Source organism: Pantoea anthophila (genome assembly GCF_006494375.1).
GTDB lineage: Bacteria > Pseudomonadota > Gammaproteobacteria > Enterobacterales > Enterobacteriaceae > Pantoea > Pantoea anthophila.
This window is the reverse complement of record NZ_VHIZ01000052.1, coordinates 229807-286176: the sequence shown is the minus strand read 5'-3', so window position 1 is coordinate 286176 and position 56370 is coordinate 229807. Positions and strand designations below refer to the sequence as shown.

55 protein-coding genes and 1 other RNA gene (2 of these 56 cut by a window edge) are annotated in these 56370 nt (G+C 57.2%); 22 read left to right on the top strand and 34 right to left on the bottom strand.

The window, feature by feature from the left end:
• The 7 genes from gcvP to FJW00_RS16620 all read right to left on the bottom strand — a co-directional run.
• Positions 1 to 1314, bottom strand: partial view of an aminomethyl-transferring glycine dehydrogenase gene (gcvP, locus tag FJW00_RS16650; RefSeq protein ID WP_140924986.1) — the 5' end (the start) only. 1560 nt of this gene lie to the left of the window's left edge; the window shows 1314 of its 2874 coding nt (coding positions 1–1314); the start codon lies at positions 1312 to 1314; the stop codon falls past the left edge of the window.
• A gap of 79 nt (positions 1315 to 1393) precedes the next feature.
• The gene (gene gcvH / locus FJW00_RS16645; RefSeq protein WP_009087090.1) at positions 1394 to 1780 is read right to left on the bottom strand and encodes a glycine cleavage system protein GcvH; all 387 of its coding nucleotides are present in this window, start codon (positions 1778 to 1780) and stop codon (positions 1394 to 1396) included.
• 23 nt (positions 1781 to 1803) lie between these two features.
• Positions 1804 to 2901: a glycine cleavage system aminomethyltransferase GcvT gene (gene gcvT / locus FJW00_RS16640; RefSeq protein WP_140924984.1), complete on the bottom strand. Its 1098-nt coding sequence runs from the start codon at positions 2899 to 2901 to the stop codon at positions 1804 to 1806.
• A gap of 432 nt (positions 2902 to 3333) precedes the next feature.
• Positions 3334 to 4536, bottom strand: a complete 1203-nt coding sequence (ubiI, locus tag FJW00_RS16635; protein WP_058958034.1) for an FAD-dependent 2-octaprenylphenol hydroxylase — start codon at positions 4534 to 4536, stop codon at positions 3334 to 3336.
• Positions 4537 to 4549: 13 nt separating this feature from the next.
• On the bottom strand, positions 4550 to 5728 hold the full coding sequence (gene ubiH / locus FJW00_RS16630; RefSeq protein WP_140924982.1) for a 2-octaprenyl-6-methoxyphenyl hydroxylase: 1179 nt from the start codon (positions 5726 to 5728) through the stop codon (positions 4550 to 4552).
• A complete protein-coding gene (gene pepP / locus FJW00_RS16625; RefSeq protein WP_084690459.1) occupies positions 5725 to 7047 on the bottom strand; it encodes a Xaa-Pro aminopeptidase in 1323 nt (440 codons plus the stop codon). Before pepP ends, ubiH begins: the two co-directional genes overlap by 4 nt.
• Before the next feature lie 54 nt (positions 7048 to 7101).
• Positions 7102 to 7680: a YecA/YgfB family protein gene (locus FJW00_RS16620; RefSeq protein ID WP_009087101.1), complete on the bottom strand. Its 579-nt coding sequence runs from the start codon at positions 7678 to 7680 to the stop codon at positions 7102 to 7104.
• Between the two features lie 170 nt (positions 7681 to 7850).
• Here FJW00_RS16620 and zapA point away from each other — a divergent pair, with 170 nt between their 5' ends.
• From zapA to FJW00_RS16605, 3 genes are all read left to right on the top strand, one after another.
• Positions 7851 to 8180, top strand: coding sequence for a cell division protein ZapA (gene zapA, locus FJW00_RS16615; protein ID WP_009087102.1), 330 nt, complete (start codon positions 7851 to 7853; stop codon positions 8178 to 8180).
• A 39-nt stretch (positions 8181 to 8219) separates the two neighbouring features.
• Positions 8220 to 8403: non-coding RNA, 6S RNA (ssrS, locus tag FJW00_RS16610), on the top strand.
• Between the two features lie 77 nt (positions 8404 to 8480).
• Positions 8481 to 9089, top strand: coding sequence for a 5-formyltetrahydrofolate cyclo-ligase (locus tag FJW00_RS16605; protein WP_140924980.1), 609 nt, complete (start codon positions 8481 to 8483; stop codon positions 9087 to 9089).
• Between the two features lie 110 nt (positions 9090 to 9199).
• Here the strand turns inward: FJW00_RS16605 and serA are convergent, their stop codons facing one another.
• Positions 9200 to 10438, bottom strand: a complete 1239-nt coding sequence (gene serA, locus FJW00_RS16600; protein WP_009087106.1) for a phosphoglycerate dehydrogenase — start codon at positions 10436 to 10438, stop codon at positions 9200 to 9202.
• 279 nt (positions 10439 to 10717) lie between these two features.
• Positions 10718 to 11377 (bottom strand): ribose-5-phosphate isomerase RpiA, encoded by a 660-nt coding sequence (gene rpiA, locus FJW00_RS16595; protein ID WP_046102502.1) that lies wholly within the window; start codon positions 11375 to 11377, stop codon positions 10718 to 10720.
• Positions 11378 to 11559: 182 nt separating this feature from the next.
• On the opposite strand from rpiA, the gene FJW00_RS16590 reads away from it, so the two are divergent.
• Positions 11560 to 12465: a LysR family transcriptional regulator ArgP gene (locus FJW00_RS16590; protein ID WP_009087111.1), complete on the top strand. Its 906-nt coding sequence runs from the start codon at positions 11560 to 11562 to the stop codon at positions 12463 to 12465.
• Positions 12466 to 12730: 265 nt separating this feature from the next.
• Here FJW00_RS16590 and FJW00_RS16585 read toward each other — a convergent pair whose 3' ends face one another.
• The 7 genes from FJW00_RS16585 to tkt all read right to left on the bottom strand — a co-directional run bounded on the left by FJW00_RS16585 (position 12731) and on the right by tkt (position 21164).
• Positions 12731 to 13453, bottom strand: coding sequence for an oxidative stress defense protein (locus FJW00_RS16585; RefSeq protein ID WP_009087113.1), 723 nt, complete (start codon positions 13451 to 13453; stop codon positions 12731 to 12733).
• Between the two features lie 144 nt (positions 13454 to 13597).
• Complete coding sequence (gene argO, locus FJW00_RS16580; protein ID WP_058958469.1) at positions 13598 to 14221, bottom strand: arginine exporter ArgO; 624 nt, start codon at positions 14219 to 14221, stop codon at positions 13598 to 13600.
• Positions 14222 to 14345: 124 nt separating this feature from the next.
• Positions 14346 to 15242 carry a small-conductance mechanosensitive channel MscS gene (gene mscS, locus FJW00_RS16575; protein ID WP_046102504.1) on the bottom strand — a complete coding sequence of 299 codons (897 nt, stop codon included), beginning with the start codon at positions 15240 to 15242 and terminating at the stop codon, positions 14346 to 14348.
• Positions 15243 to 15433: 191 nt separating this feature from the next.
• Positions 15434 to 16513 carry a class II fructose-bisphosphate aldolase gene (gene fbaA, locus FJW00_RS16570; protein ID WP_009087119.1) on the bottom strand — a complete coding sequence of 360 codons (1080 nt, stop codon included), beginning with the start codon at positions 16511 to 16513 and terminating at the stop codon, positions 15434 to 15436.
• Positions 16514 to 16618: 105 nt separating this feature from the next.
• Positions 16619 to 17782, bottom strand: a complete 1164-nt coding sequence (gene pgk, locus FJW00_RS16565) for a phosphoglycerate kinase (RefSeq protein WP_009087121.1) — start codon at positions 17780 to 17782, stop codon at positions 16619 to 16621.
• A 51-nt stretch (positions 17783 to 17833) separates the two neighbouring features.
• Complete coding sequence (gene epd / locus FJW00_RS16560; RefSeq protein WP_009087123.1) at positions 17834 to 18853, bottom strand: erythrose-4-phosphate dehydrogenase; 1020 nt, start codon at positions 18851 to 18853, stop codon at positions 17834 to 17836.
• 316 nt (positions 18854 to 19169) lie between these two features.
• Complete coding sequence (tkt, locus tag FJW00_RS16555) at positions 19170 to 21164, bottom strand: transketolase (RefSeq protein WP_009087124.1); 1995 nt, start codon at positions 21162 to 21164, stop codon at positions 19170 to 19172.
• Between the two features lie 271 nt (positions 21165 to 21435).
• Here tkt and loiP point away from each other — a divergent pair, with 271 nt between their 5' ends.
• Positions 21436 to 22191, top strand: a complete 756-nt coding sequence (gene loiP, locus FJW00_RS16550) for a metalloprotease LoiP (protein WP_046102507.1) — start codon at positions 21436 to 21438, stop codon at positions 22189 to 22191.
• A 62-nt stretch (positions 22192 to 22253) separates the two neighbouring features.
• Here the strand turns inward: loiP and FJW00_RS16545 are convergent, their stop codons facing one another.
• The 3 genes from FJW00_RS16545 to speA form a co-directional block, all read right to left on the bottom strand.
• The gene (locus FJW00_RS16545; RefSeq protein ID WP_009087128.1) at positions 22254 to 22664 is read right to left on the bottom strand and encodes a YidB family protein; all 411 of its coding nucleotides are present in this window, start codon (positions 22662 to 22664) and stop codon (positions 22254 to 22256) included.
• A gap of 192 nt (positions 22665 to 22856) precedes the next feature.
• Positions 22857 to 23777 (bottom strand): agmatinase, encoded by a 921-nt coding sequence (gene speB, locus FJW00_RS16540; protein WP_009087129.1) that lies wholly within the window; start codon positions 23775 to 23777, stop codon positions 22857 to 22859.
• Positions 23778 to 23945: 168 nt separating this feature from the next.
• Positions 23946 to 25922 carry a biosynthetic arginine decarboxylase gene (gene speA / locus FJW00_RS16535; protein ID WP_009087130.1) on the bottom strand — a complete coding sequence of 659 codons (1977 nt, stop codon included), beginning with the start codon at positions 25920 to 25922 and terminating at the stop codon, positions 23946 to 23948.
• A gap of 843 nt (positions 25923 to 26765) precedes the next feature.
• Between speA and metK the strand changes: the two genes are divergently transcribed.
• Positions 26766 to 27917 (top strand): methionine adenosyltransferase, encoded by a 1152-nt coding sequence (gene metK, locus FJW00_RS16530; protein ID WP_009087131.1) that lies wholly within the window; start codon positions 26766 to 26768, stop codon positions 27915 to 27917.
• 520 nt (positions 27918 to 28437) lie between these two features.
• Positions 28438 to 29835, top strand: coding sequence for a sugar porter family MFS transporter (locus FJW00_RS16525; protein ID WP_009087132.1), 1398 nt, complete (start codon positions 28438 to 28440; stop codon positions 29833 to 29835).
• A gap of 69 nt (positions 29836 to 29904) precedes the next feature.
• Here FJW00_RS16525 and FJW00_RS16520 read toward each other — a convergent pair whose 3' ends face one another.
• Both FJW00_RS16520 and FJW00_RS16515 read right to left on the bottom strand, forming a co-directional pair.
• Positions 29905 to 31173, bottom strand: a complete 1269-nt coding sequence (locus FJW00_RS16520; RefSeq protein ID WP_181405390.1) for an O-antigen ligase family protein — start codon at positions 31171 to 31173, stop codon at positions 29905 to 29907.
• On the bottom strand, positions 31163 to 32269 hold the full coding sequence (locus FJW00_RS16515) for a glycosyltransferase (protein ID WP_181405389.1): 1107 nt from the start codon (positions 32267 to 32269) through the stop codon (positions 31163 to 31165). Before FJW00_RS16515 ends, FJW00_RS16520 begins: the two co-directional genes overlap by 11 nt.
• Before the next feature lie 249 nt (positions 32270 to 32518).
• Between FJW00_RS16515 and FJW00_RS16510 the strand changes: the two genes are divergently transcribed.
• From FJW00_RS16510 to ruvX, 6 genes are all read left to right on the top strand, one after another.
• Positions 32519 to 33031 carry a SprT family zinc-dependent metalloprotease gene (locus FJW00_RS16510; RefSeq protein ID WP_009087135.1) on the top strand — a complete coding sequence of 171 codons (513 nt, stop codon included), beginning with the start codon at positions 32519 to 32521 and terminating at the stop codon, positions 33029 to 33031.
• 75 nt (positions 33032 to 33106) lie between these two features.
• On the top strand, positions 33107 to 33811 hold the full coding sequence (gene endA, locus FJW00_RS16505; RefSeq protein WP_009087136.1) for a deoxyribonuclease I: 705 nt from the start codon (positions 33107 to 33109) through the stop codon (positions 33809 to 33811).
• A gap of 69 nt (positions 33812 to 33880) precedes the next feature.
• Complete coding sequence (gene rsmE, locus FJW00_RS16500; protein WP_009087137.1) at positions 33881 to 34612, top strand: 16S rRNA (uracil(1498)-N(3))-methyltransferase; 732 nt, start codon at positions 33881 to 33883, stop codon at positions 34610 to 34612.
• Positions 34613 to 34715: 103 nt separating this feature from the next.
• Positions 34716 to 35660 (top strand): glutathione synthase, encoded by a 945-nt coding sequence (gene gshB, locus FJW00_RS16495; protein ID WP_046102511.1) that lies wholly within the window; start codon positions 34716 to 34718, stop codon positions 35658 to 35660.
• 87 nt (positions 35661 to 35747) lie between these two features.
• Positions 35748 to 36311 (top strand): YqgE/AlgH family protein, encoded by a 564-nt coding sequence (locus FJW00_RS16490; protein WP_009087140.1) that lies wholly within the window; start codon positions 35748 to 35750, stop codon positions 36309 to 36311.
• Positions 36311 to 36730 (top strand): Holliday junction resolvase RuvX, encoded by a 420-nt coding sequence (gene ruvX, locus FJW00_RS16485; protein WP_009087141.1) that lies wholly within the window; start codon positions 36311 to 36313, stop codon positions 36728 to 36730. Before FJW00_RS16490 ends, ruvX begins: the two co-directional genes overlap by 1 nt.
• Here the strand turns inward: ruvX and FJW00_RS16480 are convergent.
• Positions 36724 to 37728 (bottom strand): type IV pilus twitching motility protein PilT, encoded by a 1005-nt coding sequence (locus FJW00_RS16480; protein WP_140924976.1) that lies wholly within the window; start codon positions 37726 to 37728, stop codon positions 36724 to 36726. The two genes, ruvX and FJW00_RS16480, sit on opposite strands and share 7 nt — an antisense overlap.
• Positions 37729 to 37742: 14 nt before the next feature.
• On the opposite strand from FJW00_RS16480, the gene FJW00_RS16475 reads away from it, so the two are divergent.
• The 4 genes from FJW00_RS16475 to hemW are packed head-to-tail and all read left to right on the top strand — an operon-like array spanning position 37743 to position 40764.
• A complete protein-coding gene (locus FJW00_RS16475; protein WP_140924974.1) occupies positions 37743 to 38450 on the top strand; it encodes a YggS family pyridoxal phosphate-dependent enzyme in 708 nt (235 codons plus the stop codon).
• Positions 38451 to 38462: 12 nt separating this feature from the next.
• Complete coding sequence (locus FJW00_RS16470; protein WP_009087146.1) at positions 38463 to 39017, top strand: YggT family protein; 555 nt, start codon at positions 38463 to 38465, stop codon at positions 39015 to 39017.
• A gap of 21 nt (positions 39018 to 39038) precedes the next feature.
• Entirely contained in the window at positions 39039 to 39632 is a 594-nt protein-coding gene (locus FJW00_RS16465) for an XTP/dITP diphosphatase (protein WP_009087148.1), read from the top strand.
• Positions 39625 to 40764, top strand: a complete 1140-nt coding sequence (gene hemW, locus FJW00_RS16460) for a radical SAM family heme chaperone HemW (protein WP_140924972.1) — start codon at positions 39625 to 39627, stop codon at positions 40762 to 40764. Before FJW00_RS16465 ends, hemW begins: the two co-directional genes overlap by 8 nt.
• A 36-nt stretch (positions 40765 to 40800) precedes the next feature.
• On the opposite strand, the gene FJW00_RS16455 is transcribed toward hemW, so the two are convergent.
• From FJW00_RS16455 to trmB, 3 genes are all read right to left on the bottom strand, one after another.
• Positions 40801 to 41517 (bottom strand): YggN family protein, encoded by a 717-nt coding sequence (locus FJW00_RS16455; RefSeq protein WP_009087151.1) that lies wholly within the window; start codon positions 41515 to 41517, stop codon positions 40801 to 40803.
• A gap of 138 nt (positions 41518 to 41655) precedes the next feature.
• Entirely contained in the window at positions 41656 to 41982 is a 327-nt protein-coding gene (locus tag FJW00_RS16450; RefSeq protein ID WP_009087152.1) for a YggL family protein, read from the bottom strand.
• Positions 41982 to 42701: a tRNA (guanosine(46)-N7)-methyltransferase TrmB gene (trmB, locus tag FJW00_RS16445; RefSeq protein WP_046102515.1), complete on the bottom strand. Its 720-nt coding sequence runs from the start codon at positions 42699 to 42701 to the stop codon at positions 41982 to 41984. The genes FJW00_RS16450 and trmB overlap by 1 nt, the downstream gene beginning before the upstream one ends.
• Before the next feature lie 154 nt (positions 42702 to 42855).
• Here trmB and mutY point away from each other — a divergent pair, with 154 nt between their 5' ends.
• From mutY to mltC, 3 genes are read left to right on the top strand one after another with little or no spacing between them, the layout of a single operon-like run.
• Entirely contained in the window at positions 42856 to 43944 is a 1089-nt protein-coding gene (gene mutY, locus FJW00_RS16440) for an A/G-specific adenine glycosylase (protein WP_058958117.1), read from the top strand.
• Positions 43941 to 44213 carry an oxidative damage protection protein gene (locus FJW00_RS16435; RefSeq protein ID WP_009087157.1) on the top strand — a complete coding sequence of 91 codons (273 nt, stop codon included), beginning with the start codon at positions 43941 to 43943 and terminating at the stop codon, positions 44211 to 44213. Before mutY ends, FJW00_RS16435 begins: the two co-directional genes overlap by 4 nt.
• A 53-nt stretch (positions 44214 to 44266) precedes the next feature.
• Entirely contained in the window at positions 44267 to 45346 is a 1080-nt protein-coding gene (mltC, locus tag FJW00_RS16430; protein ID WP_009087159.1) for a membrane-bound lytic murein transglycosylase MltC, read from the top strand.
• Between the two features lie 837 nt (positions 45347 to 46183).
• Here mltC and FJW00_RS16425 read toward each other — a convergent pair.
• The gene (locus FJW00_RS16425) at positions 46184 to 48337 is read right to left on the bottom strand and encodes an ornithine decarboxylase (protein ID WP_046102516.1); all 2154 of its coding nucleotides are present in this window, start codon (positions 48335 to 48337) and stop codon (positions 46184 to 46186) included.
• 562 nt (positions 48338 to 48899) lie between these two features.
• Here FJW00_RS16425 and acuI point away from each other — a divergent pair.
• Positions 48900 to 49883 carry an acrylyl-CoA reductase (NADPH) gene (acuI, locus tag FJW00_RS16420; protein ID WP_111208358.1) on the top strand — a complete coding sequence of 328 codons (984 nt, stop codon included), beginning with the start codon at positions 48900 to 48902 and terminating at the stop codon, positions 49881 to 49883.
• A gap of 27 nt (positions 49884 to 49910) precedes the next feature.
• Here the strand turns inward: acuI and FJW00_RS16415 are convergent, their stop codons facing one another.
• Entirely contained in the window at positions 49911 to 50408 is a 498-nt protein-coding gene (locus tag FJW00_RS16415; protein ID WP_140029518.1) for a CinA family protein, read from the bottom strand.
• A gap of 522 nt (positions 50409 to 50930) precedes the next feature.
• Here FJW00_RS16415 and FJW00_RS16410 point away from each other — a divergent pair.
• Positions 50931 to 51227: an Rdx family protein gene (locus tag FJW00_RS16410; protein ID WP_009087166.1), complete on the top strand. Its 297-nt coding sequence runs from the start codon at positions 50931 to 50933 to the stop codon at positions 51225 to 51227.
• 10 nt (positions 51228 to 51237) lie between these two features.
• Here FJW00_RS16410 and FJW00_RS16405 read toward each other — a convergent pair whose 3' ends face one another.
• The 7 genes from FJW00_RS16405 to FJW00_RS16375 form a co-directional block, all read right to left on the bottom strand.
• Positions 51238 to 51777, bottom strand: a complete 540-nt coding sequence (locus FJW00_RS16405) for a PadR family transcriptional regulator (RefSeq protein ID WP_140924969.1) — start codon at positions 51775 to 51777, stop codon at positions 51238 to 51240.
• Positions 51778 to 51846: 69 nt separating this feature from the next.
• A complete protein-coding gene (locus tag FJW00_RS16400) occupies positions 51847 to 52629 on the bottom strand; it encodes a siderophore-interacting protein (protein WP_140924967.1) in 783 nt (260 codons plus the stop codon).
• Positions 52630 to 53023: 394 nt separating this feature from the next.
• Positions 53024 to 53218, bottom strand: a complete 195-nt coding sequence (locus FJW00_RS16395; RefSeq protein ID WP_033736052.1) for a hypothetical protein — start codon at positions 53216 to 53218, stop codon at positions 53024 to 53026.
• 217 nt (positions 53219 to 53435) lie between these two features.
• A complete protein-coding gene (locus FJW00_RS16390) occupies positions 53436 to 54305 on the bottom strand; it encodes a helix-turn-helix domain-containing protein (protein WP_140924965.1) in 870 nt (289 codons plus the stop codon).
• Positions 54306 to 54541: 236 nt separating this feature from the next.
• Complete coding sequence (locus FJW00_RS16385; protein WP_369974600.1) at positions 54542 to 54706, bottom strand: DUF2474 domain-containing protein; 165 nt, start codon at positions 54704 to 54706, stop codon at positions 54542 to 54544.
• A 19-nt stretch (positions 54707 to 54725) separates the two neighbouring features.
• The gene (gene cydB, locus FJW00_RS16380; protein WP_046102528.1) at positions 54726 to 55730 is read right to left on the bottom strand and encodes a cytochrome d ubiquinol oxidase subunit II; all 1005 of its coding nucleotides are present in this window, start codon (positions 55728 to 55730) and stop codon (positions 54726 to 54728) included.
• Position 55731: 1 nt separating this feature from the next.
• Positions 55732 to 56370: the final stretch of a cytochrome ubiquinol oxidase subunit I gene (locus FJW00_RS16375; RefSeq protein WP_111208145.1), read on the bottom strand. It continues 774 nt past the right edge of the window; 639 of the gene's 1413 nt are visible here — the last part of the coding sequence; the start codon falls outside the window, past its right edge — the gene reads right to left on this strand; the stop codon is at positions 55732 to 55734.

Genomic DNA, 56370 nt, shown 5'->3' with positions numbered 1-56370 from the left:
AGCGAACAGCGTCAGAATATCTTCGCGGCAGGTGGTTTCATCCAGCGTGATGCCGACCGCGTTGTGAATATCGCTGCGCAGGTTAACGCCAAAGCTCAGGGCGCGGTTCAGCACGGCGGCTTTATCCGCCACCTCAACCGTCAGCGTGTCGAACCAGTGCTGATGGCGCAGCGTCAGGCCACCCTGCTGCAGGCCGGCTGCCAGAATCGTGGTGAAGCGGTGAATGCGTGAGGCGATACGTTTAAGGCCGGCCGGGCCGTGGAACACCGCGTAGAGACCGGCAATGTTGGCCAGCAGCACCTGTGAAGTACAGATGTTGGAGTTGGCCTTTTCGCGGCGGATATGCTGCTCGCGGGTCTGCATCGCCATGCGCAGCGCCGTGTTGCCTGCAGCATCGCGCGAGACACCAATGATGCGGCCCGGCATAGAGCGTTTATGCTCGTCACGGCTGGCGAAGAACGCCGCGTGAGGCCCGCCGTAACCCATAGGCACGCCGAAGCGCTGAGCCGAACCAAACACGATGTCCGCGCCCTGCTTACCTGGCGCTTCCAGCAGGACTAACGACATAAAGTCGGCGGCCACGCTGACGACCACTTTGCGCGCTTTGAGTGCGGCAATCAGTGCGCGGTAGTCGTGCGCTTCACCGGTGGTGCCCACCTGTTGCAGCAGCACGCCAAACAGATCGTCATGCTCAGGCGCTTTCTCTGCACGATCGATAATCAGTTCAAAGCCGAACGTTTCTGCACGGGTTCGCACCACATCCAGCGTCTGCGGATGAATATCATCGGCAATGAAAAATTTATTCGCGTTTTTGAGCTTGCTGACGCGTTTTGCCATCGCCATCGCTTCGGCGGCGGCGGTCGCTTCATCCAGCAGTGAGGCGGAGGCGATATCCATGCCGGTGAGATCCAGCGTCAGCTGCTGGAAGTTCAGCAGTGCTTCCAGACGGCCCTGCGACACCTCAGGCTGATAAGGGGTGTAAGCGGTGTACCAGCCGGGATTCTCCAGCATGTTACGCAGGATCACCGGCGGGGTGATCACCGCACTGTATCCCATGCCGATCCAGGATTTGTAACGCAGATTCTGGCTGGCGATGGCTTTCAGTTCCGCCAGCGCCTGCTGTTCAGTGGCGGCTTCGCCTACCGCAGGCGGGCCTGGCAGTTGAATGTCGGCAGGCACAATGGTGCCGATTAACGCGTCCAGCGAACGGGCACCAATCGCGTCAAGCATCTGCGCCTGCTGCTCAGGTGAAGGACCGATATGGCGCTCAATAAAGGCACCGTTGTGTTCAAGCTGGCTGAGAGTCTGAGTCATTAGCAGTAAATCCTGAATCGGGCTGGGGAACCGGGGATCAAACAGAAGTCAGCGGCCTCTGCAGGAGGCCGCCTGACGATTACTCGTCGATGGAGGCTTTATAGGCATCCGCATCCAGCAGCGAGTCAAGTTCGGACGCGTCGCTGGCTTTCATTTTGAATAACCAGCCGCCTGCATAAGGCTCGCTGTTAACCTGCTCCGGTGAGTCGGTCAGCGCGTCGTTGACCGCCACAATTTCACCGCTGAGGGGCGCATAAATATCTGAAGCCGCTTTAACGGATTCCGCTACCGCACACTCTTCACCGGCTGCGAACGTCGCGCCCACTTCCGGCAAATCGACAAACACCATGTCGCCCAGTAGCTCCTGCGCATGTTCGGTAATGCCCACGGTGTAGCTGCCATCCTCTTCTTTGCGCACCCATTCGTGGCTGTCGCGGTATTTCAACGTATTCGGCACATTGCTCATTGGCCATTTCTCCTGAATAAAATTTACTGAGCGACCGGCTTACCGGCGCGGACAAAAATGGGACGGGTGACCTGTACCGGCATCTGGCGGTTACGGATCTCGACGATGGCGGCGCTGCCGACGGAAGCGGGGACGCGCGCCAGGGCGATGCTGCAACCCAGGGTCGGTGAGAAAGAACCGCTGGTAATGATCCCTTCCTGCTGCTGGCCCTGCTCATCCGTGAAACGCACCGGCTGCCCGTGACGCAGCACCCCTTTTTCCGTCATGATCAGTCCCACCAGCTTTTCCGTTCCGCGTTCACGCTGTAGCTCCAGGGCTTCCCGGCCGATGAAATCGCGGTCTGCTGGCTCCCAGCAGACGGTCCAGCCCATATTGGCGGCCAGCGGTGAGACACCTTCATCCATCTCCTGACCATAGAGGTTCATCCCCGCTTCCAGACGCAGGGTGTCGCGCGCGCCCAGTCCGGCCGGTTTCACCCCTGCAGCCAGCAGGCGCTGCCAGAACCCCGCCGCCTCGCCTGCGGGCAGCGCAATCTCATATCCCGCTTCACCGGTGTAACCCGTTGTAGCGATAAACAGATCGCCCGCCTGTACGCCGAAAAAGGGCTTCATGCCTGCGACGGCCTGACGCTGCTCTTCGCTGAACAGCGTCTGCGCTTTCTGCTGTGCCTGTGGACCCTGCACGGCAATCAGCGCCAGATCATCGCGTTCGGTCAGCGTAATGCCGTAGTTCTGCGCGTGCTGCGCTATCCAGGCGAGATCTTTCTCACGGGTCGCGGAGTTCACGACCAGCCGGAAGAACGTCTCGCTCATAAAGTAAACAATTAAATCGTCAATGACGCCACCCGAGGCATTGAGCATCCCGGTGTAGAGCGCCTTGCCGGGCTGGGTCAGTTTTGCCACATCGTTCGCCAGCAGGTAGCGCAGAAACTCGCGGGTACGGGGACCGGTCAGATCGACAATGGTCATGTGGGAGACATCAAACATGCCGGCGTCACTGCGCACGACATGATGTTCATCCATCTGGGAGCCGTAGTGCAAAGGCATCATCCAGCCATGAAAGTCCACCATGCGGGCACCGCAGGCCTGATGCTGTTCAAACAGAGGTGTTTGCTGAGTCATAACCATCCTGTGCAGAAGCGAATGAGTACAAAAGCGCGCCGTCATACTGTGCCGACGCAAACGTTCTCCTGAGGCTGACGTTACCACCGAATCTGGCGATTAACCATAAGCAAATCGGGGTCGAAAGCAGAGGCACAGACTAACCAGGAATTGGAGGCAACAGGATAATAAACTGCATTTTTGTGATTAATCGCGCAATAAATGCAGGCTATTTAAATATACGCAGCAAATTTATGCGGCACGACGTCCGGGTTGTTAAAAAGATCCCGCCTTCAGCGCGCTTCCGGATAAAAAAAAGTAATGCGAAATCTCACGCAAAATTAGAATAAATCAAACGAGGAACCCTGCTGGTGCAGCGTTGCCTTTTTGTGGTGCAGAGGGGTTTGAGAGATAAAAAAAGCCAGCAGAAGCTGGCTTAGCAGAGCGGCAGATTCAGCGAAGCCAGGCGGGCAAATCGGTCAGGCCCATCGCCTGTTTCAGCATCATCGGTTTGACGCCCGGTAAACGGTCCGCCAGCTTCAGACCGACATCACGCAGCAGTTTTTTCGCCGGGTTGTTGCCCGCAAACATTTCGCGGAAGCCCTGCATGCCCGCCAGCATCATGGCGGCGCTGTGTTTACGGCTGCGCTCATAGCGGCGCAGATAGAGGTGCTGACCGATATCTTTGCCCTGCTGATGGAGACGCCGGATCTCACCGATCAGCTCTGCGGCGTCCATGAAGCCCAGGTTAACCCCCTGTCCTGCCAGCGGATGGATGGTGTGAGCCGCATCCCCGACCAGCGCCAGACGGTGCGCCGCGAAGTTGCGGGCGTAGCGCGCCACCAGCGGAAACGTTTTGCGCTCGCTTTCCAGCTGGCAGAGGCCGAGGCGCATATCAAACGCCACGGAGAGCTGCTGGTTGAACAGCGCGTCCGGCATGGTTTCCAGGCGGCTGGCTTCCTGAGGCGACAGCGACCAGACGATAGAGCTGAGGTGTGGGTCCTGCATCGGCAGGAACGCCAGTATGCCGTCGCCGTGGAACACCTGACGCGCCACCGCGTCATGAGGTTGTTCGGTGCGAACGTTAGCCACCAACGCGTGGTGGTCGTAATCCCAGAAGGTCAGTGGAATATCCGCTTTGTTGCGCAGCCAGGAGTTTGCGCCATCAGCAGCAATCATTAAGCGCGCGCTTAGCATGCTGCCATCCTGCAGCGTGATAAAGGCTTCGTTGTCACCAAATGCCACCTGCTGCAACTGCGAAGGCGCCATCAGCGTGACGTCACTGCAGGTGCTGGCGCGTTGCCAGAGCGCGCTCTGGATCACCGGATTTTCGATGATGTGGCCAAGATGCGACAGGCCCTGCTGCTCATCATCAAACGCGATGGCTCCAAAACTGTCCTTCTCCCACACTTCCATACCGTGATAGGGGCTGGCGCGCAGGGAAAGGATTGTCGACCAGACATCCAGCTTCTGCAGCAGACGCTCACTGGCGGCATTAATTGCCGAAACACGGACGGAGGGTGACGCGCTCAGCGCCAGGGGCGGCTCCGGCGATTTTTCCAGTACGGCGATGCGCAGTCCACTGCCCTGCAAGCCGCAGGCGACAGCCAGCCCCACCATTCCGCCACCGGCAATCACCACATCAAAAGTTTGCATCTGAGCCTCTTTATTAACGCTTAACCCAGCCAAGCGTGCGCTCAGCCAGTTGATTTCGTAGCCACGGCAGATGGTCCATCGCCAGCAGGCCCAGGTTACGTCCTGCCACCAGCGGGGCGTAACGATTGGCAAAGACGCGAACCAGCCCGTCTGTGATGCCAATGGTGGCGGCACGGTCGGACTGCCGGCGTTGCTGATAGTGATTCAGAACCGCATAGCTGCCGGGGTCCTGCTGTTGCCGATGGGCAGCGGCCAGCGTTTCCGCCAGCGACATCACGCCACGCAGGCCCAGGTTAAAGCCCTGCCCGGCAATCGGATGCAGCGTCTGTGCCGCATTGCCTACCACCGCCACGCGATGCGTTACCGTCTGCACCGCCTGGTGCAGCGCCAGCGGGTAGCATTCGCGCTGACCGGTGTGGGTGAATTTCCCCAGCCGCCAGCCAAAGGCGCGCTGCAACTCGCTGAGGAATTCAGCATCACTCCACTGTACTATTTTTTCGCGCTGTGACGCCGGATGGCACCAGACCAGCGACAGACGGTTCCCGGACATCGGCAACAGCGCCAGCGGGCCATGCTCGGTGAAACGTTCAAACGCCCGGCCCTGATGAGGCAGCGCGGTGGAAACGTTGGCGATAACCGCCAGCTGCTGATACGCCTCAGTCTGCCACTGGATGCCACAGGATGCCGCCAGTGCAGAGCGTGTACCATCTGCCGCCACCAGCACTTTTCCGCTGAGTTGCTCGCCGTTGTCCAGCGTCACCTCAACCTGCTCTTCGCTGCGGGTTGCCTGGGTCACGCGAGCCGGACAGCGCAACGTCACGCCCGGCGCTTTTTTCAGTTCAGCAAACAGTCGCTGACCGACGTCAAACAGTTCGACAACCTGCCCCAGCGCCGGAATCTCATAGTCAGCCGCCGCCATCGAGACAAAGCCTGCGTGGCCGCGGTCGGAGACATGGATATCAGTAATCGGCGTGGCACAGCTGGCGATGCGCTGCCAGAGGTTAATCGCCGCCAGCTGCTGGCAGGTACCGGCTGAGAGCGCAATCGCCCGGCCATCAAAGCCGGGGTGCGCCCGGCTGGCAGGCTCGCTGCGCTCGATTAGCGTCACCGGCAGTTTGCCCTGAGTGAGATGGGAGATCGCCAGCGCCAGCGTCGCCCCGGTCATGCCGCCACCGGCAATCAGAATCGTCATGCCTGTTTAGCCGCCGCCATCAGCGCCTCAATCTCATCGGCCTCTTTCACGACGCTGTCGGTGAGATTTTCAATGCCCTCTTCGGTGATCACAATGTCATCTTCGATACGGATACCGATGCCGCGATACGCCACAGGAACATCCGCATCCGGCGCGATGTAGAGGCCCGGTTCAACCGTTAACACCATGCCCGGTTCCAGTATCCGGTCGCGGCTCGGCGTGCCGTAGTGGCCAACATCGTGAACATCCAGCCCCAGCCAGTGGCCCAGACCATGCATGTAGAACTGACGATGCGCCTCTTCGGCAATCAGCGTATCGACGTCACCGTCGAGAATGCCCAGCTCAACCAGACCGGTGATCATAATGCGTACGACTTCATCGTTGACTTCGCGAATGCTGATGCCAGGCCGGAACATCTCCAGCGCCCGGTTCAGTGAAGCCAGAACGATGTCATAAATCGCGCGCTGCGCCGGGCTGAATTTGCCGTTAACCGGGAAGGTGCGGGTGATATCCCCGGCATAGCCGTGGAACTCGCAGCCGGCATCGATCAGCACCAGATCGCCGTCACGCATTTCACTTTCATTTTCGGTGTAGTGCAGAATGCAGCCGTTTTCTCCGGCACCGACAATGGTGTTGTAGGCCGGGAAGCGCGCGCCATGACGGGCAAATTCGTGATGAATCTCTCCCTCCAGCTGATACTCAAACATGCCTGGCTGGCAGGCCAGCATGGCACGGGTATGGGCCAGGGCACTGATCTTCCCGGCGCGGCGCATCAGCTCGATTTCATCCGCATCCTTGAACAGGCGCATCTCATGCACCCAGGGACGCCAGTCGGTCAGGGTGGCAGGCGCGCTGAGGTTCTGGCGGAACCCACGACGCAGTTTTTCCAGAGCGCTGAACACCAGGGCATCGGCATGGCTGTAGTCACCCTGTGCGTGGTAGATCACATCCAGGCCGTTGAGCAGCAGGTGCAGCTGTTCGCCAATGTCGTCCCAGGGCAAGGCGCGATCCACGCCCAGTTTCGCGGGAGCCGCCTCCTGACCCAGCCGACGGCCAGACCAGATCTCTGCCGTGAGGTCACGCACGCGGTTAAACAGCACGCTGTGGTTGTGATTCTCATCGCTTTTGATCAGGACCAGCAGCGCCTGTGGCTCGTTAAAACCGGTGAAATAGCTGAAATCGCTGCTCTGACGAAACGGATACTCGGTGTCATTACTGCGCGTCACTTCAGGCGCAGCAAAAATTAACGCGGCGCTGCCTGGCGCCATCTTCGCTAACAGCGCCTGACGGCGCTGCAGGAATCGTTCCAGTGAAATCATCTCTGCACTCCCTGTAAACTGACCGGTTAAACTCGTTGACCTGAAATGCCTGACTTAATGCAGCGTCGGCTTTTGCACTTCTGGCGCAGTGGGCTGTGGGCGGGTAAAGGTGTCATGACACAGCAGGGCTGCCACGCGCACATACTCAATCACCTCTTCCAGCGACTGCTCCAGCTCCTCCTGGTCTTCATCCTCTTCATAACCGAGCTGAGCGATGGTGCGCAGGTCATCAATGGCTTCGCCGGTTTCCCCGGTGACCTTATCCAGTTTAGGCTGTGTTACGCCCAGGCCGAGCAGAAAATGGTTCACCCAGCCCGCCAGCGCATCGGCACGGTCAAAGACGGTGATGTCATCATCAGCGGGCAGCAGCAGCTGAAACAGAAAGCCTTCATCTTCCAGCGTGGTCGCCGTGTGCGCGTGCAGTTCTGTCAGTGGCACTGCGAGAGAGTGAGAAAACGCCATGCCTTCGTTAGCCAGATCGTGGACCAGCGTCTTCCAGCTGGTGTCCTGGTTACCGCCGCAGAGGATCCCACTCAGCAGGCCGTGCATTTCTGCGGGCGTCATTCCAACACCCTGCTGTGAGAGCACCGCCGCAAGCGCGTTGTAATCGGGGGTTGCGTTCTGTAAGGACATAAGTTTTCATCGTCGTTGGCAGAATAAGTTCGTGTTATGCTACCACTAGCTGCCTCAAGGTTTCCAGAAAAGGGGTTGTATCTTATTTCGTGGGTCTATATAGTTGCCCGCCTCCCAAGCCATTGACTGCTAAGGGAGTTGCGAGCGAAGTAATCAGTCAGGAAGGTGGCATGTCTGCACAACCGGTAGATTTACAAATTTTTGGTCGTTCGTTAAGAGTGAATTGTCCGCCAGAGCAGCAAGATGCGCTCAATAGTGCGGCTGACGATCTCAATCAGCGGTTGCAAGATTTAAAAGTTCGCACTAGAGTCACAAATACAGAGCAACTGGTGTTCATCGCCGCGTTAAACGTCTGCCATGAACTGGCGCAAGAGAAAGTGAAAACGCGCGATTATGCTGCTAATATGGAACAGCGTATCCGTATGCTGCAGCAGACGATTGAGCAGGCGTTAGTTGAGCAGGGTCGCATAACCGACCGCCAGGATGCGAAGTTCGAATAAAACTTCATGGTTGCTGTGCTACAGTAACGGTGAGGTAAATTTTCTCTGAGATGTTTGCAAGTGGGCCAGTCCCCTGAGCCGATATTTCGAAAAAACAGAATGTGACGCTCTGTTACCTGTGTGCATGCTCGGTCCGTCCGAGAAGCCTGATGGTTACGACGGCATGTTCACCTTGAACCAAGGGTTCAAGGGTTACAGCCTACGGCGGCATCTCGGAGATCTCCCTTTCAGCACTCCTGCTTTTTTCCCCCGACCGACATGTTATAGTCGCTGAACAGCGACTTATCCGGCGGGGAAATCATGTCTGAACCTTCCATCTCTGCACCTTCCATGTTACAGCGTCAGGAAATTCGCCAGCAGGTGCGTCATCTGCGCCGGGCGCTGACGGACGAGCAGCAGGCCCAGGCGGCCGAACAGCTTGCGGAGCTGGCCCTGAACTACGCCCCGCTCACTGCCGCACAAAATATTGCCCTGTTTCTGTCGGTGGATGGAGAGCTCAACACCCGTCCGCTGATTGCCCGGTTGTGGCATCTGAAAAAAACGGTCTGTCTGCCGGTTTTGCACCCCTTCTCTCCCGGTAATTTACTGTTTCTGCGCTATTCGCCCGACACCCCCTTGCAGACCAATAAACTGCGTATTCCCGAACCGCCGCTGGATATCCGGCAGTTGATCACCCTGGATCAGCTGGATCTGATGATGGTGCCGCTGGTGGCGTTTGACCACGCCGGTCAGCGTCTGGGGATGGGCGGAGGCTTCTACGATCGCACGCTGCAGAACTGGCGGCAGCACGGCTTTTTGCCCGTGGGTCTGGCCCACGATTGTCAGCAGGTTGACAGCCTGCCGGTGGCAGAATGGGATGTGCCTTTGCCGGCCGTAATGACGCCGTCAAAGCTGTGGCAGTGGGAGTAGAGGAAGTAGTGTTACGGAATTTTCAGATGACTCAATCCCCTGTCCGGGCGCATCTGGCTGCAATGAAACCTGAAGAGACGCGACTCAGCGCCTCTCCAGGCGGGTAGCGCTTAGTAAAGTAAACGCGCGCGGATAGTGCCCGGAATAGCCTTCATCAGCTGCAGAGCTTTCTCCGCCACTTCCGGCTCAGCATCGATATCGATGACCACATAGCCCATAAATGGCGACGTCTGCAGATACTGAGCGGCGATGTTAATGCCCTGCTCGGCGAAAATCTGGTTGATCGCCGTCAGCACGCCCGGACGGTTCTCGTGGATGTGCAGCAGACGGCTGGCGCTGATGCCGTGGATCGGCAGTGAGACTTCCGGGAAGTTGACCGCCGACAGGGTGGAACCGTTGTCGGAGTATTTCGCCAGCTTGCCCGCAACTTCAATACCGATGTTCTCCTGCGCTTCTTCTGTCGATCCGCCAATGTGCGGCGTCAGGATCACGTTGTCGAACTCACTCAGCGGAGAGATAAAGGGATCGCTGTTGGTGGCTGGCTCGACCGGGAAGACGTCGATGGCCGCGCCTCCCACATGCTTGCTGGCCAGTGCCTCGCACAGCGCCGGGATATCCACAACCGTGCCACGAGAGGCGTTAATCAGCAGCGCGCCAGGCTTCATCTGCGCCAGCTGCTCCGCCCCGATCATATCCTGTGTCGACACGGTTTCCGGTACGTGCAGGCTCACAACGTCGCTCATGTTGAGCAGTTCCGCCAGATGGCGAACCTGAGTGGCATTACCCAGCGGCAGCTTGTTTTCAATGTCATAGAAGAAAACGTGCATGCCCAGGCTCTCTGCCAGCACGCCCAGCTGCATCCCGATATGGCCGTAACCGATGATGCCGAGTTTTTTCCCACGCGCTTCGAATGAGCCTTTGGCATTCTTGTTCCAGATACCACGGTGCGCTTTGGCATTCGCTTCCGGGATGCCACGCAGCATCAGCAGCATTTCACCAATCACCAGTTCAGCGACCGAGCGGGTATTGGAGAATGGCGCATTGAAGACCGGAATCCCGCGGCTGGCGGCGGCCTGCAGGTCAACCTGGTTGGTTCCGATACAGAAACAGCCGACAGCGACCAGCTTTTCAGCTGCCGCAAAAATCTCTTCAGTGAGCTGGGAGCGGGAACGGATACCAATGAAGTGCGCATCACGGATGGAGGCTTTTAATGCGTCAGCGTCCAGCGCGCCCTTGTGAAATTCGATGTTGGTGTAGCCTGCAGCCCGCAGGTTGTCCAGCGCGCTCTGATGCACACCCTCCACCAGCAGGAACTTAATCTTATCTTTATCCAGTGATACCTTTGCCATTTCCCGATCCTATTCAGCATTCAATGAGGAGTACCATAAGCCAGCCTTCTGTCAAAATATCAAAAAAATCGCGTCGGGCAATACAAACGATTGCCCGGGAGCCAGCACGGCAACGGCTGGCAGCACCACAATGCCAGACAAAATCACGGGGTCAGGGTTGAAGAGAGAATGAAACCGTTGCGGATAACGGTTATGTGACATAAGTCACCAAATTTCACCCGGGCGAGAAAAGATGATTTGCAGGCAGAAATAAGCGGCGCCGTATCGACGCCGGACAGATCATTTTTTGATGGTTTTCACGCCATCCGGACCGCCTATCAGCGCAATATCGGCGCCGCGTGCGGCAAACAGGCCCACGGTGACCACGCCAGGCAAAGCGTTGATGCTCTTTTCCAGCGCAATCGGATCGAGAATAGTCAGATTATGCACGTCGAGAATGATGTTGCCGTTATCGGTGATGACATTCTGGCGATACTCCGGCAGGCCGCCCATTTTAACCAGCTCACGCGCAACGTAACTGCGCGCCATCGGGATCACCTCGATCGGCAGCGGGAAGCGGCCCAGCACATCGACCTCTTTAGAGGCGTCGGCGATACAGATAAAGGTCTGCGCCACCGCGGCTACGATCTTTTCACGCGTCAGCGCCGCGCCACCGCCTTTGATCATCTGCATCTGCGGGTTGATCTCATCCGCACCATCGACGTAAACCGACAGCAGATCGATCTCGTTCAGGTCAAACACCGGAATGCCCAGGCTTTTCAGTTTCAGGGTCGAGGCATCCGAGCTGGAGACGGCACCTTCGATCTGATGCCTGACTGTGGCAAGCGCATCGATAAAGTGGGCAGCGGTGGATCCGGTGCCTACGCCAACAACCGTCCCCGGCTGCACGTACTCAAGTGCAGCCCAGCCAACGGCTTTTTTCAGTTCATCCTGGGTCATGGTATGTTTAAAACCTGTGCGACAACGAAGTGCGCGTAGTATAAAACAAGGCTGGCTGAAAATGCTCGGCTGACCGACGCGGATTTAACGCTTTGGAAGCCAGCCCACAAAAAACAGGTGAGCCATCACAGGCGGCACTTTTGTGGCATAGTGACGTCCACCCTGAAGGAGAGAGAAGAATAATGAAACGCCCGGATTATCGAACGCTTCAGGCGCTGGATTCAGTGATCCGCGAACGCGGATTTGAGCGAGCCGCACAGAAACTCTGCATCACCCAGTCGGCGGTGTCTCAGCGTATTAAGCAGCTGGAGAACCTGTTTGGTCAGCCGCTGCTGGTGCGCACCGTGCCGCCGCGTCCGACCGAACAGGGCCAGAAACTGCTCGCATTACTGCATCAGGTCGAGCTGCTGGAAGAGGAGTGGCTGGGTGATGAGAACAGTGGAACCACGCCGCTGCTGCTGTCGCTGGCGGTCAACGCCGACAGTCTGGCGACATGGCTGCTGCCCGCCCTGAAAGATGTGCTGGCCGACTCGCCCGTGCGCCTGAATCTGCAGGTGGAAGATGAAACCCGCACCCAGGAGCGTCTGCGTCGCGGTGAGGTGGTGGGCGCGGTCAGTATTCAGCCGCAGCCGCTGCCCAGCTGTCTGGTGGACCAGCTCGGCGCGCTCGACTATCTGTTTGTGGCGTCGCGCGACTTTGCCGATCGCTTCTTCCCCAACGGGGTGACCCGCTCTGCCCTGCTGAAGGCGCCTGCGGTCGCGTTCGACCACCTTGATGATATGCATCAGGCCTTCCTGCAGCAGAATTTCGACCTCTCACCCGGGAGCGTGCCCTGCCACATCGTCAACTCATCGGAAGCCTTTGTGCAGATGGCACGACAGGGGTCGACCTGCTGTATGATTCCGCATCTGCAGATTGAGCGCGAGCTGGCAAGCGGGGAGTTAATCGATTTGACGCCTGGCCTGTATCAGCGCCGGATGCTCTACTGGCATCGTTTTGCGCCGGAGAGCCGTCTGATGCGTCGGGTCACCGATGCGCTGATAGCGCATGGACATCGGGTGCTGCGTCAGGACGACGTTGCCGCCTGAAAACAAAAACGGGGCGAAAGCCCCGTTTTTGTTGCTGACATATCGGGATAAAGAAGACTCTTACAACAACAGAAAAGTTAAACGCGCAGGGAGCAGGGTCAGAAGAGGAAAGCGTCCCGCGCCAGGGATGGTGCGGGCCGAGCGGCCAGGGATTGGCCTTAGCGACTTTCCGATCTGACCCTGTTTCCTGTGCAGGCACCGTCTCACAGCGAACCGGGCCAGGTTTTGTCAACAATTTCAAACGGGACATCAGCCCCGTTTTGCATTATGGCGCGTTAGGCTTGAGTTCAAACACCACATCGACCTGATCGTCAAAGTTAATGCTCTGCTGATCGTAGGTTTCCTGGGCTGAGGTATCGGCTGCTGCCGCCGCTTTATACATGCGGTTCATCGGCATCGGCTGATAGTTAGCGACCTGATAGCGGATGCTGTAGATCGGCCCCAGCTTCGCGTTAAAGCCTTCAGCCAGCTGTGAGGCCTGCTGAGTGGCATTTTTAATCGCCGCTTTACGTGCCTGCTCTTTGTAGCTCTCCGGGTTTGCCACGCCTAACTCGACGCTGCGCACCTCGTTCAGGCCCGATTTCAGTGCGCCATCCAGCAGATCGTTCAGCTTGTCCAGCTGACGCAGAGTGACCTGAACCTGACGCACCGCGCGATAGCCTTTCAGGACAGATTTGCCCTCTTTGGTGTAATCGTACTCTGGCTGGGTACTCAGGTTAGCCGCATCAATATCTTTCTTCTCAATGCCGTTTTTCTGCAGAAAATCGAAATATTGTGCAACCCGGCTGTCCGCCTGCTTTTTCGCATCGGCGGCATCTTTGGATGAGACATTCACCACGATAGAGAGCGTAGCGATATCGGGACGGGCATCGACTGTTGCCTTGCCTGAGGTCACCACGTGCGGCCCATTTGGTAACTCATCAGCGTGTACGCCAGGCAGTGCTCCGGCGCTCATGATTGCGGCCAGAGCCAATGCTTTCAGTTTCATGAAAGTCCTCCTTGAAAAGGTCACTATGACGGCTTCTAACCGGCGAAGCCCAGCAGCGCATCGGTATGCGCCATGCTTTGAGTGGTCATTATGGCAAAAGTTCGCCAGCGGTGCGGCAATAACCGCAGGCTGTTCGCGTTCTGTTCAGAAAGCGGCGATACCCTGGCGCGCCAGTTGCAGGGCAATAAACCACATCACTGCGCCGACCAGCAGGTTAATGATGCGCTGTGCCGTCGCAGTGCGCAGACGCGGTGAGAGCCACGCGGCCAGCAGGGCCAGGCCGAAAAACCACAGGACAGAGGCGCTGATGGTTCCCAGCGCGAACCACTGACGCGCCGCGGTGGTCGGCAACTGACCGCCAAGGCTGCCCAGCACCACAAAGGTATCAAGATAGACGTGCGGGTTGAGCCAGGTCACCGCCAGCAGCGTCGCCACGATGCGTCCCCTGCTCTGCCTGCGCGACGTCCCCTCTGCCAGATCGACATCGCCGCGAAAGGCGTGACGCAGCGCGCCCCAGCCGTACCAGAGCAGAAATGCCACGCCCGCCCAGGTGATTGCCCCCAGCAGCAGCGGAGAGTGACTCAGGAGTGCACTTCCGCCGAAAATACCGCCGCAAATCAGCAGAATATCGCTCAGCGAGCAGAGCGCCGCTGTCATCAGGTGGTACTGCCGCTTTACCCCCTGATTCATGACAAAGGCGTTCTGCGGACCCAGCGGCAGAATCAGTGCGGCACCCAGGGCAAGCCCCTGAAAGTAGAGAGATATCACAGAATTATGTCCTCACATCGTCAGATGTGAAGCAGTATAAGAGGGGGCGATGATTAGCGGAAATTGAAAGAATTAATCTGCGATTAGCAAAATGAATGGGCGACCGGGGTCGCCCATAAAACGATTACTCCGGCTGGGCCTGTGGCGCGATTGTCTCTGGCGCGGCGGTCTCCGGCTTTTTAACACGGTGCAGATGCACATCCATCTGTGGATAAGGAATGCCAATCCCTTTTCCATCCAGCGCACGCTTAAAGTTCTTCAGCAGATCCCAGTAAACATCCTGCAGGTCTCCGCTGTTGCTCCAGCAGCGCACCACAAAGTTCATTGAGGAGGCCGCCAGCTCATTCAGACCCACCTGCACGCCTTTCTCCTGCAGAACACGGCTATCAGCATCAACCACTTCGCGCAGCAGCGTCAGCACCTGATCAACATCCGCATCGTAAGAGACGCCAATGATAAATTCATTGCGGCGTATCGGCTCGCGCGAGAAGTTAACGATATTACCGGTGATGATTTTACCGTTAGGCACCACCACCAGCTTGCCGTCAGCCGATTTGAGGGTCGTGGAGAAGATCTGTACGTTCATGACCGTCCCCATGATGCCGCCCAGATCGACAAACTCACCGGCCCGGAAGTGGCGGAAAATCACCAGCAGCACACCCGCCGCGAGGTTTGACAGGGAATCTTTTAATGCCAGGCCTACAGCCAGACCGGCTGCACCCAGAATAGCAATGACCGAGGTGGTCTGGACGCCGATACGCCCCAGTGCGGCGATAAGCGTGAACGCGATAATGCCATAGCGTACCAGCGCAGACAGGAAGTCAGCGACCGTGGTATCAATGTGACGCGCGCGCAGCAGACGATTGACCGCATTGGCGATGATGCGCGCAATCATCAGCCCTACCACGATAATCGCAATCGCGGCGACGATGTTTACCGCATAGCTAATCAGGAGTTCCTGATTTCGTATAATCCAGTTTCCCGCGTTGTTGATTTCATCGATCATGCCCGTATCCTGCATGTAACCATCCTGTAATTAAATCCCAAAGGGAATGAGACCACATTGTCAGAACCGCTCTGACAATCCCTGACAAAAGGGTAAACAATAAATGCCGGTGTGCCAAACCTGCATGACCTCTGACATAAATCTGCTGAAAAAAAGGCAAAAAAAAGGCCCTTTCGGGCCTTTTTTATACGGTAACCACCAGGGTGTTACAGTACGTCGACAGCGTTAAGCTCTTTGAAAGCCTGCTCCAGACGGACCACCATAGACGCCTGGGCAGAACGCAGCCAGACGCGTGGGTCGTAATATTTTTTGTTTGGCTTGTCGTCGCCTTCCGGGTTACCCAACTGCGACTGCAGATAGCCTTCGTTCTTTTTGTAGTACTGCAGAATGCCGTCCCAGGTTGCCCACTGGGTATCGGTATCGATGTTCATCTTGATCACGCCGTAGCTGATAGACTCTTCGATCTCTGCTGCTGAAGAACCTGAACCGCCGTGGAAAACGAAGTCCAGCGCGTTGTGCGGCAGGCCATGTTTTTCACACACAAACTTCTGCGAATCACGCAGAATGGTCGGGGTCAGTTTCACGTTGCCTGGCTTGTACACGCCGTGAACGTTACCGAATGACGCCGCAATGGTGAAGCGCGGGCTGATCGCATGCAGTTTTTCGTACGCGTAGTTCACATCTTCTGGCTGGGTGTAGAGTGCAGATGCGTCCATGTGGCTGTTATCAACGCCATCTTCTTCACCGCCGGTGCAGCCCAGTTCAATCTCCAGGGTCATGTCGAGTTTCGCCATGCGCGCCAGGTATTTGCTGCTGATTTCGATGTTCTCTTCCAGAGACTCTTCTGACAGGTCAATCATGTGAGAAGAGAACAGCGGTTTACCGTTTTTCTGGTAGTACTCTTCACCTGCGTCCAGCAGACCGTCGATCCACGGCAGCAGTTTCTTGGCACAGTGGTCAGTGTGCAGAATTACCGGCACGCCATACTGCTCAGCCATCAGGTGAACATGGTGTGCACCCGAGATTGCACCGAAAATAGCGGCGCCCTGTGGTTTGTCAGTCTTGAAACCTTTACCCGCGATGAAAGCCGCACCACCGTTAGAGAACTGAATGATGATTGGTGCTTTAACTTTCGCAGCAGCTTCCAGTGCGGCATTGATAGAGTCGGTGCCGACGCAGTTCACGGCTGGCAGTGCGAATTTGTTCTCTTTCGCGACTTTGAAGATCTTCTGTACGTCATCACCAGTGACAACGCCGGGTTTTACGAAATCAAAAATTTTAGACATGATTGTGTCCTGTTTCGTGACCGTTGTTCCCCTTAAGGAACGTCGATTTAAACGCCCAGACGGGCAAGACTTCAGGCGATGCCGCAGGGCATCACCCCCAAAGGTTTACTGCTTCGCACGCTCTTCCAGCATGGCGACGGCAGGCAGTTTCTTGCCTTCCACGAACTCAAGGAACGCGCCGCCACCGGTAGAGATGTAGGAAATTTTGTCTTCGATACCGAACAGGTCGATCGCCGCTAAGGTGTCGCCGCCGCCAGCCACAGAGAACGCCTCACTGTCTGCAATAGCGTTCGCCACGATTTCGGTGCCTTTACGGAAGTTAGGGAACTCGAATACGCCCACCGGGCCGTTCCACAGGATGGTTTTCGCATCCTTCAGGATGGCAGCCATCGCCTGTGCGGTTTCGTCACCGAAGTCCATAATCTCTTCGTTATCCGCCACTTCCGAAACCTTTTTCACGGTCGCTGGTGCAGTTTCGGAGAATTCCGTGCCGACACGTGAGTCAGTCGGAACCGGAATACCGTGCTGATCGCGCAGGCCTTTCGCTGCTTCAACGAAGTCTGGCTCATACAGGGATTTACCGACTTTATTGTCGATAGCCACGAAGGTGTTGGCGATGCCGCCGCCGACAATCACGGTGTCCGCGATTTTGACCAGCGACTGCAGCACATCAAATTTGGTTGAAACTTTAGAACCGCCTACGACAGCGACCAGCGGACGCTCAGGGTTGGTCATCACCTTGCCCAGCGCTTCCAGTTCAGCGGAGAGCAGCGGACCGGCACAGGCAACAGGCGCAAATTTGCCGACGCCGTGAGTAGAGGCCTGCGCGCGGTGTGCAGTACCAAACGCATCCATCACGAAGACGTCGCACAGGGCAGCATATTTTTTAGACAGCGCTTCGTCGTCTTTCTTCTCGCCTTTGTTAAAGCGAACGTTTTCCAGCACCACCAGTTCGCCAGCGCCCACTTCCACGCCGTCGAGGTAATCTTTTGCCAGGGTCACATTGGTGCCGCTCAGCTTCTCTTTCAGGTAGTTCACGACCGGCAGCAGCGAGAACTCTTCGTTGTATTCACCTTCGGTCGGACGACCCAGGTGAGAGGTAACCATTACTTTCGCGCCCTGTTTCAACGCCGCTTCAATGGTGGGCAGAGAAGCACGGATACGTGCATCAGACGTCACTTTACCTTCTTTAACCGGTACGTTGAGATCGGCACGGATCAGCACGCGTTTGCCAGCCAGATCCAGATCGGTCATCTTAATTACAGACATGGTGAACCCTCTCGTTGATTCTCATAAGTTTTGCCAGACGCAAACCGCGTCTTACCTGAAACCGCTTGCGGCCATGGCTAACGTCGTGTCGAGCATTCGGTTAGCAAAGCCCCATTCGTTGTCACACCAGACCAGGGTCTTGATAAGGTGTTGACCGCTGACCCGCGTTTGCGTTCCGTCCACAATGGCGCTGTGCGGATCATGGTTAAAATCTACAGAGACTAACGGTAATTCCGTATAGTCAACTATACCACGAAATGCCCCCTCTGCCGCGCTTTGCAACAGGGTGTTAACCTCGCACGCCTTCACTGCCTGACGAACAGAAACGCTGAGATCAATAGCCGTCACGTTGATCGTCGGGACGCGAACCGCTATCGCCTCAAAGCGATCGTTGAATTTCGGAAAAATGCGGGTGATGCCCGCCGCCAGCCGGGTGTCGACCGGAATGATCGACTGGCTGGCTGCTCGGGTGCGGCGCAGATCGCTGTGATAAGCGTCGATCACCTGCTGATCGTGCATCGCCGAGTGAATCGTGGTGACGGTGCCGGATTCGATGCCAAACGCATCATCCAGCAGTTTAATTACCGGAATAATGCAGTTGGTGGTACAGGAGGCATTGGAGACGATGCGGTCGCTGGCGCTCAGATCCTGCTGATTAACGCCATACACCACGGTCGCGTCGAGATCGTTTCCGCCGGGATGAGAGAACAGCACTTTTTTGGCACCCGCCTGAAGATGCGCTTCGCCATCCGCGCGCGAACCGTAAACGCCGGTGCAGTCCAGTACCACATCAACATCGAGTTCACGCCACGGCAGATCGGCAATCTCTGCACGGTGCAGAATGCGCAGGGTATCGCCCCCCACCCACATCACATCGCGCTCCTGCCGCACATCAAAAGCAAAACGGCCATGGCTGGTGTCATATTTCAGCAGGTGCGCCATCCCGGTGGCTTCCGCCAGCTCGTTGATCGCCACCACCGTAATCTCCGCCCGCCGGCCCGTTTCATATAACGCGCGCAGAACGTTGCGTCCAATCCGGCCAAAACCATTTATTGCTACCCGTACCGTCATTTCTCTCCTGCCACGTCAGACTGAAAAAAACGTGCCGTTAGCCTGAGCGTTTCACTGCATTTTGTACAGGAGATTCTTACCCGGCATTGTCCGAAACCAGGGCAAGTTGCCTGGCGACTGAAACGGTTCAGCTACAATAATGGAAGGAAGGAATAACGGGAATGACTGTGATCAATCTGACTGCTTATATTTAGATCTGCGTCACAAATTGAGGCGAAAACAAGTTATTACTGCAGGAATAAAAGAGCGAGAGGGACGAAAAAGTCGTCCCTCTGCGTTTAGCGCCAGGCGGATTCAGGCCCGCCTGACCGGTTTTTTACGCCAGCAGCGCTTTGGCTTTCGCCACAACGTTGTCGACAGTAAAGCCAAACAGTTCAAACAGCTGATCCGCAGGCGCTGATTCGCCGAAGCTGGTCATGCCGACGATAGCCCCATTCAGACCGGTGTATTTGAACCAGTAATCTGCGATGCCCGCTTCGATAGCCACGCGCGCGCTGACCGCTTTTGGCAGAACGGCTTCGCGATACGCATCGCTCTGCTTGTCGAAGGCATCCGTTGAAGGCATAGAGACGACACGCACCTTACGACCTTCGCTGGTGAGTTTGTCCCACGCACCGACAGCCAGTTCAACTTCTGAACCGGTGGCGATCAGGATCAGCTCAGGCGTGCCGTCGCAATCTTTCAGCACATAGCCGCCGCGCGCCACGTTAGCCAGCTGCTCAGCGTCACGCGCTTGCTGCGCGAGGTTCTGACGGGAGAAGATCAGTGCCGTCGGGCCATCCTGACGTTCAATCGCGTATTTCCACGCCACGGCAGATTCAACCTGGTCACACGGACGCCACAGGCTCATGTTTGGCGTGGTGCGCAGGCTGGCCATCTGTTCAACCGGCTGGTGCGTCGGGCCATCTTCGCCCAGACCGATGGAGTCGTGGGTGTAGACCATGATCTGACGGATCTTCATCAGTGCCGCCATACGCGCAGCGTTACGCGCATACTCAACGAACATCAGGAAGGTGGCCGTGTAAGGCAGGAAGCCGCCGTGCAGCGCCAGGCCATTAGCGATAGCGGTCATACCGAATTCACGCACGCCGTAATGGATGTAGTTACCTGCCGCATCTTCATTGATCGGCTTAGAGCCCGACCAGACAGTCAGGTTGCTCGGCGCCAGGTCAGCTGAACCGCCCAGGTATTCCGGCAGAATTTTACCGAAAGCTTCAATCGCATTCTGTGAGGCTTTACGGCTGGCGATCTTCGCCGGGTTCGCCTGCAGCTGCTCAACAAATTTCTGAGACTCTTCCTGCCAGTTAGCAGGCAGCTCATTGCTGATGCGACGCTTAAACTCAGCGGCCAGTTCCGGGTGAGCCTGCGCGTAAGCCGCGAATTTCTCATCCCAGGCGGACTCTTTCGCCTGACCCGCTTCTTTCGCGTCCCACTCAGCGTAGATCTCTGACGGGATAACGAACGGTGCGTGGTTCCAGCCCAGCTGTTTACGGGTCAGCGCCACTTCGTCATCACCCAGCGGTGCGCCGTGTGAATCATGGGTGCCCGCTTTGTTCGGCGAACCGAAGCCGATGACGGTTTTGCACATCAGCAGTGATGGCTTGTCGCTGACGCTTTTCGCTTCGTCGATCGCTTTAGCAATCGCATCCGCATCGTGGCCATCAACGCCACGCACAACGTGCCAGCCGTAAGCTTCAAAGCGCTTAGCGGTGTCATCGGTGAACCAGCCATCAATGTGACCGTCGATAGAGATACCGTTGTCATCATAGAAGGCCACCAGTTTGCCCAGCTTCAGCGTACCCGCCAGTGAGCAGACTTCGTGCGAGATGCCTTCCATCATGCAGCCATCACCCATGAAGACATAGGTATTGTGGTCTACGATGTCATGACCCGGACGGTTGAACTGCGCGGCCAGGGTGCGCTCAGCGATAGCAAAACCGACCGCATTAGCGATGCCCTGCCCCAGCGGACCGGTGGTGGTTTCAACGCCGGCGGTGTAGCCATATTCCGGGTGACCTGGAGTTTTTGAGTGCAGCTGGCGGAAGTTTTCCAGTTCGCTCATCGGCAGATCGTAGCCGGTGAGGTGCAGCAGGCTATAGATCAGCATGGAGCCGTGACCATTGGAAAGCACGAAACGGTCGCGGTCAGCCCACTGCGGGTTGGTCGGGTTGTGGTTCAGGTAACCGCGCCAGAGTACTTCAGCGATGTCCGCCATACCCATTGGGGCACCCGGATGTCCCGATTTCGCTTTCTGTACTGCATCCATACTTAACGCACGAATGGCGTTGGCAAGCTCTTTACGAGAGGGCATTTTCTACTCCAGGTCGGATTAATGCTTCGCGCCTTAACTTATTGTTATTAATGAGTTACCGGGCAAAACAAGGAAAAAGTTGCCCATCAATGTACATGAAAATCGGGGCAAAAGTACATGCTGTAAAACGCTAAATGTCACCGCTTCGTATGGCTTTTCCGGCCAACTCTGCTAGCAAAGTGCAGACTGGCAGGCTATAACCAAAACGTTTATTCACCTGGCACGGTTTCAGGTGTTTGTTTTTCTTACCTTGTTATGAATGGGATAGAGCATGAAAATCCAGAAAACGGTATTAGCGCTTGGACTGGCGACGCTGCTGAGCGGCTGTCAGGGGCTGGACAATAACGCGCTGATGCAGTCAGGCGCTCAGGCCTATCAGGCTTACACGCTGAGCGACGATCAGGTTAAGCAGCTGAGCGATAAGTCCTGTGAGCAGATGGACAAAGAGAATCAGATCGCGCCGGCTGACAGCGAATATCAGCAGCGTCTGAACAAGATTGCCGCCGCGCTGGGCGACAACATCAATGGCGTCCCGGCTAACTACAAGGTTTACCAGACGAAAGATGTCAACGCCTGGGCGATGGCAAACGGCTGTATCCGTGTCTACAGCGGACTGATGGATATGATGACCGACAATGAAGTCGAAGGGGTACTGGGCCATGAGATGGGTCACGTTGCGCTGGGCCACACCCGTAAAGCGATGCAGCTGGCGTATGCCACCACTGCGGCCCGCACGGCTGCCGCGTCGGTTGGCGGAGTGATCGGTTCGCTGTCGCAGTCGCAGCTGGGCGAGCTGGGTGAGAAACTGGTCAACGCGCAGTTCTCCCAGTCGCAGGAGTCACAGGCGGATGACTACTCCTATGACCTGATGAAGAAGCGCAACATTAACCCCATGGGGCTGGTCACCAGCTTTGAGAAACTGGCGAAGCTGGAACAGGGCCGTCAGAGTTCAATGTTTGACTCCCACCCGGCTTCAGAAGCGCGCGCTCAGCATATCCGCGATCGCATTGCTGCCGACGCGAAATAAGAGACAATCAGGCGCATCATCCTTCAGGGCGATGCGCCTGATACCTTTCGGCTCTGGCTGATTCAGCGCTTGAATATCTGATCCACCATTGAGCCTAAATCGAGTTTATTCTCATGCAGTGACGCCTCATCCATGCGCCCCTGCGGTGACATCCTGTCGATCAGCTGCGGCAGAATCACCGCCAGCGTGCCTGCTGCGCCCTTAACGTCGGTTCCCAGCTTATCCGCCAGTGACTGCAGTTCCGCCTGACCAAACGCCGAGTGGATATCGCTGTGCGCGACCGGCTGATTGCTGCCGGTGCCAATCCACGAGCTAAAGACTTCACCCAGCCCGCCCTGCTGAAATTTTTGCAGCAGCACTTCAATGCCGCCCTGCTCCTGTACCCAGTGCCACACCGCCTGCAGCTGGCCGGGCAGATGCCCGTCACTCTGACTGCCCTGCAGTGAGCCCGCCAGTTCATCAAGAAAGCCCATGATTGCCTCCACGTCAAAAATTGATGTCACTAAGTTTAGTTGCTGATGTGCAGTTGCGCCTGAACCGCATGGCCGAAGCCAGCAGCCGGTCAGACAGGGTATTCGTGGGGAAAACGCAGAGGGGGAATGGCGGGAGACGGCAGCAAAGCCTGCCGGATTATCCCGGCAGACTTATCAGAGGGGTGCGGCAAATCAGCCCTTGTTGGCCGCCTGAACATGCAGCATATCCAGCGCCAGCGTCGCCGCGGCCAGCGCGGTTAAATCCGCATGGTCATAGCCCGGTGCCACTTCCACCAGATCCATACCCACGATGTTCATGCCCTGCAGGCCACGGATCAGTTTGGTCGCTTTGTCGGTGGTCAGGCCGCCAATGACCGGCGTGCCGGTGCCAGGTGCATGAGCCGGGTCCAGACAGTCGATGTCGAAGGTGAGATAGACCGGCAGATCGCCGACGGTGCGTTTTACTTCAGCGAGGATATCGTCAACGCTGCGGTCATTGACCTGCGCCGCATCCAGCACGTTGAAGCCCAGGCTCCGGTCAAATTCAGTTCGGATACCGATCTGCACCGAGTGCTGAGGATCGATCAGCCCCTCTTTCGGCGCGGTAAAGAACATGGTGCCGTGGTCAAAGGTCGGGCCGTTGGAGTAGGTGTCGGTGTGGGCATCAAAGTGCACCAGCGCCATCTTGCCGAAATGTTTCGCATGCGCGCGCAGCAGCGGCAGCGTCACGTAGTGGTCGCCGCCAAAGGTCATCATGCGCTTGCCACTGGCCAGCAGTTTTTCGGCGTGCGCCTGTAATTTATCGGAGAGATCCTGTGAGTCACCGAAGGCGTAAACCAGATCGCCGCAGTCGACAACGTTCAGACGCTGACGCAGATCGAAATCCCACGGCCAGCGGCAGCCTTCCCAAGCCAGGTTGGTGGAGATCTGGCGGATGGCGCCCGGCCCCAGGCGGCTGCCCGGACGACCAGAGGTGGCAGCATCAAACGGTACACCGGTAATCACCCACTCTGCGTCGCTGTCATAAGGCTGGAAGTTCAGCGGAAAGCGCATGAAGCCGAAGGCGTTAGAGACCAGGGAGTTGTCGTACTGATTGCCAAGCGTGTTATACATAATTGCTCTCTCTATGCGTAAGTCGGGCCAGGCCCGCAAGCCGTTAAGGTTGAGATAAAAAAAATCCCCTCCGCGTCGTTAGGCCCGACGAGGAAGGGATTGAGTGAGTCAGATTATCGGCATAGTCAGCGGCAACTGCAATATACGATTGCGGGCTGAACGATGCGATTACTCATCTTCTAAATAGGTGTATCCGTAGAGGCCGCTCTCAAACTCTTCCAGGAACTGGGCACGAAGCTCTTCGTCGAGATCGGACGCCTGCACCTGATTGCGGAACAGCGACATCAGCTGGTTAGGATCAAGCTGCACATAACGCAGCATGTCTGCCACGGTGTCACCCTCATCCGACAGCTGCACTTCCACTTCGCCATTTTCGCGTGCGTAGACATCCACCGCCTCGGTGTCACCGAACAGGTTGTGCATGTTGCCCAGAATTTCCTGATAAGCCCCGACCATGAAGAAGCCCAGCATCGGCGGGTTATCCAGGTCATATTCCGGCATCGGCATGGTGGTGGCGATACCGTCGCCATCCACATAGTGATCGATGGTACCGTCAGAGTCACAGGTGATGTCGAGCAGCACAGCGCGGCGTTCCGGCTTCTTATTCAGCCCTTCCAGCGGCAGAACCGGGAAGAGCTGATCGATACCCCATGCATCCGGCATCGACTGGAACAGCGAGAAGTTAACGTAGATCTTATCCGCCATTCGCTCCTGCAGTTCGTCGATGATCGGACGATGCGCACGGTTGCTCGGATCGAGATGCTGCTGAATATAGTGACAGATGCTCAGATAGAGCTGCTCAGCCCATGAACGCTGCTTAAGATCGTAAGTGCCGGAGGAGTAGCCGGTGTGGATATCGAACAGGTCCATCTGACTGTCGTGCAGCCACTCACGCAGCGAACGGCGGGTATCCGGCTCGTGCATCTCCTGCCAGGTTTCCCACATGCTGAGAATCGGGCGCGGCGCATCGGCATCCGGCGTTTCAGGTTCGCTGAACTCGTTGCGCTCCACGCCGATGATGTTAGAAACCAGCACCGTATGGTGTGCGGTCACGGCACGACCGGACTCGGTGATCACCGTCGGGTGCTCCAGGCCGTGCTCATCACAGGCGGCCCCGATGCCCCAGATCACGTTGTTAGCGTACTCATTGAGGCCATAGTTGACCGAACAGTCAGACTGCGAGCGCGTGCCTTCATAATCGACACCCAGACCGCCGCCGACGTCGAAACATTTGATGTTTACGCCCAGCTTCGCCAGTTCGACATAGAAACGCGCCGACTCACGCACACCGGTGGCGATATCGCGGATATTGGACATCTGTGAACCGAGATGGAAATGCAGCAGCTGCAGGCTGTCGATGCGGCCCGCTTCGCGCATAATCTCAACCAGCTTCAGCACCTGCGTCGCTGACAGGCCAAACTTCGACTTTTCGCCGCCGCTCGACTGCCACTTGCCGGAGCCCTGCGACGCCAGGCGAGCACGGATACCCAGACGCGGCACCACATTCAGACGCTCCGCCTCTTCCAGCACCAGCCGCACTTCGGTCATTTTTTCCAGCACCAGATAGACCTTGTGGCCCATCTTCTCGCCAATCAGTGCCAGACGAATATATTCCCGGTCTTTATAACCGTTACAGACGATCACCGTGCGGGTCTGACCCGCATGTGCCAGCACCGCCATCAGCTCCGCTTTCGAGCCAGCCTCCAGGCCCAGCGGTTCACCGCACTGGGTCAGGGATTCAATGACGCGTTTATGCTGGTTGACTTTAATCGGGTAAACCAGGAAGTAGTCACCGGTATAGCCGTAGGATTCACGCGCACGTTTGAACGCGCCGTTAATAGAGCGCAGACGATGTTGCAGAATCTGCGGGAAACAGAACAGCGCGGGCAGACGCTGGCCCTGTGCTTCGCGCTCTTTCACCAGCCGGGCTAAATCGACGCGTACATCCGGGCGATCCGGATCCGGGCAGACACTGATGTGGCCCAGTTCGTTGACGTCGTAATAGTTGTTGCCCCACCAGGCGATGTTGTACGTCCGCAACATTTTGCTCGCGTCCTGATCGTTCATTGCAACCTCCTGCATGGAGCGGAGTGCACCCTGTTCGCCAGCTGACGAACCTTTGATATTCTTCATGTCGTCAGACATCGCGAACCTCAATTTTCCGTTGAAAGATGAAACTGTTAACCGGCTTTATGGCCGCTAATCTGAAACGCAGATACCCCATTAAACGTCATGTCCTGTTCACCTGACGTTGCCGTCAGCGCGCTTCACGCATATGAGTTAAGTGTAAAACACCCTGGCCAGATCCGTTTAAACAGAGAACATTTACCCGATCTTTATTGACCATAGATAACCGGTCTCGTTCCACTGCGGGGACGCAGAGAGGGGACAAAGCCCTGAGAACAGAGGTAAAGATTAGCCAGCGCTCGTGTCGGTAAAATTACCGCATCGCAGATATTGTCGGCTGGAAAGAGAAACAGAGGGGAGGCAGGAGTGCGCCAGTGTTGCGCCAGAGCGCAGAGAACCGGGAGAAGAAAAAGCGTGGTTCATTACTTGTGTCACCTCCGCATATGCCAGGGGCACATGGAGAACAACCAGGGTGAAAGCCAGACCGGTGTCTGACGGGCGCGACGCACACAGTGGCGTCATCCTTGCTGCGGCTAGCGAAGCAGCGGCGTTTTATACCGTTTACGGCGCTAAAAAGCAAAAAGATTATCGGGTAATTCCGTGGAGTGTCAGCAAATTATGCCGATAAAGCTGACAGGTAAAATGCCGAAACAGAAAAAGGGCTGGTAATTGGTTTATCCTCTATCCTAAAATAGCCGTCCAGATGGTTTTCCATCTAAACAGGTTAATATCCAGGCGGTGTTGGCCTGCTGTGCTGACACAACCTCACTGCTCGCGGCTTTGCCTGAAGGGGCGTCAGGTCAGATAACCTCACTGGCGCTATGCAGTCGAATTCAAACCATATTTAAGGTAAAGAACAGAATGGCTAAACACCTTTTTACGTCCGAGTCCGTATCAGAAGGACATCCCGATAAAATCGCCGACCAGATTTCCGATGCCGTGCTGGATGCGATCCTGGAACAGGATCCAAAAGCGCGCGTGGCCTGCGAAACCTACGTTAAAACCGGTATGGTACTGGTTGGTGGTGAAATCACCACCAGCGCCTGGGTCGATATCGAAGAGATCACCCGTAACACCGTTCGCGAAATCGGCTATGTTCATTCCGATATGGGCTTTGATGCCAACTCCTGCGCCGTATTAAGCGCGATTGGCAAACAGTCTCAGGATATCAATCAGGGTGTTGACCGCACCGATCCGCTGGAACAGGGCGCGGGCGACCAGGGCCTGATGTTTGGCTATGCGACCAACGAAACCGACGTTCTGATGCCTGCACCGGTGACCTATGCACACCGTCTGGTTCAGCGTCAGGCAGAAGTGCGTAAAAACGGCGCCCTGCCGTGGCTGCGTCCGGATGCCAAGAGCCAGGTCACTTTCCAGTATGACGATGGCAAAATTGTCGGCATCGATGCGGTCGTGCTGTCAACGCAGCACGCGGAGTCCATCAGCCAGAAAGATCTGCAGGAAGCGGTGATGGAAGAGATCATCAAGCCGGTTCTGCCTGCCGAGTGGCTGAATGCCTCAACCAAATATCACATCAACCCGACCGGCCGCTTTGTGATCGGCGGCCCGATGGGCGATTGCGGTCTGACCGGTCGTAAAATCATCGTCGACACCTACGGCGGCATGGCGCGTCACGGTGGCGGTGCGTTTTCCGGTAAAGATCCATCAAAAGTTGACCGCTCTGCAGCGTATGCAGCGCGTTATGTCGCGAAAAACATCGTCGCAGCCGGTCTGGCTGACCGTTGTGAAATTCAGGTCTCTTATGCGATCGGCGTTGCTGAACCGACTTCCATCATGGTGGAAACCTTTGGCACCGAGAAAATTGCGACCGAACAGCTGACGCTGCTGGTGCGTGAATTCTTCGACCTGCGTCCATATGGTCTGATTCAGATGCTGGATCTGCTGCACCCTATCTACAAAGAGACCGCCGCTTACGGTCACTTTGGTCGCGAACATTTCCCATGGGAAAAAACCGATAAAGCCGCCCTGCTGCGTGAAGCGGCTGGCCTGTAAGTTTTCCGGCTGATCATGAAACCCTGCCACGCCGGCAGGGTTTTTTATTGCCTTTTCAGTGGCTTTGCCTTCGTGCAGCACGGGCAGATTGTTATCTGTTTTGCATTACCGGCCTGCCCCATTCTGACCGGATAAAACGCTTCTGCCCGACCTTCCCGCCGCCCCTCAGCAGGTTTCCTAATCTCAGCTACACTTCATTGCGCTTTTTCTGACAACAAAATGTTAACGATTACAAATTGAAATGCTTTGTTTATCTGACATTTAAGATTTAACGCACGTGGTTATTCTGTTCAAAATGCGTTATTTTCAGCGTCGTCTGATAGCCAATAAATAGAGCATTGTCAGAAACTTAATGAGTGCTATACCTCACTGGTTAATTAATCTTTACGGGTAAAATATGCTGAATTTCAGGGTTTCAGCGTGTGTAAGCGATTACACTGATGTGATCAGACTCACTTTTTTCCCGTAAAAGGTTTTTTAACATTGATAAAAACAATGATGGATAAACCTGGAGGCTAAAATGCCTGGCAATACACACAAAAGCAGAACTTCAAATAAGGCGATGACCTTATTTGTCTGCTTTCTGGCAGCCCTTGCGGGTCTGCTGTTCGGTCTGGATATCGGCGTGATTGCCGGTGCCCTGCCGTTTATCGCAAAGGACTTCAACGTTACCGCTCATCAGCAGGAGTGGATCGTCAGTTCCATGATGTTTGGTGCTGCGGTGGGAGCTATCGGCAGCGGCTGGATGTCCTCCCGCCTGGGCCGTAAAAAGAGCCTGATGGCCGGTGCGATTCTGTTCGTTATCGGTTCTCTCTGGTCGGCGATGGCGCCAAACCCGGAAATGCTGATCAGCGCCCGCGTATTGCTGGGTCTGGCAGTCGGTGTCGCCTCTTATACCGCCCCGCTTTATCTTTCTGAAATCGCTCCAGAAAAAATTCGCGGCAGTATGATTTCGCTCTATCAGCTGATGATCACCATCGGGATTCTGGGTGCTTACCTGTCTGATACCGCCTTCAGCTTTACCGGCAACTGGCGCTGGATGCTGGGCGTCATCACCATCCCTGCCCTGCTGCTGCTGATCGGTGTCTTCTTCCTGCCAAACAGCCCACGCTGGCTGGCGGCGCGTGGCAACTTCCGCGATGCACAACGCGTACTGGACCGTCTGCGCGACACCAGTGAGCAGGCAAAACGTGAGCTGGATGAGATTCGTGAAAGCCTGAAGATCAAGCAGTCTGGCTGGGGTCTGTTCACCAGCAGCAGCCACTTCCGTCGTGCCGTCTACCTCGGCATTCTGTTGCAGGTTATGCAGCAGTTTACCGGTATGAACGTCATCATGTACTACGCACCTAAAATCTTTGAAATTGCCGGCTTCGCCAACACCACGCAGCAGATGTGGGGTACGGTCATCGTCGGTCTGGTCAACGTGCTGGCGACCTTTATTGCCATTGGCCTGGTGGATCGCTGGGGCCGTAAACCGACCCTGATTCTGGGTTTTATGGTGATGGCTGCCGGTATGGGCGTGCTGGGAACGATGCTGCACTTTGGCATTACCTCGCCGGGCGCACAGTACTTCGCGGTAGGCATGCTGCTGATGTTCATCGTTGGCTTCGCGATGTCAGCCGGTCCGCTGATCTGGGTACTCTGTTCTGAAATTCAGCCGCTGAAAGGCCGCGATTTCGGTATCACCGTCTCGACCACCACCAACTGGATCGCCAACATGATCGTGGGTGCGACCTTCCTGACGATGCTGAATACCCTGGGCAACGCCAATACCTTCTGGGTCTACGCGCTGCTTAACCTGTTCTTCATTCTGCTGACGCTGATGCTGATTCCGGAGACCAAAAACGTCTCGCTGGAACACATCGAACGTAACCTGATGGCCGGTAAAAAACTGCGCGACATCGGTGCACGCGACTAACCGTTAAGCACTAAAAAAAGGGCGGGGTTTCTCAGGAAACCCCGCCCTTTTTATTGGTTCAGCCCCTTATCATACCGGGGTGACCCGCACGTCCGGCCGGGGCCGCGGCAGGCAGCAGAGCGCCAGCGCCATGATAAAGATGGTGGCAGTCTGGTTATAGGGCAGCACCGAATCGGTCAGCCCGGTGATAAACAGCGCCAGCATCGGCAGCGCCGCCCCGCGCAGATCGCACTTCTTCAGCCAGCCCGCCAGCATCGTCAGATAGAGCAGCGCCAGCGACAGCGTCCCCAGCCATCCCTGTAACGTCGTCACTTCGAGAAACTCGTTGTGCATGTTGTATTTGACGTTGGTGTAGCCTTCCACATTGAGCGGATAGTGTTTGATGATGAACTGACGCGCCTCCGTGGTGCGCGCATCCGGCGTCGCGAAGCCGCCATGATGCTCAATAAAGTTCATCGCTCCGCCCCAGATCGCGACGCGCGCACCCAGCGAGGTCGAGCTGTTGGAGCCAAAGTTCTCAATATCCTGCACCCCTTCCACCCAGCGGTTACTGGTCATCAGGATCAGCAGCGCCACGACGCCCACCGCCAGCGTGCCGACGCGCCAGTTAGTGAGCAGCGACAACCGGTAACTCTGCACCACAAACAGCAGGCCTGTGGCGATCAGCGCAATCAGGGTCACGCGGGTCGCACACAGGTAGAGCAGCGCGAAGGTGACAGCCAGCACCACCACATCGGCAACCTTCCAGTAGCGATGCGTCTCAAAACGACTCAGCCACAGCCAGGCGCAGTAGATAAACAGAATCATGTAGGAGGACATCGACGCCGCTTCAGTCGTGAGTTTGATGCGGATGTTCGCGGTGTAGAGATGCTCATGAATACCGAAGCCCAGCGTAATCAGCAGTCCGATCAGAATGAGCACTTTCCCGATACGCAGCGTGGTCAGGGAAACCCGATCGCCATAAATAGCCAGGCTGAGGAGAATAAACGCGCCCAGCAATAGCCGCTTCGAGCCCAGCAGGTAGTTGCCGATATTGGTTATGGCATCGGTTGAGGGGGCAGTTTCAATCCCCTTAACGTGAAGGGCCCAGAACAGACGGATCAGGGCAAAGATAACCAGAACAGCGAATAGCGCGAGATAAAAACCCGCTCCCCTGAAGTCGATCCGTCTGCGCACCAGACCATAGAGTATGGAGGCAACGGAGAGATAGGAGACGAAGTAGAATATTTTTTGCGGCAGACCGGTAACAAACATATTCAGTGAGAGTGCCAGGCAGAGCGCAATCACGGAGAAATTAACCAGTAACGTTAATCCATTGCGTTCGGTTTTATTCGTCATGCTTAACCTCAGTAAGGCGATTAAGCACGGTCATCAGGTGCTTCATATAATTTTCCTCATAAAAACCGGTGATGCTCGCTTTAATAACCTGATGGTCAGGGAAACGGAAATCCCCGCTCATGGCGTTGAGAATAGCGGCCAGCGCCATGCTGTCATTGACAGGGTAGAGCTGACCATTGTGACCGTTCTGAATAATTTCCGCCGGACCGCTGATGCAGTCGGATGAGACGCAGTAGACGCCGCGCGACATCGCCTCCAGCAGGATCAGCGGGAACCCCTCAAAGTTGGAGGTCATGAGCAGACAGCTGACCTGTCTGATGTGGTGGAGGACATACTCCCAGGCGTTCTCCTGCCAGCCATGCCAGGTAATGCGATCCGCAATCCCAAGCTGCGCCGCGTAGTGCTGGCACTGCGCCAGATCCTCGCCATCTCCCACCATCTCCAGCGTCCAGGGGACGCTGACCTGCTGCAGGGCATCAAACAGATCTTTCAGCTGTTTCTGTCGCTGGAAGTGGATGCGCCCGATATAGAGAAACTTCAGCCCCTGCGGGCGGCCAATAACCACCTCAGTGCGCTTTACCGGGTTATAGATCACATCAACGTCTGTAACGCGGGCACCCAGATCCACCAGCTGCTGTTTAATCTGCTGGCTGATGGCGAAATGGTGATCGGCCCGCAGCAGATAGTGGGGACGGTAACGTTCACGCGGGGGCAGATGCATCCAGCTCGACAGCATGATTTTACGGCCGGAGAGGCTGATGGCGCGGCGCGTCATCAGGCAGGGAATCGTATTCAGGGTCAGGACATGATCGGGCTGATAGCGGCGAAAAAAGGCGGCCATTCGCAGCGTATGAATCAGATTTTTTATCTTTTTGTTGCGCAGCGTGCAGACGCTCTCGGCTAAAACAGCGTTGGCGGTCCAGGCACGGGAGTGGCTCTCTTCGCCGCTGTTGATAATAAACAGCCCCGCTTCCGTTCCGGCCTCTGCATTCAGCGCGGTAATCAGCTGACCGGTCACATTCTCCATACCGCCGCGACCTGCCATTAAATCGGTCACCAGCACAATGCGCTGCTTCCTGATGTTATTATTTTTCATTGCGTTGTCCGTACACTGTGCCTGTCGCATCTCATCGGTTCACGCTGCAGTGAACCTTATCAATAGGATATTCTAAAAACGCCGATAACCATATTTAATCCGGAAATTTCCGCCGCTGCCGCGCCGCGTCTGACCACCCTGTGGCCGCCGCCTGCCGTGCCGGAAACGGGGCGGCAGATTATAGCCACGCTGCTGCCATTTTCGCGGGTTATGTTGAGTTCCCGGGCAGCGATGATTATCCTGAACACCATGAAAACACCTCGTCTCCCTATTGCCCTGCAGCAGGCGGTGATGCGCTCGCTGCGCCAGTCGCTTGCGCGTGCCAATCAGGCACTGAAAACGGACTACCCGGAACCTGCCCTGCTCTACCAGCAGCGCGGCACGGCGGCGGGCACGGCCTGGCTGGCCGCCTGGGAAATCCGCATTAATCCGGTGCTGCTGCTGGAAAATCAGCAGGCGTTTATTGATGAAGTGGTGCCGCATGAGCTGGCGCATCTGCTGGTCTGGAAACAGTTTGGTCGCGTTGCGCCGCACGGCAAAGAGTGGAAGTGGATGATGGAGCAGGTGCTGGGCGTGCCGGCGCGGCGCACCCATCAGTTTGAGATCGCTTCCGTGCGCAGCAAGACCTTTGCCTATCGCTGTCAGTGCCAGCAGCACCAGCTTACGGTGCGGCGCCACAATCGGGTGGTGCGCAAAGAGAGTGAGTATCGCTGCGTGCACTGCGGAAGCCTGCTGACCGCGGGCGAGTTTGTGCCAGCCTGAGACTAATCCCCATTCCGCCCTATTGGACATTCTGTTAACCTGCCGCCCTTTTTTGTACTGAACAGAAGCTGGAATATGTCTCGCATTTTAAGTCTGGCGGTGGCGTTGCTGTTTGCCCCTGCCGCTGACGCTATCAACCTGAATAACTATCATCAGAATAACTTTCAGCAGGCTAAAACCTTTGCTGCGGCGATTAACGCCGATGCACCGGGCTCCTTTTACTGTGGCTGTAAAATTACATGGCAGGGAAAAAAGGGCATTCCCGATCTCAACAGCTGTGGCTATCAGGTGCGCAAAAATGCGAATCGCGCCGCACGCATTGAGTGGGAACATGTGATGCCTGCGTGGGAGTTTGGACATCAGCGCCAGTGCTGGCAGGACGGTGGCCGCAAAAACTGCAACAAAGACCCCGACTATCGCCGCATCGAAACCGATCTGCACAACCTGCAGCCTGCGGTGGGTGAAGTGAATGGCGACCGCGGCAACTTCGCCTACAGTCAGTGGAACGGCAGCGAGAAGCAGTATGGTCAGTGTGAGATGAAGATCGACTTCAAACTGAAACAGGCGGAGCCGCCTGCGCGGGCGCGGGGCGCGATTGCCCGCACCTATTTCTATATGCGCGACCAGTACCATCTGCGCATTTCACGCCAGCAGACGCAGCTTTTTACCGCCTGGGATAAGCTCTATCCTGTCACGCCGTGGGAGTGCGAACGCGACCAGCGGATTGCCAGGGTACAGGGCAATCACAATCCTTATGTGCAGCAGGCTTGCCAGCGCTAAAATCCCTGCCCTACACTAGCTCTTTTCCCATGACGCCGCTGCAGCGCGGCGTCCGGTCTCAGGAACCTTATGCGCATACCTCGCATCTATCACGCCGCGCCTCTGAATATCGGCAGTGAAATTACTCTGGATGAAGATGCATCCAACCATGTGGGCCGGGTCCTCCGGATGACGGCAGGCCAGCGTCTGGAACTCTTTGATGGCACTAATCTGACTTTTGCAGCAGAGATCACGCATGTTGATAAAAAGCGTGTAAAAGTATCGGTCACAGAGAGCCAGCCGGACGATCGCGAGTCACCTCTGCATCTGCATTTAGGTCAGGTGATGTCGCGCGGTGAAAAAATGGAATTCACTATCCAGAAATCAATTGAACTGGGCGTGAACGTCATTACACCCTTGTTTTCCGAGCGCTGTGGCGTAAAGCTTGATGCTGAACGTCTGGCGAAGAAGATCCAGCAGTGGCAGAAAATTGCGATTGCCGCCTGTGAGCAGTGTGGCCGCAATCGCGTGCCGGAAATTCGTGAAGCGATGACGCTGGAAGCCTGGTGTGCGGAAGCGGACAGCGGTCTGAAGCTCAACCTGCATCCGCGTGCCAGCCAGAGTATTAACACGCTGCCACAGCCTGTGGAGCGGGTCCGGCTGCTGATTGGCCCGGAAGGCGGCCTGTCAGCCGACGAGATTGCGATGACGGCGCAGCACGATTTTACGGACATCCTGCTTGGCCCACGGGTTCTGCGAACCGAAACCACCGCGCTGACCGCCATTACGGCACTTCAGGTGAGGTTTGGCGACCTGGGTTAAGCGATACTTTCGGCGGTGAGAGAGCAGGCATAGTGTCCTGACTGTTCGGCCCACTGCAGACCGAACCGAACGAGGCGATCAACGCCTTACCGAGGAGATAATAATGATTAAGCTTGGCATCGTGATGGACCCTATTTCGTCCATCAATATTAAAAAAGACTCCAGCTTCGCCATGTTGCTGGAAGCACAGCGCCGTGGTTACGAAATTCACTACATGGAGATGCACGATCTCTCGATGCGCGGTGGCGTCGCCTCTGCCCGCACCCGCCTGCTGAGCGTTGAGCAGAATGCGGATAGCTGGTATCAGTTCGGCAGCGAGCAGGAGATCCCTCTGGCTGACCTGAATGTGATCCTGATGCGTAAAGATCCCCCTTTCGACACCGAGTTCATCTATGCGACCTACATTCTGGAGCGCGCAGAAGAGCTGGGAACGCTGATCGTGAACAAACCGCAGAGCCTGCGTGACTGTAACGAAAAGCTCTACACCGCCTGGTTTGCGGAGTTCACGCCTGAGACTCTGGTGACCCGCCGCAAAGAGCAGCTACGCGCCTTCTGGCAGGAGCATGGCGACATCATCATGAAACCGCTGGATGGCATGGGCGGCGCCTCTATCTTCCGCGTGAAGCAGGACGATCCTAACTTTGGCGTCATCACGGAAACCCTGACCGAGCACGAAAGCCGCTTCTGCATGGCGCAGAACTATATCCCGGCTATCAAAGAGGGTGACAAGCGTGTGCTGGTCGTGGATGGCGAGCCGGTTCCTTACTGCCTGGCGCGTATCCCGCAGGGCGGTGAAACGCGCGGCAATCTCGCCGCCGGTGGGCGCGGTGAAGCCCGTCCACTGAGCGAAAGCGACTGGGAAATTGCGCGCCGTGTTGGCCCGACGCTGAAAGCAAAAGGACTGATTTTTGTCGGTCTCGACATCATCGGTGATAAACTGACTGAAGTTAACGTGACCAGCCCGACCTGCATTCGTGAAATTGAGGCTGCGTTCCCGATCTCCATCACCGGCATGTTGATGGATGCCATTGAGAAACGCCTGGGCTGAGCAAGACGCCGGGGCGAGGCTCCGTGATCAACCCAATACCGGTGCGGCCGTCGCGTGCCGGTTATTTTTTTGGTACATCGTGTGAGAATGAATTTACAACATCACTTTTTGATTGCCATGCCTTCATTGCAGGACCCTTTCTTCAAGCGTTCCGTGGTCTATCTCTGCGAACATAACGAAGAAGGTGCAATGGGACTGATCATCAATAAACCCATGGAAAACCTGACGGTTGAAGGCATTCTGAAGAAGCTGAAAATCTCTGCTGACGATCGCGACCCGGCCATCAGGCTGGATAAGCCGGTCTTCACCGGTGGCCCGCTGGCGGAAGATCGCGGCTTTATTCTGCACTCAGCGCAACGGACTTTTACCTCCAGCATTCGTGTCTCCGACAACACCGTCATCACCACATCCCGTGACGTGCTGGAGTCGATTGGCACCGCCTCTCAGCCCACAAATGTGCTGGTGGCGCTGGGGTACTGCGCCTGGGAAAAAGATCAGCTGGAAAATGAGCTGATGGAAAATGCCTGGCTCACGACCCCAGCCAACAGCAATATCCTGTTCCAGACGCCTATCGCAGAGCGCTGGCGCGAAGCGGCGCGCAGCATCGGCGTCGATATTCACAACATGGCCAGCGACGCCGGACACGCCTGATGTCAACGCAAACACTGTTAGGTTTCGACTTCGGCACCAAAAGCATTGGTGTCGCCGTCGGTCAGCAACTCACCGGCAGCGCCCGTCCCCTGGCGGCGCTGAAAGCCCAGGATGGCACGCCAGACTGGCTGCTCATTGAAAAGCTGCTGAAAGAGTGGCAGCCCGATTTCGTGGTGGTGGGTCTACCCCTCAATATGGATGGCACTGAACAGCCGTTAACGGCCCGGGCGCGAAAATTTGCCAATCGCCTCCACGGTCGGTTTGGCATCCGGGTCGAGCTACAGGATGAGCGCCTCAGCACCGTCGAAGCGCGTGCGGGTCTCTTCGAACGTGGCGGTTATCGTGCGCTCAGTAAAGGGTCGGTGGATTCACAGTCGGCCGCCATCATTTTGCAGGACTGGTTCGAGAACCACTACTGACCTGATGCGATCAGTCCGGCAGCCTCACGCGCCAGCCTGCTCTGCTCAAAGGTTTGCATACCGGCCTGTGCGCCGGTCTGCAACAGAGCAGGGATCTGGTGCATCTTGCCCTCCCGAATCAGATGAGTGATGCCCGGTGTCGCAACCAGGATCTCGAACAGCCCGATGCGCGATCCGCCAACGGCAGGCACCAGCCGCTGCGCAATGACCGCTTTCAGGCTGCCCGCCAGCTGCGTTCGCACCAGCGGTTTCTCCTCCGCCGGAAAAACATCCACCAGCCTGTCCACCGCCTGCGCCGCGCCGCGGGTGTGCAGGGTTGCCAGCACCAGATGCCCCGTTTCCGCCGCCGTCAGCGCCTGCCGGATGGTGTCGCTGTCGCGCAGCTCGCCCAGCAGAATCACATCGGGATCTTCCCGCAGCGCCGCTCTGATGCCCAGTGAGAAAGAGGGACAGTGCAGGCCGATTTCACGCTGCTGTATCAGCGACTGCTGGCTGTGGTGGATAAATTCAATGGGATCTTCCAGCGTGATGATATGACGGGCATGCTGGCGATTCAGCGCATCCACCAGCGCCGCCAGCGTGGTGGATTTGCCGCTTCCGGTCGCCCCGGTGACCAGAATCAATCCATCCTGCTGCTCCAGCAGCGTCGGCACCACGGCGGGAAGCTGCAGGCTCTCCAGCGTGGGGCAGACCGCAAAGATAAGGCGCAGCGCCAGCGACAGGCCGTTGCGCTGCATAAACAGACTGGCGCGCAGACGCTGACCGTCGGCGAGGCTCAGGGCGAAATCGATCTGCCCGTCACGCGCCAGCTGCTGGCGTTGGGGTTCACTGAGCCAGCGGGCCATAAACTCCGTCATCCAGGCGGCCGAGAGCGGGCTCTGCTGCGGAATCGCCTCCAGCCTCCCCTGCCGCCGCCAGTAGGGCAAATGTCCGCTGCAAAGGTGCAGATCGGCCGCATTATGCTTTACACTAAGCGCCACCATTTCATCCAGATTCATAATGTCTCCTGACTATGACCTCAATCCAGCACAACCTACAGCAAGTCCGGCAGCGCATTGCGGCCGCTGCCGCGCGTTGCGGCCGCGCACCAGAAGAAATTACCCTGCTTGCCGTCAGTAAAACCAAACCTGCGAGCGCGGTCGAAGAAGCCTTTACCGCGGGTCAGATCGCCTTTGGCGAAAATTACGTGCAGGAAGGGGTTGAAAAGGTTCAGGCGCTGGCCGCACATCCGGAACTGGAGTGGCACTTCATCGGTCCGTTGCAGTCCAATAAAAGCCGACTGGTGGCGGAAAATTTTGCCTGGTGCCACACCCTTGACCGTCTGCGCATTGCCCAGCGGCTCAACGATCAGCGTCCCGCCTCACTGCCACCGCTGAATGTGTTAATTCAGGTAAATATCAGTGACGAGACGAGTAAATCTGGCATCATGCTGGAGGCCGTTTCCGGGCTGGCAGAGGCGATAGCGGCCCTGCCGCAGCTGCGACTGCGGGGATTAATGGCGATTCCGGCGGCGGAGAGTGACTACACGAAGCAGCTGGCGGTGTGTCAGCAGATGACGGAAGCATTCTGTCAGCTGCAGCAGCACTATCCGCATATTGATACGCTTTCGCTGGGAATGAGCGATGACATGGAGGCGGCCATCGCCGCAGGCAGTACGATGGTGCGCATCGGCACCGCCATTTTTGGCGCACGCGATTATGCGCACAACTCACAACAATAACAGAGGAACTTCATGTTAACACTGACGTTTTTAGTAAAAACGCTGATCGATCTCTACGTCATGGTGCTGCTGCTGCGCATCTGGATGCAGTGGTCACGCTGCGATTTTTATAATCCCGTGGCGCAGTTCGTCGTCAAAGTCACGCAGCCGATTGTTAAGCCGCTGCGCCGCATCATTCCGGCACTGGGACCGATTGATACCGCCTCGCTGCTGCTGGCCTTTGTCCTGACCACGCTGAAATACCCGATTTTACTGCTGATTCAGGTGGGCGTGTTCTCGGTTGATCCGACCAACCTGCTGGTCGGCCTGCTGTCGCTGATTAAATCGGCCGGTTATCTGGTCTTCTGGGTGATCATCATTCGCTCACTGATGAGCTGGATCAGCCAGGGTCGCGGCCCGGTCGACTACCTGCTGGTGCAGCTGACCGAACCGATGATGGCACCGATTCGCCGTATTCTGCCTGCCATGGGCGGTATCGATTTCTCCGCGATGATCGTCATTCTGGTGCTGTATGCCCTGAACTTTCTCGGCATGGACCTGTTCCCGGGTCTCTGGTACCTGCTGTAAATGAATCAAACTGGAACTGTTATGCAAAAAGTTGTGCTCGCCACCGGTAATCCCGGCAAAGTGCGTGAACTGGCGGAGCTGCTCTCCGCCTTTGGTCTGGATATCGTCGCTCAGAGTGACCTGGGGGTTGAGTCGGCGGAAGAGACCGGCCTGACCTTTATCGAGAATGCCATTCTCAAAGCGCGTCACGCGGCGCAGATCACCGGACTGCCGGCGATTGCCGACGACTCAGGCCTGGCCGTGGATGCGCTGGGTGGCGCGCCTGGTATCTATTCGGCGCGTTACGCCGGAGAAGATGCCAGCGATCAGCAGAATCTGGAGAAGCTGCTGCAGGCGCTGGAAAACGTGCCGGACGGTCAGCGTCAGGCGCAGTTCCACTGCGTGCTGGTCTATCTGCGTCATGCGGACGATCCTACGCCGCTGGTGTTCCACGGCAGCTGGGAGGGGGAAATTACCCGTTCCGCTGCGGGTGCCGGTGGCTTTGGATATGACCCGATTTTCTCTGTTCCGGCGCTGGGTAAAACGGCCGCTGAACTGAGCAAAGCGGAAAAAGGTGCCGTTTCTCACCGGGGTAAAGCATTGACGCTGCTGCTGGAAGCGATGCGTAATGCCTAATCTGCCGCCGTTAAGTCTCTATATCCATATTCCGTGGTGCGTTCAGAAGTGTCCCTACTGCGATTTTAACTCCCATGCGCTGAAGGATGAGGTGCCGCACGTTGAATACGTGCAGCACCTGCTGCGCGATCTGGAGATCGATCTACCGCTGATTCATGGCCGCGAAGTGCGCACCATCTTTATTGGTGGCGGCACCCCCAGCCTGCTGAGCAGCAGCGCGATGCAGATGCTGATGGATGGGGTGCGGGCGCGTCTGACGCTGGCTCCCGATGCGGAGGTGACCATGGAGGCCAACCCGGGCACCGTGGAAGCCGATCGCTTCAGCGCCTATCAGCGCGCCGGCATTAACCGTATTTCGATTGGGGTTCAGAGTTTCAGTCCGCAGAAGCTGCAGCGCCTTGGCCGCATTCACGGGCCTGACGAGGCGACCCGTGCCGCCCGGCTGGCACAGTCGCTGTCACTGCGCAGCTTCAACCTCGACCTGATGCACGGCCTGCCGGACCAGTCGCTGGAAGAGGCGCTCGACGATTTGCGTCAGGCGATTGCACTCAATCCGCCTCACCTCTCCTGGTATCAGCTGACCATCGAACCCAACACCCTGTTTGGTTCCCGTCCGCCGGTGCTGCCGGATGATGATGCGCTGTGGGATATTTTCGAACAGGGCGATCAGCTGCTGCGGGAGGCCGGTTATCAGCAGTATGAAACCTCCGCCTACGCGAAGCCGGGTTATCGCTGTGAGCACAACCTTAACTACTGGCGTTTCGGCGACTATCTGGGGATCGGCTGTGGCGCACACGGCAAGCTGACGCAACCGGATGGGCGCATTGTACGCACGGTGAAAACCCGTCATCCGCGTGGATTCATGCAGGGAAATTACCGCGAGAAGCAGTATGAGGTGGCCGACAGCGACAAGCCGTTTGAATATTTCATGAACCGCTTTCGCCTGCTGGAAGCAGCACCGCGCGACGAGTTCAGCCGCTACACCGGTCTGTCAGAGCAGGCGATCCGTCCGCAGATGGATGCCGCGATCGCTGCGGGTTATGTGATGGAAACGGCGGATCAGTGGCAGATTACAGAGAAAGGAAAACTTTTTCTGAATTCGCTGCTGGAGCTGTTTCTGGCGGAAGAGTAACAAAGGCGCCTCAGCCCGGCCGGCTGAGGCGTGATACTATTTTTTCAGGGCGCCCGTCAGCTGCTTACGCTGATCTTCCAGCGAAATGACGCGATTACAGACCTCGTGACCGAAGTTCTGGAAATCCTGCTCCTGTTTGCTCCACTCAGCCTGAATCGACTGCTGCAGACCGCCAAGATTTCCCATAATCGCCTGCAGCGGATTGCTGCCGCCACTGCCCTGCTTACTGCCCATCTCATTCAGGCTATCCTGCATGACGCCGCCCAGCGTCGACTGAACCAGCCGCTCCCCTTCCGCGCGCACCTTATCGATCGCCTGATGGTGGAACGTCAGCCCGTCGTCACGGTGCTCGATGATGCGGTTCATCTGCTGTTTCAGCTGGCCATTCAGCGTGCTCAGGCGATTGCGGACGTTGCTGTCGGTGCCCAGTTTCTCCACGATCACCCGATCCAGTGCCGCACGTCCTTTCTCCAGACGTGAGGTCGCCCCGCTGTCGATCCACGGCAGATCGCGACGCAGCGCGTTCTGGTAATCGATCGCTTTCTGGCGTTCCGCTGTGCTCAGCGACACCTTCTGCCCGTTGAACTGCACGTCGCCCTGCGGCGAGATCTCAAGATTGCCATTGGCACCGACCACCTGCACGCTCTGCGGCTTAATCACCACATCATCCTGCGGCTTAACGCTGCATTCATAGGCTGCCTGAGCCTGGGTCGCTGCTGCCAGCAGCACAGCAAGAAGCGCTTTACGCATCATATCTACTCCCTAACATCTGGTGCGGAACCGTTCAGCGATCGGGCCTCAGCCCGACACCGTGTTTCTTAAAACCGGGCCGGCGGCCTGGCGTTCTGCCCCATCCGGGATGGCAGACCAGCAGCCTGACCGACCTGACCTTTAGTCCCACCAGACGTCGAAGAGTTCCGTCATCTGCACATCCTGCAGCTTGTGATCTTCCAGCCATTTGCGGACCAGAGCGCGATGCTCCTCGGTGCATTTGCCGGTTTTCTGCAGGCAGACCAGACCTTCCCACACCAGGTAACCGCTGCCATCAAAAGCCAGACCGTTAGGATCGATCGCTTCGTTGATGAACTGGTTGAGCGTCTCATCAATTTCACTTTCGCTGGTGCCTTCCGGGAAGCGCCAGGCAACCGAGAACCCCAGTTCCTGAAACTCATCAATGTGCAGTTTTTTGCGTAAACGGCGGCTGCGTTGTGTGGCCATTATTTCACCCTCTCAAACATTAAATCCCATACGCCGTGGCCTAAACGCTGCCCGCGCTGCTCAAACTTGGTCAGTGGACGCGTCTCAGGACGCGGCACATAATTCTGTTGTTCTGACTGGTTACGGTAACCATCAATGCTGTTCATCACTTCCAGCATATGCTCCGCGTAGGCTTCCCAGTCGGTCGCCATGTGGAAAACGCCGCCCAGCTTCAGTTTACGCATCACCAGTTCGGCGAAAGGCACCTGGACGATACGGCGTTTGTTATGACGCGCTTTGTGCCACGGATCGGGGAAAAAGAGCTGAACCATGCGCAGCGAGTTATCCGGGATCATCTTCTCCAGCACTTCCACCGCGTCATGACACATCACCCGCAGGTTCTGTACATCCGCCTCTTTCGCGGCGGCCAGACAGGCTCCCACGCCTGGCGCATGCACTTCAATACCCAGGAAGTTCTGATGCGGCGTGTTCTGCGCCATGGTGACCAGCGACGCGCCCATACCAAAGCCAATCTCCAGCGTCACCGGTGCCTCGCGGCCAAACAGCGCGACTAAATCGATCGGCTCCGGCTGATATTCCACCCCCATGACCGGCCACAGGGTATCCAGCGCCTGCTGCTGGCCTTTAGTTAAGCGACCCTGGCGGCGCACAAAGCTGCGGATCCGGCGCAATGGCCGCCCGTTCTCATCAAATTCTGGGGTGATGACGTCATTAATCATGTAAAAGCCTGCTGGTTAGCCTGTTCCGGGAAACGGGCATTATGCAAAGTTCATAAGCAGAAGCAAGCCTTTGCAATCTTCCGGTTTACACCCAGGTGCGCATGTGCTGGAATTCCTGCCTGAGTGTAGAGTAAACACGGAAATTTTCCTTCTTATGATGCAAGCGCCGCAGTTCGCGCAACAGGTGCTGGACTGGTATCAGCGCTTTGGCCGCAAAACCCTGCCCTGGCAGCTGGAGAAAACACCTTACAAGGTGTGGCTGTCTGAAGTGATGTTACAGCAGACCCAGGTTGCCACGGTTATTCCCTACTTCGAACGCTTTATGGCGCGCTTCCCCACGGTCAGCGATCTGGCGGCGGCACCGCTGGATGAGGTTCTGCATCTCTGGACCGGCCTCGGCTACTACGCCCGTGCGCGTAACCTGCACAAGGCGGCAAAACAGATTGTCGATGTTCATCAGGGCGAGTTCCCAGTGAATTTCGATGATGTCTCTGCCCTGCCCGGCGTAGGCCGCTCGACGGCGGGGGCGATCCTGTCCCTGTCACTGGGACAGCACTTCCCGATTCTGGATGGCAACGTCAAGCGCGTGCTGGCCCGCTGTTATGCCGTCAGCGGCTGGCCGGGCAAAAAAGAGGTCGAGAAGCGGCTCTGGCAGATCAGTGAAGAGGTCACCCCCGCTGAGGGCGTCAGCCAGTTTAACCAGGCGATGATGGATCTGGGCGCGCTGGTCTGCACCCGCTCGAAGCCGAAGTGCGAAATCTGCCCGCTGAACAGCGGCTGTGAAGCCTATGCCAGCAGCAGCTGGGCCAGCTATCCCGGTAAGAAGCCTAAACAGGTGCTGCCGGAGCGCAGCGGCTGGTTCCTGATGATTCAGGATGGCGATGATGTCTGGCTGGAGCAGCGTCCCCCCGTGGGTTTATGGGGAGGGCTGTTCTGCTTCCCGCAATTCACCACCGAAGCGGCGCTGAACGACTGGCTGGCGGCACGCGGCATCCACGCCAGACCGCAGCAGATGACGGCCTTTCGTCACACCTTCAGCCATTTCCATCTCGATATTGTGCCAATGTGGCTGGCATGGCCTTCTGTCGGGGCGGCGATGGATGAAGCAGGCGGTCTCTGGTATAACTTAGCGCTGCCACCATCTGTGGGATTAGCTGCACCCGTTGAGCGCCTGCTGCACGAGCTGCGCCATCCCCGACAACTGGCTTTGGACAGTTGTGAGATTAATGAGGAAGAAGAATGAGCCGCACCATCTTTTGTACGTTTTTACAGCGCGACGCGGAAGGACAGGATTTTCAGCTCTATCCGGGCGATTTGGGTAAGCGCATTTACAACGAGATTTCGAAAGAAGCCTGGCAGAAATGGATGGCGAAGCAGACCATGTTGATCAACGAGAAGAAGCTCAACATGATGAATCCTGAGGATCGTAAAGTCCTGGAGAAGGAGATGGTCAACTTCCTGTTCGAAGGCAAAGACGTTCACATCGAAGGCTATACACCGCCAGAAGCGTAAATTTTCGGGCCTCATCGCTGGGGCCGGTTATCCAGGTCAGGCTTGCATTCCCAATGAATAAAAAATTAATCGCCCTGCTGGTGATAGCACCACTTTTGGTTTCCTGTTCCGGGTCGAAAAAACAGCAGTTCCACGAAGAGTGGGTAAAAGACACTAACGGCTTTGATATTCTGATGGGGCAGTTTGCTCACAATATTGAGAATATCTGGGGTATCAATGAGGTCCTGATCGCCGGACCCAAAGATTACGTCAAATACAGCGACAACTATTACACCCGCAGCCACATCAACTTTGAAAGCGGTAAGCTGACTATCGAGACGATTTCGGGCACCGATCCCATGGCCAGCCTGCGTCAGGCGATCGTGACCACCCTGCTGATTGGCGACGATCCGGGGAATGTCGATCTCTACTCCGATGCCAACGATATCGTGATCAGTAAAGAGCCACTGCTCTATGGTCAGGTGCTGGATAACACCGGGCAGCCGATCCGCTGGCAGGGCCGCGCTGAAGCCTTTGCTGACTATCTGATCCAGCACAAACTGCAGCGCCGCACGTCGGGTCTGCATGTGATTTACACCATTACAATTCCGATGGTGCCGAACCACCTCGATAAGCGTGCCCACAAATATCTGCCGATGGTGCGCAAAGCCGCCGAACAGTATGGTGTGGATGCGTCACTGATTCTGGCGATTATGCAGACCGAATCGAGCTTTAACCCCTACGCCGTGAGCCACTCCGATGCACTGGGCCTGATGCAGGTGGTGCAGCACACCGCCGGTGTTGACGTGTTCCGCATGAAGGGGAAATGGGGCAAGCCAAGCCGCAGCTATCTGCTGGACCCGGAGAACAATATCGATGCGGGCACCGCCTATCTGTCGCTGTTGCAGCGCAGCTATCTGGGCGGCATTCAGGATCCGCTGTCGCGCCGCTATGCGGTGATCACCGCCTACAACGGTGGTGCAGGCAGCGTTCTTCGCGTCTTCTCCAGCGATAAAGATCGGGCATTCGCGATGATTAACGACCTGCCGCCGAACAGGGTCTATCAGATCCTGACCAGCCAGCATCCGTCGGCGGAGTCGCGCCGTTATCTGTATAAGGTGAGTACCGCACAGCGGAGTTATCGGGGGTTCTGACTGGATCCGGGGGTGTTCGCTGCGCGAGCGGGCTATGAGAAGGTTTCGTTCGCCCAACGGGTTGGGCAGTTTCAGCTTCGCCTCTGCAGGCGACCGACAAGGGGGCGCCAGTCGCCGCGCCCCCTTGACCCCGGGCTCCGGCCTGCCTCACCGCCGCTTCGCGGTCCCTTCGCTTCTTCCGGATTTCTCACGGACCGGCAGGACGCGCCATCCCTGGCGCGAACCCGCCTCTTCGCGACATCCCTGTCGCTCGTCCTGAAATCCCTCATCCGCTCAGCGGTTCAGACGGCCTCCCTCCCCGCTGTTATCTCTTCTTTTACTGTTAAGAACTTTACTGCGGTGAGTTTTAAAGAATGTCTTTGGCTTCGGTGCAAACAGACAACGCTCCATTCAGGAGAAACGAAGATATCAAAGGCGGGGGTGTGGGAGAGGCATCCGGCGCGCTGAGGAGCAACCGGAGGCCAGGATGAGCCGACAGGACGTCGGCGAGAGGACGGCACGAGCCAGGGATGGCGAGTCCGGACGGTCCGTCGGCCACAGGGCGTGACGAAGGTACCCCGCAACGCGGGGCGCGGAGGCTGCCGGACGCCGGGATTGTTAAGGGGCGGGCGTCCGCCCCTTGACGCGTCCGCCTGCACGGGCGAACTGAAACTCCCTCACGCCTGGCGGGCGAAACCTTCTCAGAGCCAGCCCACCGCCAGGTAATAACTCCCTCACGCCTGGCGGGCGAAACCCTCTCAGAGCAGCCCACCGCCAGGTGATAACTCCCTCACGCCTGGCAGGCGAACCCCTCTCAGTGCCAGCCTGCTGCTAATCCAGCGCCTTCGCGCAGCGAAGCTACCCCCTCACCATCATATTGGCCACCAGATATTTACGTCCCTGCTCATCCTCTTCGGTGTAAACGCCCTGCAGCTCTGGCGAGAAGCCTGGCAGCAGGTTCAGCCCCTCTTCCAGGGCCAGGAAGTAGCGCTGCACTGCGCCGCCCCAGATCTCTCCCGGCACCACGCAGAGCACACCCGGCGGATAAGGGAGTGCGCCCTCGGCGGCAATCCGTCCTGCGGCCTCGGCTATCGGCACCAGCTCGACCTCACCGCGAATATACGCCTGATGGGCATCCTGCGGATTCACCCTGACCGGCGGGAACTCCGCGGCGCGGAACATCAGGCGCTGCAGATCCTTCACATTGTGACTGACGTAAAGATCGTGCATCTCCTGACAGAGGCGACGCAGAGTGTAACCGGCATAGCGTTGCGCATTTTTACGGTAGATCGTCGGCAGCACTTCGGCCAGCGGCGCATCATCCCTGACGTGCTGCTCGAACTGCGCCAGCATCGCCACCAGATTCGCCATCTTCTCCGGGCTCTCTGCTGGCGTCAGCAGGAACAGGATCGAGTTGAGGTCGCACTTCTCCGGCACAATGCCGTTTTCGCGCAGATAGTTCGCCAGAATCGTGGCCGGGATCCCGAAATCACTGTACTCCCCGCTGGCGGCATCGATCCCCGGCGTGGTCAGCAGCAGCTTGCAGGGATCGACCCGATACTGATCGCGCGCATAACCGGCAAAACCGTGCCACTTTTCCTGTGGTTCGAAGCTGAAGTAGCGCAGATCGCGGGCGATCGTCTCCGTGGGCGCATCCTGCCAGCGCTGCCCGGCCACGCGCTCCGGCACGAACGGCAGGATCATTTCGCAACGCTCCAGGATCGCTTTACGCGCATCGATCCCCAGCGTGACGCACTCATCCCACAGGCGACGCCCCGCCTCGCCCTGATGCATCCGGGCGTTAATATCCAGCGCAGCAAACAGCGGATAAAACGGACTGGTTGAAGCGTGCAGCATAAAGGCGTTATTCAGACGCTTGTGCGGACAGAAGCGGCGCTGTCCGCGAATGTGATTATCTTTTTTGTGGATCTGCGAAGTCTGTGAAAAACCCGCCAGCTGCTTGTGCACCGACTGCGTGACAAAAATGCCGGGATCGTTCTCGTTCAGTTCTAACGTCAGCGGCGAGCAGCCTTCCATCAGCGGGATAAACTGCTCATAGCCGAGCCATGCGGAATCAAACAGGATGTAATCACACAGATGACCGATGCGATCCACCACCTGACGCGCGTTGTAGACCGTGCCGTCGTAGGTGCCCAGCTGGATGATCGCCAGACGGAAAGGCCGCGCCTCTTCTGCGCGCTGGGGCGCAACCGCCGCGATCTGCTCGCGCAGATAGGCCTCATCAAAGCAGTGCGCATCAATTCCGCCAATAAAGCCGAAAGGATTGCGTGCCGCCTCCAGATAAACCGGCGTGGCCCCCGCCTGGATCAGCGCGCCATGGTGGTTCGACTTATGGTTGTTGCGATCAAACAGCACCAGATCGCCCCGGGTCAGCAGCGCATTGGTCACCACTTTATTGGCGCTTGAGGTGCCGTTGAGCACAAAGTAGGTTTTGTCGGCGTTAAATACCTTTGCCGCATACTTTTGCGCATCTTTAGCCGATCCTTCGTGGATCAGCAGATCGCCCAGTTTGACGTCGGCATTACACATATCCGAGCGAAAAACATTTTCGCCATAGAAGTCATAAAACTGTTTACCCGCCGGATGTTTCCTGAAGAACGCGCCGCCCTGATGACCGGGGCAGGCAAAGGTACTGTTCTGCATATCAACATAGCGGGAGAGCGTCTCAAAAAAGGGCGGCAGCAGCGCCGCTTCATAGGCCTGCGCGGCCGCCTCCAGCGCAATCCACTCCTGCGGATCGCCATTCAGCTCCCCGCTGACGCCGGGCAGGTGCATCACCTCCTCTTCAAAGGCGTTGGCGACAAATACCGGCAGGTCGAACCCGGTATGACGCAGCAGTGTCAGTATGCCGCTGCGGGTATCCGCCAGCGAGACGACAACCGCCGCGACATCGGTAAAGTCGGTGTTATCCAGCGTCACCACATCGCGCGCGGTGTTCAGAGTCAGACTGGGCGCCACAGCGGCGCTGGCAGCAATTTTCAGTGGAGTCATAAAGCGTCCCTAACGGCAGGGAGGAGGTGCCCGTGGCACAATCATGGGGACAGCGCCCCGGCGAAGAATGTCAGTGAAAACCGTCAGAAGGCATTGTGCAGCCGTTGAAGAGCAGATAACCGGCCGCTGCCAGGCTGGCCTCACCGCATGGGGAACCGCAGCGTGTTCAGGAAAGAGGAAAAACCGGTGCGCGCCGGAAAGAGCGAACGGTAATCCGGGCGGGTGCGCGGTGAACCGGACATGGCGACGTCCTCTGTGATGTATAAACAGGGCCAAAAAGTGGCGGTCATGATGTCATCTTTTTTTTACGTGGACAACCCGAGCCAGGCAATTATCCGGCAGGCCACAAAAAAGATAACACACTGTTTTTGATGGATAATTTACAGAAACAAATTAACAGCACGACTAATTATATGAAATATATGCAGATTTATGCAGAGTGCGATCGGCGGCTGACGATGCGCGTGAGCGGGATTCACTGCCCCCTGGCCTGACCCTTGCCCTACCGCATTGCCTCTGCCGGGCGTACACTCATCCTCACTGTCACACTCCTGGAGGATGCATGTTCAAGGCACTGATCATTGAAAATGACGAGCAGGGTTACCGCGCCCTGCTCAAAGATCTCCCCGAATCGCAACTGCCCGACCACGATGTCACGCTCGACGTCAGCTACTCATCCCTGAACTACAAAGATGCCCTGGCTATCTGCAACAAAGGCCCGATTGTGCGCCAGTTCCCGATGGTGCCGGGTATCGACTTTGTGGGCCGGGTCACCGCCAGCCGCCATCCCGACTGGAAAGAGGGAGATATGGCCCTGCTGACAGGCTGGGGGGTGGGCGAAAAACAGTGGGGCGGCCTGGCACAGAAAGCCAGCGTCAGCGGCGACTGGCTGGTGCGCGTTCCCGCCTCTCTCACTCCGCTACAGACGATGGCAATGGGCACCGCGGGACTGACCGCGATGCTCTGTGTGATGGCGCTGGAGAAACAGGGCATCACGCCTGACCACGGGCCGGTGCTGGTGACGGGTGCCAGCGGCGGCGTCGGCAGCTACAGCGTCAGCCTGCTGGCGCGGCTGGGATATGAGGTTATCGCCTCCAGCGGACGCGCCAGCGACCATGCCTACCTGATCGACACCCTGGGGGCGACCTCAGTCATCGATCGTGATGAGCTGTCGCAGCCAGGCAAGCCGCTGGCAAAAGAGCGCTGGGCTGCCGCGATAGACAGCGTGGGCAGCCACACCCTGGCGAACGTGCTGGCCGCCACCCGGCGGGACGGCGCGGTAGCTGCCTGCGGTATGGCGCAGGGTCTCGACCTGCCTGCCAGCGTCGCCCCCTTTATTCTGCGCGGCGTCACGCTTGCCGGTGTGGACAGCGTGCTCTGCCCGACACCGCTTCGCCAGCAGGCGTGGCAGCGGCTGGGTGAGCTGCTGGATGGCGAACGGCTCAGCCGGCTGAGCCGGGTTATCCCGCTGAGTGAGGCGAAACAGGGTGCGCAGGATCTGCTGGACGGAAAAGTGCAGGGCCGGCTGATTGTCGACTGCCGCTGACGGCTTCTGAAGGCGCGCTTCGCGCCTTCAGAGCGTGCTCTGCTGCAACCGTCTGATAAGCCCCTCCAGCGCGAACTGCGTGCCCTGCTCCATCACCGATTTCGGATCGCCACTGAACCGGTGGCACTCCGCCTCATCCCGGCCGTCGGGCAGGACCCAGCCAAACCAGATGGTGCCTGCCGGGGTGCCATCTTCACCGCCATCCGGCCCGGCATAGCCGGTAATCGACAATCCCACCGGCTCACCCGAGCGTGCGCAGGCACCCTGTACCATCTCCCGCGCCGTCTGTTCGCTCACCGCCGTGTGCTGTTTCAGCGTGGCGGGATGCACGCCCAGCAGACGGATTTTGGCGTTATCGCTGTAGGTCACGAATCCACTGGTGTAGAAGTCACCGCTGCTTTCCACCGCCGCCAGCGTCATGCTGATGAGCCCGGCGGTACAGGATTCGGCGGTCGCCAGATGCAGTCCGGAAGAGAGTAAAAGTGTGCCCAGTTGTTCAGCCGTTTGCGCTAATGATTTTGCCATTATGGTTTCCTTAATCGTCAGTCCGGAACTCCAGGTATAGCGCAAAATCGGTGAACAAATAGACGCAAGGCAATGTTTTTAAAGCGAAACGGTCAGATTGCCCGGCAGAAAAAAAGGCGTTCAGTTGATCAAAGCGCCCTGCTGCGAAACAGGATGAGAGTAGTCCGCCAGCCTTCGTAAATCGGTGTTTATTGCTGTCGTGATGTCTCTCAGAGCCGCAATAAATAGCGGCGCGGATGAGCACCTGCTACGCCAGCGTCGTTATCTCCCTCGCCAAAAATGAGGTAACAGAGCAGCGAATCCTTTGATTACTTGTTAGTATTCACTTGCTTGCTGACATGACAAAGACGGCGCTGCATAAAAGCCGCAAAAAAGCAGAACAGCACACTGAGCGAGACTCTGACCCGAGAAAATGGAATTAAAGCACTGTTTTAAATAGCTTTATGAGTTCATAAACGACCACAGCGCACACTTTTTTAACCTGAATGCACTGGCATTTATCAATACGTAAGGAAGAGAGTTATGGCGCAAAAACCTGTGGTAGTTATTCACTACTGTATGCAATGCAACTGGCTGATGCGGTCAGCGTGGATGGCACAGGAACTTCTGCATACCTTTGCTGAGGATCTGGCGGAGGTGACGCTGAAACCCGGCACCGGCGGTGTGTTTGAGATCATGCTGGATGAGCATCTGCTGTGGGAACGTAAGCGGGATGGCGGCTTTCCTGATGCGACCACGCTGAAACAGCGGGTGCGCGACATCTGTTTCCCGGATCGCACGCTGGGCCACATCGATAAAAACAAAACGGAGATCGGCTAAGCTATCCGGCTCAGCTGTGAGTAATTTTCTCTGCCGCGTCGTGCAGGGCCGCAATCAGCGTCTGCAACGCGGCATCAGAGATATCTTCCTGCGCCAGCCGCTGGTTCAGGGCGACTTTCAGTCCGTAAATCGCCTGCTCGACGGCGGGAATGCTGCGATTGTTGACCAGAATCGCCAGCGTGGAGAGACGCATGATCAGGCGGGAGACCGTTTCGCGGTTATCTGCCAGCAGCGCCTTACCGGCCGCCGTCAGGCGATACGCTTTGCGCGCGGCCTGAGCATCCACTACCTCAATCGCCTCCATCTCCTCCAGCAGCGTCAGGTTGGGATAGATGATCCCCGGGCTGGGGGTGTACTCCCCTTTTGACAGCTCCTCAACCGACTTAATCAGCTCATAACCGTGCGCCGCATGCTGCGACAGAAAATGCAGCATCAGCAGACGAATCTCACTCGCTTCCAGCATTTTTTCGCGGCGTTTACGCCGCCCGCCACAACCGCCTGTGCGGGCACTCGGGTCGTCAGCGGAAAAGGGCGTGGGGTGCTGTTTCATAGTCTGGCCTGCGAAAAAAGGAGCCTGATGGTAGTCTGCCGCCAGGCAAAACTCAATTGTCAGCGCCGGTTACTTCTGGTGCCAGTAGGCCACCGCCCGCACGAAGTCACTGTTGATGCCGCGCTGCATCGTGAAGTAGTCGCAGAGCGCCTTCACAAACTCACCTTCACCGGTCAGCCAGATAAAGTAATCCTCCGCCGGGAATGTCACCTGATCCAGCCGGGCAATCAGCTGGCTGAGCTGCGCGGTCTGCATCTGACCGCTGCCGAGCCAGTTCAGCGTCACGCCGGTGGTGTCCGGCAGGTAGTCACGGCCCATTGCCTCATCGGTAAAGGCGTAGAGATGCAGGGCCTGCGCCCGGGCGTCGCGCTGACGACGTGAAAAGGCGGGCAGCCCGGTTTCGTCGCAGACATAGAGCTGGAAGGCGTAATCGGCCGGCACCACCAGCGAACCGCGTGGCCCGCCGATCACTAACCGATCGCCCGGCTTCGCCTGGGTTGCCCAGTCACTGGCGACACCCTGCTGATGAATATAGAAGTCGAGCGTCAGTGACGACTCGCCATCAAATTCCAGCGGCGTGTAGTCGCGGGCCGGTGGACGCTCGCCCCCGGGCCAGACAATCGCTCCATCGGTGATCTGCGGCAGCGCCAGTTCGGCCCCTTCTGCCGTCGGGAAGAAAACCTTGATATGGTCATCGAAGCCAGGTGAGGTAAAGCCCGCCAGATCGCTGCCACTGAAGCGGATGCGCCAGAAATGCCCGGCAATCTGAGTTTTGCTTTCGACCTGGATGTGACGGAAACGCAGTTCGTTTCGGACGCGCTGCGGCACGCGCGGATTCGTTGATGCTGGCAAAATGTCTCTCCTGGAACGGGACAGATACCCGTTATTCAAAGGGTTGGCGATGATTAGTTAATAACAATCATTCTCATCTGAAGCCAGAAGATAAGCGATGATATATCTTGAGCACAATGACGAAAAATGCGATCCGACGGTTTAAGATATATTTTATACCGACGCGATGAGTGCAGGCCCTGGATTTAACAGAGAGCGGGAAGGCGTTAAGAACAAAGGTCAGCCGCAGAGCAGGCCTCGCCGGACGCGCAGCAGAGACGGCCCGGAAACGAAGCCTCAGACGCGGCAGCGGCAAATCAGAGAAGAGCGGATGTGAACAGAGAGGGGTCAGGCTGTCCGGCTCCTGATGAGCCGGGCAACGTCTGCGCCGCCGGGGCTGGCCGCGCATTCACAGTTACAGGGTATCGCCGAATCCGGAGAAGCAGTGATTACTGCTGTTCTGTTCCGGCAGCTCACCATCACCCACAATTTCATGACCGGCGCTCTGAGAGTGCGGATGCAGTCCGGCTGGCGGTGAGAAGGGTTCAGCCTGTTGTGCCATTGCCATAACGGGCAATGCCAGAATCAGTGAGATTATTAAGCGTCGCATAGGTGTCTTCGTTTGTGTTCTGGCCGTGAACGGCCTGAAATGCAGATGATTATTCCAGCCCTGCTACAGATGCACGATGATTAAGGTACAGCAGGGTTTCGGAGAAGAATTTTACGCCAGAACGGAGAGTTATTTTATAAAATCGTGCGGTTTATCACGGTTCACCGCACGAAAGATGCATCCGGCACGCCGCTGGCAGTGTGCCCTGCTCCACTGACTACGCCCGGGTAACCGGAATGGAAAAAACGCCGCTCAGCCAGTCGGGCTGACATTGCGTAAAATCGAGACTCAGCAGATCTTTGCCCTGACGGCGTGACACACCCAGTCCGGGCAGATGCTGATAATAGATATCTTCAATAAAACGCGTCAGCTGCTCTGGCCTGCCGCTCCAGCGGATGCGCGCATAGAGGCCCCGCTCTTCGCGCCAGCTGACGGTATGCTCGCCCAGCAGCGCCGCATGCTGCGGCTCCAGCGCCTGAAACAGGCTGATATTCTGCTGGTCAGCCGAGCTGTGGCCGGGTCCGTACTGAAAGCCTAACCACCCCTGCTTCACATGACTGCCCGCCAGCGCCACCAGCTGCCGCGCCTGGTCGGCTACCCGGTGTTCGCGGTCGGCGATGTAATTACCGAACTGACACTCCCACTCCAGCGTCTCGCCGCAGAGAGGCAGTTCTTCCTCGCGCTCCACCAGCGTCGCGCGCTCATCCAGCGAACGCGCCAGTATACGGCCGTGAAAGTTTTTAACCGGCAGATGAGGAAAACGGCGAAACGCGCCGGGCGTCAGCGAGAAGTGCCCTTTGAATACGCGGGTGAAGTTTTGCTGGTTATCAAAGCCAAAGCGAACGGCGATATCGATGAGCGTCATGCGCGTCAGCCGGAGCGCCATGGCGGCCATTGTCAGACGCCGTTTGCGGGTATAGGCCGCCAGCGTCTGTCCGGTCATCTCCTTGAACATGCGCTGCATGTGCCATTTGGAGTAGCCCGATTTCAGGGTGATCTGATCGATATTGAGGTCGTCGGTAAGATTGGCTTCTATCCATTCGACTAAGTCGTGAATGTGCTGTTTTTTGATGGCCTGGCTGAGCATGATGGCGATTTACGACGCGGGTTAAGACTGAGAATTTCGTTACAAAAGAATAACAAAAATCGCGAATCGGTGTAAGGAAAGGGTATGGCGAACACGCCCATGCGGGGCGATTTCGCATTAATTGCTTAGGTTACTAACTAAAAAAGGCTGGCTCCCGCCAGCCTCCTGATGATTAAAAAAATCTGCGCCGCACTGAGCCTGCGCGTTAGCAGCACCCACCGCCGTTACCGGGACAATTAATGGCTGCGCATCCCCGCCGCCGTCATCATCATCCGGAACAGAGAGGCAACAACACCCAGCGCCAGTACGCTGGCGGCATAGATAAACACCAGCCACATGACGCGCTTCCACCAGGGCGCTTTCGCGCCATTGTCAGCTTTCGTTTCGTTGTGGTTTTTCATGCTGCTGAGACTTTTCATATCAATGATATCCTGCGTCTGCTTTGATTTTTCCACGGAACACGTAGTAGCTCCAGAAGGTGTAGCCCAGAATCATCGGGATGATCAGCAGGCTACCCACCAGCATAAAGGCCTGACTCTGTGGCGGTGCCGCGGCGGCCCAGATGGTCACTGACGGTGGAATAATATTTGGCCAGATGCTGATGCCCAGTCCGGAGAAGCCCAGGAAGATCAGCGCCAGCGTCAGCAGGAACGGAGAGTAGTGCGCTTCACGTTTGATGGCGCGCACAATGCCCCACGAGCAGAGCAGCACCAGCACCGGAACCGGCAGGAACAGGAAGAGGTTTGGCTTACTGAACCAGCGATGCGCGATGTCGCCATGGGCAAACGGCGTCCACAGGCTGACAATCCCGATAACCACTAACAGTGCGATGACCAGCGGTGTCGCCAGCGCGGACATTTTGCGGTGCAGCTCATTTTCGGTCTTCATGATGAGCCAGGTGCAGCCCAGCAGCGCATAGGCCACCACCAGACCGACGCCGCAGAACAGCGGGAACGGTGCCAGCCAGTCCATGGCGGAACCGGCGAAACGGCGTCCCTCAACCGGAATGCCATCCAGCAACGCGCCCACGGCCACACCCTGACTGAAGGTAGCGATGATCGAACCGGCAATAAATGACTTGTCCCAGAAGGCGCGATGACCTTCGACCGCCTTGAAGCGGAATTCAAAGGCGACGCCGCGGAAAATCAGACCAATCAGCATGGCGGTCAGCGGGATGGTCAGCGCATCGGCAATCACCGCGTAGGCCAGCGGGAACGCGCCGTAGAGGCCTGCCCCGCCCAGCACCAGCCAGGTTTCATTACCATCCCAGACCGGCGCGACGGTGTTCACCATCATGTCGCGCTCACCGGCATCTTTATTGAACGGGAACAGCAGACCGATACCCAGGTCAAAGCCATCCATCACGATATACATCAGGGTTGCGAAGACGATAATTACAAACCAGATAATAGAAAAATCGATCATCTTAGTGGTCTCCATCCTTAAAGGTGGCAGCCGAAAGCGGACGCGCCGGCGTTTTCTTCTGTCCGGGTCCACCCTCTTCGGTGATATGACCTTCGCCAGTAACCGGTCCCTGCTTAATCAGACGCATCATGTAGTGGTAGCCCACCCCGAACACCGAGCTGTAGACCAGAATAAAGGCCAGCAGACTGATGCTCATGTGAATGTCACCATGCGCCGACACCGCATCGATGGTGCGCTGCACGCCATAAACCACCCACGGCTGACGACCAATTTCGGTGGTGAACCAGCCAGCCAGAATCGCAATCAGACCCGATGGCCCCATCAGCAGCGCAAACCACAGGAAAGGACGCGACTCATAGAGACGTCCTTTGAAACGCAGCCAGAGGCTGACCACGCCCAGCGTAATCATCAGCAGGCCCAGCGCCACCATCACGCGGAAGGACCAGAAAATAACGGTTGAGTTGGGACGGTCCTCTTTCGGGAACGACTTCAGCGCCGGAACCTGCTTGTCCAGGCTGTGCGTCAGGATCAGGCTGCCAAGGTACGGCACCTCCAGCGCATACTTCGTCCGCTCCTGCTCCATATCGGGAATACCGAACAGGATCAGCGGTGTGGCTTCACCCGGCGGGTTTTCCCAGTG

What these genes read in the sequence shown, in the direction of transcription:
- cydB (WP_046102528.1), bottom strand. Translation starts at nt 55,730, where the DNA reads ATGATCGATTTTTCTATTATCTGGTTTGTAATTATCGTCTTCGCAACC.
- ubiH (WP_140924982.1), bottom strand. Translation starts at nt 5,728, where the DNA reads ATGACGATTCTGATTGCCGGTGGCGGCATGACCGGGGCGACGCTGGCG.
- FJW00_RS16585 (WP_009087113.1), bottom strand. Translation starts at nt 13,453, where the DNA reads ATGAAACTGAAAGCATTGGCTCTGGCCGCAATCATGAGCGCCGGAGCA.
- mutY (WP_058958117.1), top strand. Translation starts at nt 42,856, where the DNA reads ATGATGCAAGCGCCGCAGTTCGCGCAACAGGTGCTGGACTGGTATCAG.
- FJW00_RS16475 (WP_140924974.1), top strand. Translation starts at nt 37,743, where the DNA reads ATGACCTCAATCCAGCACAACCTACAGCAAGTCCGGCAGCGCATTGCG.
- FJW00_RS16465 (WP_009087148.1), top strand. Translation starts at nt 39,039, where the DNA reads ATGCAAAAAGTTGTGCTCGCCACCGGTAATCCCGGCAAAGTGCGTGAA.
- FJW00_RS16520 (WP_181405390.1), bottom strand. Translation starts at nt 31,173, where the DNA reads ATGACGAATAAAACCGAACGCAATGGATTAACGTTACTGGTTAATTTC.
- FJW00_RS16435 (WP_009087157.1), top strand. Translation starts at nt 43,941, where the DNA reads ATGAGCCGCACCATCTTTTGTACGTTTTTACAGCGCGACGCGGAAGGA.
- FJW00_RS16410 (WP_009087166.1), top strand. Translation starts at nt 50,931, where the DNA reads ATGGCGCAAAAACCTGTGGTAGTTATTCACTACTGTATGCAATGCAAC.
- pepP (WP_084690459.1), bottom strand. Translation starts at nt 7,047, where the DNA reads ATGATTTCACTGGAACGATTCCTGCAGCGCCGTCAGGCGCTGTTAGCG.
- FJW00_RS16470 (WP_009087146.1), top strand. Translation starts at nt 38,463, where the DNA reads ATGTTAACACTGACGTTTTTAGTAAAAACGCTGATCGATCTCTACGTC.
- loiP (WP_046102507.1), top strand. Translation starts at nt 21,436, where the DNA reads ATGAAAATCCAGAAAACGGTATTAGCGCTTGGACTGGCGACGCTGCTG.
- FJW00_RS16405 (WP_140924969.1), bottom strand. Translation starts at nt 51,777, where the DNA reads ATGAAACAGCACCCCACGCCCTTTTCCGCTGACGACCCGAGTGCCCGC.
- trmB (WP_046102515.1), bottom strand. Translation starts at nt 42,701, where the DNA reads ATGATTAATGACGTCATCACCCCAGAATTTGATGAGAACGGGCGGCCA.
- gshB (WP_046102511.1), top strand. Translation starts at nt 34,716, where the DNA reads ATGATTAAGCTTGGCATCGTGATGGACCCTATTTCGTCCATCAATATT.
- FJW00_RS16450 (WP_009087152.1), bottom strand. Translation starts at nt 41,982, where the DNA reads ATGGCCACACAACGCAGCCGCCGTTTACGCAAAAAACTGCACATTGAT.
- FJW00_RS16525 (WP_009087132.1), top strand. Translation starts at nt 28,438, where the DNA reads ATGCCTGGCAATACACACAAAAGCAGAACTTCAAATAAGGCGATGACC.
- speB (WP_009087129.1), bottom strand. Translation starts at nt 23,777, where the DNA reads ATGTATAACACGCTTGGCAATCAGTACGACAACTCCCTGGTCTCTAAC.
- rsmE (WP_009087137.1), top strand. Translation starts at nt 33,881, where the DNA reads ATGCGCATACCTCGCATCTATCACGCCGCGCCTCTGAATATCGGCAGT.
- speA (WP_009087130.1), bottom strand. Translation starts at nt 25,922, where the DNA reads ATGTCTGACGACATGAAGAATATCAAAGGTTCGTCAGCTGGCGAACAG.
- FJW00_RS16510 (WP_009087135.1), top strand. Translation starts at nt 32,519, where the DNA reads ATGAAAACACCTCGTCTCCCTATTGCCCTGCAGCAGGCGGTGATGCGC.
- gcvT (WP_140924984.1), bottom strand. Translation starts at nt 2,901, where the DNA reads ATGACTCAGCAAACACCTCTGTTTGAACAGCATCAGGCCTGCGGTGCC.
- FJW00_RS16480 (WP_140924976.1), bottom strand. Translation starts at nt 37,728, where the DNA reads ATGAATCTGGATGAAATGGTGGCGCTTAGTGTAAAGCATAATGCGGCC.
- gcvH (WP_009087090.1), bottom strand. Translation starts at nt 1,780, where the DNA reads ATGAGCAATGTGCCGAATACGTTGAAATACCGCGACAGCCACGAATGG.
- fbaA (WP_009087119.1), bottom strand. Translation starts at nt 16,513, where the DNA reads ATGTCTAAAATTTTTGATTTCGTAAAACCCGGCGTTGTCACTGGTGAT.
- FJW00_RS16390 (WP_140924965.1), bottom strand. Translation starts at nt 54,305, where the DNA reads ATGCTCAGCCAGGCCATCAAAAAACAGCACATTCACGACTTAGTCGAA.
- FJW00_RS16620 (WP_009087101.1), bottom strand. Translation starts at nt 7,680, where the DNA reads ATGTCCTTACAGAACGCAACCCCCGATTACAACGCGCTTGCGGCGGTG.
- pgk (WP_009087121.1), bottom strand. Translation starts at nt 17,782, where the DNA reads ATGTCTGTAATTAAGATGACCGATCTGGATCTGGCTGGCAAACGCGTG.
- FJW00_RS16545 (WP_009087128.1), bottom strand. Translation starts at nt 22,664, where the DNA reads ATGGGCTTTCTTGATGAACTGGCGGGCTCACTGCAGGGCAGTCAGAGT.
- mscS (WP_046102504.1), bottom strand. Translation starts at nt 15,242, where the DNA reads ATGCAGGATACGGGCATGATCGATGAAATCAACAACGCGGGAAACTGG.
- FJW00_RS16515 (WP_181405389.1), bottom strand. Translation starts at nt 32,269, where the DNA reads ATGAAAAATAATAACATCAGGAAGCAGCGCATTGTGCTGGTGACCGAT.
- hemW (WP_140924972.1), top strand. Translation starts at nt 39,625, where the DNA reads ATGCCTAATCTGCCGCCGTTAAGTCTCTATATCCATATTCCGTGGTGC.
- serA (WP_009087106.1), bottom strand. Translation starts at nt 10,438, where the DNA reads ATGGCAAAGGTATCACTGGATAAAGATAAGATTAAGTTCCTGCTGGTG.
- FJW00_RS16455 (WP_009087151.1), bottom strand. Translation starts at nt 41,517, where the DNA reads ATGATGCGTAAAGCGCTTCTTGCTGTGCTGCTGGCAGCAGCGACCCAG.
- metK (WP_009087131.1), top strand. Translation starts at nt 26,766, where the DNA reads ATGGCTAAACACCTTTTTACGTCCGAGTCCGTATCAGAAGGACATCCC.
- endA (WP_009087136.1), top strand. Translation starts at nt 33,107, where the DNA reads ATGTCTCGCATTTTAAGTCTGGCGGTGGCGTTGCTGTTTGCCCCTGCC.
- FJW00_RS16415 (WP_140029518.1), bottom strand. Translation starts at nt 50,408, where the DNA reads ATGGCAAAATCATTAGCGCAAACGGCTGAACAACTGGGCACACTTTTA.
- tkt (WP_009087124.1), bottom strand. Translation starts at nt 21,164, where the DNA reads ATGCCCTCTCGTAAAGAGCTTGCCAACGCCATTCGTGCGTTAAGTATG.
- mltC (WP_009087159.1), top strand. Translation starts at nt 44,267, where the DNA reads ATGAATAAAAAATTAATCGCCCTGCTGGTGATAGCACCACTTTTGGTT.
- FJW00_RS16490 (WP_009087140.1), top strand. Translation starts at nt 35,748, where the DNA reads ATGAATTTACAACATCACTTTTTGATTGCCATGCCTTCATTGCAGGAC.
- FJW00_RS16605 (WP_140924980.1), top strand. Translation starts at nt 8,481, where the DNA reads ATGTCTGAACCTTCCATCTCTGCACCTTCCATGTTACAGCGTCAGGAA.
- FJW00_RS16590 (WP_009087111.1), top strand. Translation starts at nt 11,560, where the DNA reads ATGAAACGCCCGGATTATCGAACGCTTCAGGCGCTGGATTCAGTGATC.
- FJW00_RS16385 (WP_369974600.1), bottom strand. Translation starts at nt 54,706, where the DNA reads ATGAAAAACCACAACGAAACGAAAGCTGACAATGGCGCGAAAGCGCCC.
- FJW00_RS16395 (WP_033736052.1), bottom strand. Translation starts at nt 53,218, where the DNA reads ATGCGACGCTTAATAATCTCACTGATTCTGGCATTGCCCGTTATGGCA.
- ruvX (WP_009087141.1), top strand. Translation starts at nt 36,311, where the DNA reads ATGTCAACGCAAACACTGTTAGGTTTCGACTTCGGCACCAAAAGCATT.
- epd (WP_009087123.1), bottom strand. Translation starts at nt 18,853, where the DNA reads ATGACGGTACGGGTAGCAATAAATGGTTTTGGCCGGATTGGACGCAAC.
- FJW00_RS16425 (WP_046102516.1), bottom strand. Translation starts at nt 48,337, where the DNA reads ATGACTCCACTGAAAATTGCTGCCAGCGCCGCTGTGGCGCCCAGTCTG.
- ubiI (WP_058958034.1), bottom strand. Translation starts at nt 4,536, where the DNA reads ATGCAAACTTTTGATGTGGTGATTGCCGGTGGCGGAATGGTGGGGCTG.
- rpiA (WP_046102502.1), bottom strand. Translation starts at nt 11,377, where the DNA reads ATGACCCAGGATGAACTGAAAAAAGCCGTTGGCTGGGCTGCACTTGAG.
- acuI (WP_111208358.1), top strand. Translation starts at nt 48,900, where the DNA reads ATGTTCAAGGCACTGATCATTGAAAATGACGAGCAGGGTTACCGCGCC.
- zapA (WP_009087102.1), top strand. Translation starts at nt 7,851, where the DNA reads ATGTCTGCACAACCGGTAGATTTACAAATTTTTGGTCGTTCGTTAAGA.